At 38.1% G+C, this 57,671-nt stretch carries 49 protein-coding genes and 2 pseudogenes (2 of these 51 only partly in view); 30 read left to right on the plus strand and 21 right to left on the minus strand.

Features of this window, described 5'->3' with window-relative positions:
- The 15 genes from MTP24_RS02130 to glmM all read left to right on the plus strand — a co-directional run.
- Positions 1-847, plus strand: the 3' portion of a protein-coding gene (locus MTP24_RS02130; RefSeq protein ID WP_076920522.1) for a Gfo/Idh/MocA family oxidoreductase. It extends 116 nt beyond the left edge of the window; 847 of the gene's 963 nt are visible here — the last part of the coding sequence; the start codon falls outside the window, past its left edge; it ends in the stop codon at positions 845-847.
- Positions 848-860: 13 nt separating this feature from the next.
- Positions 861-1,799: a Gfo/Idh/MocA family oxidoreductase gene (locus tag MTP24_RS02135; protein ID WP_076920521.1), complete on the plus strand. Its 939-nt coding sequence runs from the start codon at positions 861-863 to the stop codon at positions 1,797-1,799.
- Positions 1,800-1,924: 125 nt separating this feature from the next.
- The gene (locus MTP24_RS02140) at positions 1,925-3,175 is read left to right on the plus strand and encodes an oligosaccharide flippase family protein (protein ID WP_076920520.1); all 1,251 of its coding nucleotides are present in this window, start codon (positions 1,925-1,927) and stop codon (positions 3,173-3,175) included.
- Positions 3,165-4,139, plus strand: coding sequence for a hypothetical protein (locus MTP24_RS02145; RefSeq protein ID WP_076920519.1), 975 nt, complete (start codon positions 3,165-3,167; stop codon positions 4,137-4,139). The genes MTP24_RS02140 and MTP24_RS02145 overlap by 11 nt, the downstream gene beginning before the upstream one ends.
- Before the next feature lie 12 nt (positions 4,140-4,151).
- Entirely contained in the window at positions 4,152-4,676 is a 525-nt protein-coding gene (locus tag MTP24_RS02150; protein ID WP_076920518.1) for an acyltransferase, read from the plus strand.
- A gap of 163 nt (positions 4,677-4,839) precedes the next feature.
- Positions 4,840-6,084, plus strand: coding sequence for a hypothetical protein (locus tag MTP24_RS02155; RefSeq protein ID WP_076920517.1), 1,245 nt, complete (start codon positions 4,840-4,842; stop codon positions 6,082-6,084).
- A gap of 8 nt (positions 6,085-6,092) precedes the next feature.
- Entirely contained in the window at positions 6,093-7,250 is a 1,158-nt protein-coding gene (locus MTP24_RS02160) for a glycosyltransferase (RefSeq protein WP_243532563.1), read from the plus strand.
- A 24-nt stretch (positions 7,251-7,274) separates the two neighbouring features.
- A complete protein-coding gene (locus MTP24_RS02165) occupies positions 7,275-8,312 on the plus strand; it encodes a polysaccharide biosynthesis protein (protein ID WP_076919857.1) in 1,038 nt (345 codons plus the stop codon).
- Positions 8,313-8,314: 2 nt separating this feature from the next.
- On the plus strand, positions 8,315-9,187 hold the full coding sequence (locus MTP24_RS02170) for an SDR family oxidoreductase (RefSeq protein ID WP_076919858.1): 873 nt from the start codon (positions 8,315-8,317) through the stop codon (positions 9,185-9,187).
- Positions 9,184-10,314, plus strand: a complete 1,131-nt coding sequence (gene wecB / locus MTP24_RS02175) for a UDP-N-acetylglucosamine 2-epimerase (non-hydrolyzing) (RefSeq protein WP_076919859.1) — start codon at positions 9,184-9,186, stop codon at positions 10,312-10,314. Before MTP24_RS02170 ends, wecB begins: the two co-directional genes overlap by 4 nt.
- The gene (locus MTP24_RS02180) at positions 10,299-11,513 is read left to right on the plus strand and encodes a glycosyltransferase family 4 protein (protein WP_243532565.1); all 1,215 of its coding nucleotides are present in this window, start codon (positions 10,299-10,301) and stop codon (positions 11,511-11,513) included. Before wecB ends, MTP24_RS02180 begins: the two co-directional genes overlap by 16 nt.
- Before the next feature lie 2 nt (positions 11,514-11,515).
- Positions 11,516-12,454 carry an SDR family oxidoreductase gene (locus MTP24_RS02185; protein WP_243532567.1) on the plus strand — a complete coding sequence of 313 codons (939 nt, stop codon included), beginning with the start codon at positions 11,516-11,518 and terminating at the stop codon, positions 12,452-12,454.
- Positions 12,455-12,469: 15 nt separating this feature from the next.
- Positions 12,470-13,018: a sugar transferase gene (locus MTP24_RS02190; protein ID WP_076919862.1), complete on the plus strand. Its 549-nt coding sequence runs from the start codon at positions 12,470-12,472 to the stop codon at positions 13,016-13,018.
- Between the two features lie 78 nt (positions 13,019-13,096).
- Positions 13,097-15,052, plus strand: coding sequence for a nucleoside-diphosphate sugar epimerase/dehydratase (locus MTP24_RS02195; protein ID WP_243532570.1), 1,956 nt, complete (start codon positions 13,097-13,099; stop codon positions 15,050-15,052).
- A gap of 156 nt (positions 15,053-15,208) precedes the next feature.
- Positions 15,209-16,564: a phosphoglucosamine mutase gene (glmM, locus tag MTP24_RS02200; protein WP_243532572.1), complete on the plus strand. Its 1,356-nt coding sequence runs from the start codon at positions 15,209-15,211 to the stop codon at positions 16,562-16,564.
- A gap of 184 nt (positions 16,565-16,748) precedes the next feature.
- On the opposite strand, the gene MTP24_RS02205 is transcribed toward glmM, so the two are convergent.
- From MTP24_RS02205 to umuD, 10 genes are all read right to left on the minus strand, one after another.
- The gene (locus MTP24_RS02205; RefSeq protein ID WP_243532574.1) at positions 16,749-18,425 is read right to left on the minus strand and encodes a hypothetical protein; all 1,677 of its coding nucleotides are present in this window, start codon (positions 18,423-18,425) and stop codon (positions 16,749-16,751) included.
- 130 nt (positions 18,426-18,555) lie between these two features.
- Entirely contained in the window at positions 18,556-19,710 is a 1,155-nt protein-coding gene (locus tag MTP24_RS02210) for a site-specific integrase (protein ID WP_243532576.1), read from the minus strand.
- Positions 19,711-20,010: 300 nt separating this feature from the next.
- Positions 20,011-21,312: a hypothetical protein gene (locus tag MTP24_RS02215; protein ID WP_008113991.1), complete on the minus strand. Its 1,302-nt coding sequence runs from the start codon at positions 21,310-21,312 to the stop codon at positions 20,011-20,013.
- 10 nt (positions 21,313-21,322) lie between these two features.
- A complete protein-coding gene (locus MTP24_RS02220; protein WP_243532578.1) occupies positions 21,323-22,207 on the minus strand; it encodes a hypothetical protein in 885 nt (294 codons plus the stop codon).
- A gap of 90 nt (positions 22,208-22,297) precedes the next feature.
- Positions 22,298-23,844 (minus strand): IS3 family transposase gene (locus MTP24_RS02225; RefSeq protein WP_086007399.1). Its coding sequence is split into 2 segments (ribosomal slippage): positions 22,298-23,364 and positions 23,364-23,844, totalling 1,548 coding nucleotides; the frame shifts between segments, so codons are not numbered across the junction.
- Positions 23,845-23,878: 34 nt separating this feature from the next.
- Positions 23,879-25,816, minus strand: a complete 1,938-nt coding sequence (locus tag MTP24_RS02230; RefSeq protein ID WP_243532580.1) for a site-specific integrase — start codon at positions 25,814-25,816, stop codon at positions 23,879-23,881.
- Positions 25,809-27,305: a hypothetical protein gene (locus tag MTP24_RS02235; RefSeq protein WP_243532582.1), complete on the minus strand. Its 1,497-nt coding sequence runs from the start codon at positions 27,303-27,305 to the stop codon at positions 25,809-25,811. The genes MTP24_RS02230 and MTP24_RS02235 overlap by 8 nt, the downstream gene beginning before the upstream one ends.
- 82 nt (positions 27,306-27,387) lie before the next feature.
- A complete protein-coding gene (locus MTP24_RS02240) occupies positions 27,388-27,861 on the minus strand; it encodes a hypothetical protein (RefSeq protein ID WP_243532584.1) in 474 nt (157 codons plus the stop codon).
- Positions 27,862-28,730: 869 nt separating this feature from the next.
- Complete coding sequence (locus MTP24_RS02245) at positions 28,731-29,993, minus strand: Y-family DNA polymerase (RefSeq protein WP_243532586.1); 1,263 nt, start codon at positions 29,991-29,993, stop codon at positions 28,731-28,733.
- Positions 29,978-30,394: a translesion error-prone DNA polymerase V autoproteolytic subunit gene (gene umuD, locus MTP24_RS02250; RefSeq protein WP_243532588.1), complete on the minus strand. Its 417-nt coding sequence runs from the start codon at positions 30,392-30,394 to the stop codon at positions 29,978-29,980. Before umuD ends, MTP24_RS02245 begins: the two co-directional genes overlap by 16 nt.
- 485 nt (positions 30,395-30,879) lie before the next feature.
- Between umuD and MTP24_RS02255 the strand changes: the two genes are divergently transcribed.
- On the plus strand, positions 30,880-31,158 hold the full coding sequence (locus tag MTP24_RS02255; protein ID WP_243532591.1) for a type II toxin-antitoxin system ParD family antitoxin: 279 nt from the start codon (positions 30,880-30,882) through the stop codon (positions 31,156-31,158).
- Positions 31,159-31,166: 8 nt separating this feature from the next.
- Here MTP24_RS02255 and MTP24_RS02260 read toward each other — a convergent pair whose 3' ends face one another.
- The gene (locus MTP24_RS02260; RefSeq protein WP_243532594.1) at positions 31,167-32,393 is read right to left on the minus strand and encodes a transposase; all 1,227 of its coding nucleotides are present in this window, start codon (positions 32,391-32,393) and stop codon (positions 31,167-31,169) included.
- A 38-nt stretch (positions 32,394-32,431) separates the two neighbouring features.
- On the opposite strand from MTP24_RS02260, the gene tnpA reads away from it, so the two are divergent.
- The 4 genes and pseudogenes from tnpA to MTP24_RS02280 all read left to right on the plus strand — a co-directional run.
- Positions 32,432-32,827: an IS200/IS605 family transposase gene (gene tnpA, locus MTP24_RS02265; protein WP_076923233.1), complete on the plus strand. Its 396-nt coding sequence runs from the start codon at positions 32,432-32,434 to the stop codon at positions 32,825-32,827.
- Between the two features lie 725 nt (positions 32,828-33,552).
- Positions 33,553-33,795: a transposase gene (locus MTP24_RS02270; RefSeq protein WP_243532596.1), complete on the plus strand. Its 243-nt coding sequence runs from the start codon at positions 33,553-33,555 to the stop codon at positions 33,793-33,795.
- 69 nt (positions 33,796-33,864) lie between these two features.
- A pseudogene (locus MTP24_RS02275) lies at positions 33,865-34,773 on the plus strand (IS66 family transposase); the annotation flags it as partial.
- Positions 34,774-37,087: 2,314 nt separating this feature from the next.
- Positions 37,088-37,396 (plus strand): annotated as a pseudogene (locus MTP24_RS02280) (UTP--glucose-1-phosphate uridylyltransferase); the annotation flags it as partial.
- Between the two features lie 301 nt (positions 37,397-37,697).
- On the opposite strand, the gene MTP24_RS02285 reads toward MTP24_RS02280, so the two are convergent.
- Positions 37,698-38,860, minus strand: a protein-coding gene (locus MTP24_RS02285; RefSeq protein WP_243530777.1) for an IS3 family transposase whose coding sequence is annotated in 2 segments (ribosomal slippage) — positions 37,698-38,605 and positions 38,605-38,860 — 1,164 coding nt in all. Because the reading frame shifts where the segments join, the coding sequence is not laid out codon by codon here.
- Positions 38,861-39,026: 166 nt separating this feature from the next.
- Here MTP24_RS02285 and rfaH point away from each other — a divergent pair.
- Complete coding sequence (gene rfaH / locus MTP24_RS02290; protein ID WP_008109597.1) at positions 39,027-39,509, plus strand: transcription/translation regulatory transformer protein RfaH; 483 nt, start codon at positions 39,027-39,029, stop codon at positions 39,507-39,509.
- A 171-nt stretch (positions 39,510-39,680) separates the two neighbouring features.
- On the opposite strand, the gene MTP24_RS02295 is transcribed toward rfaH, so the two are convergent.
- The 3 genes from MTP24_RS02295 to MTP24_RS02305 form a co-directional block, all read right to left on the minus strand.
- Positions 39,681-41,048: an MFS transporter gene (locus MTP24_RS02295; protein ID WP_008468364.1), complete on the minus strand. Its 1,368-nt coding sequence runs from the start codon at positions 41,046-41,048 to the stop codon at positions 39,681-39,683.
- Positions 41,049-41,297: 249 nt separating this feature from the next.
- Positions 41,298-42,551, minus strand: a complete 1,254-nt coding sequence (locus tag MTP24_RS02300; protein ID WP_036984928.1) for a type II toxin-antitoxin system HipA family toxin — start codon at positions 42,549-42,551, stop codon at positions 41,298-41,300.
- Positions 42,535-42,873, minus strand: a complete 339-nt coding sequence (locus MTP24_RS02305; protein ID WP_008110891.1) for a helix-turn-helix transcriptional regulator — start codon at positions 42,871-42,873, stop codon at positions 42,535-42,537. Before MTP24_RS02305 ends, MTP24_RS02300 begins: the two co-directional genes overlap by 17 nt.
- A 183-nt stretch (positions 42,874-43,056) precedes the next feature.
- Here MTP24_RS02305 and MTP24_RS02310 point away from each other — a divergent pair.
- From MTP24_RS02310 to MTP24_RS02320, 3 genes are all read left to right on the plus strand, one after another.
- Positions 43,057-44,603 (plus strand): IS3 family transposase gene (locus MTP24_RS02310; protein ID WP_086007396.1). Its coding sequence is split into 2 segments (ribosomal slippage): positions 43,057-43,537 and positions 43,537-44,603, totalling 1,548 coding nucleotides; the frame shifts between segments, so codons are not numbered across the junction.
- A gap of 361 nt (positions 44,604-44,964) precedes the next feature.
- Positions 44,965-45,438 (plus strand): peroxiredoxin, encoded by a 474-nt coding sequence (locus tag MTP24_RS02315; RefSeq protein ID WP_243532598.1) that lies wholly within the window; start codon positions 44,965-44,967, stop codon positions 45,436-45,438.
- A gap of 185 nt (positions 45,439-45,623) precedes the next feature.
- A complete protein-coding gene (locus MTP24_RS02320; protein ID WP_008130187.1) occupies positions 45,624-45,968 on the plus strand; it encodes a four helix bundle protein in 345 nt (114 codons plus the stop codon).
- Between the two features lie 85 nt (positions 45,969-46,053).
- Here MTP24_RS02320 and MTP24_RS02325 read toward each other — a convergent pair whose 3' ends face one another.
- Genes MTP24_RS02325 through MTP24_RS02340 form a run of 4 tightly spaced genes read right to left on the minus strand, consistent with a single transcriptional unit; the run spans position 46,054 to position 49,605 of the window.
- Complete coding sequence (locus MTP24_RS02325; protein ID WP_008130189.1) at positions 46,054-46,554, minus strand: DUF3299 domain-containing protein; 501 nt, start codon at positions 46,552-46,554, stop codon at positions 46,054-46,056.
- Positions 46,555-46,568: 14 nt separating this feature from the next.
- Positions 46,569-47,840 carry an ABC transporter permease gene (locus MTP24_RS02330; RefSeq protein ID WP_243532600.1) on the minus strand — a complete coding sequence of 424 codons (1,272 nt, stop codon included), beginning with the start codon at positions 47,838-47,840 and terminating at the stop codon, positions 46,569-46,571.
- Positions 47,837-48,523: an ABC transporter ATP-binding protein gene (locus tag MTP24_RS02335; protein WP_243532603.1), complete on the minus strand. Its 687-nt coding sequence runs from the start codon at positions 48,521-48,523 to the stop codon at positions 47,837-47,839. Before MTP24_RS02335 ends, MTP24_RS02330 begins: the two co-directional genes overlap by 4 nt.
- Positions 48,524-48,531: 8 nt before the next feature.
- Complete coding sequence (locus tag MTP24_RS02340) at positions 48,532-49,605, minus strand: CDP-glycerol glycerophosphotransferase family protein (RefSeq protein WP_243532604.1); 1,074 nt, start codon at positions 49,603-49,605, stop codon at positions 48,532-48,534.
- A gap of 200 nt (positions 49,606-49,805) precedes the next feature.
- Between MTP24_RS02340 and MTP24_RS02345 the strand changes: the two genes are divergently transcribed.
- The 5 genes from MTP24_RS02345 (at position 49,806) to MTP24_RS02365 (ending at position 55,248) form a co-directional block, all read left to right on the plus strand.
- On the plus strand, positions 49,806-50,909 hold the full coding sequence (locus MTP24_RS02345; protein WP_243532606.1) for a phosphoribosylaminoimidazolesuccinocarboxamide synthase: 1,104 nt from the start codon (positions 49,806-49,808) through the stop codon (positions 50,907-50,909).
- Between the two features lie 122 nt (positions 50,910-51,031).
- Positions 51,032-51,697: a methylamine utilization protein gene (locus MTP24_RS02350; RefSeq protein ID WP_243532608.1), complete on the plus strand. Its 666-nt coding sequence runs from the start codon at positions 51,032-51,034 to the stop codon at positions 51,695-51,697.
- Positions 51,687-54,002, plus strand: a complete 2,316-nt coding sequence (locus MTP24_RS02355) for an EAL domain-containing protein (RefSeq protein ID WP_243532610.1) — start codon at positions 51,687-51,689, stop codon at positions 54,000-54,002. The genes MTP24_RS02350 and MTP24_RS02355 overlap by 11 nt, the downstream gene beginning before the upstream one ends.
- Positions 54,003-54,016: 14 nt before the next feature.
- A complete protein-coding gene (locus MTP24_RS02360) occupies positions 54,017-54,823 on the plus strand; it encodes a DUF3034 family protein (RefSeq protein WP_243533652.1) in 807 nt (268 codons plus the stop codon).
- The gene (locus MTP24_RS02365) at positions 54,823-55,248 is read left to right on the plus strand and encodes a group 1 truncated hemoglobin (protein ID WP_243532612.1); all 426 of its coding nucleotides are present in this window, start codon (positions 54,823-54,825) and stop codon (positions 55,246-55,248) included. Before MTP24_RS02360 ends, MTP24_RS02365 begins: the two co-directional genes overlap by 1 nt.
- Before the next feature lie 37 nt (positions 55,249-55,285).
- Here MTP24_RS02365 and MTP24_RS02370 read toward each other — a convergent pair whose 3' ends face one another.
- Together MTP24_RS02370 and MTP24_RS02375 are read right to left on the minus strand one after the other, a co-directional pair.
- Positions 55,286-56,032, minus strand: a complete 747-nt coding sequence (locus tag MTP24_RS02370; RefSeq protein ID WP_243532614.1) for a glycosyltransferase family 25 protein — start codon at positions 56,030-56,032, stop codon at positions 55,286-55,288.
- A 112-nt stretch (positions 56,033-56,144) separates the two neighbouring features.
- Positions 56,145-56,885, minus strand: coding sequence for a glycosyltransferase family 2 protein (locus MTP24_RS02375; RefSeq protein ID WP_008130207.1), 741 nt, complete (start codon positions 56,883-56,885; stop codon positions 56,145-56,147).
- Between the two features lie 223 nt (positions 56,886-57,108).
- Between MTP24_RS02375 and MTP24_RS02380 the strand changes: the two genes are divergently transcribed.
- Positions 57,109-57,671, plus strand: the 5' portion of a protein-coding gene (locus tag MTP24_RS02380; protein WP_008130209.1) for a sulfurtransferase. Its footprint extends 271 nt past the window's final position; only the first 563 of its 834 coding nucleotides appear in the window; it begins with the start codon at positions 57,109-57,111; the stop codon falls past the right edge of the window.

Below are 57,671 nucleotides of genomic sequence, written 5' to 3' on the forward strand. Positions count from 1 at the left end.
AAATATTGCACAGCAAAGAGCCGAGCAAGTCTCTATTGAAAATGTAAAAAGCACAGTGCAATACTCGCAAAGCTTACCAAAAGCAGAGTCATTCGACGTATGTATTATTGCAACCTCAGCACCAGTACGCGCTAAAGTAACAGCCACCTTACTTGCTGAAAATAAAGTTCGTTATATTATTTTTGAAAAGGTATTGTTCCAAGCGCTGCATGAATATACAGAAGTTGCAGCATTGCTTGAACAGCACAATGTAACTGCATGGGTTAACTGCCCTCGAAGACTTTACCCTTCTTATAAGCAAATTAAAGAACTTTTAAACCCGAACGAAGTACTTGCAATGAAAGTGTCTGGTAGCGGCTGGGGAATGGCATGTAATAGCATTCACTTTATCGATTTGTTTTCGTATTTATGTAACGAAGCAAACTTACAAGCTACCGAAAATAATTTAGATACACAATTATTAGAAAGTAAAAGAGCGGGTTTTTACGAGCTAACCGGTAAAGTAAAGTTTATGCTTGGCCAGCATTCATTAGAGCTTGAGTGTACAACGGCTGACGAAGTAGTAATACAAGTATCGCTTTCATCTGATTCTAACACTATATCAATCGACGAAATTGCAGGTACTATCAATACAGCCAATGTTTCAGCTGAGCAACAATTTAAGCACCAAGTAAAATACCAAAGCGAGCTAACCGGTTTAAATATTGATGAAATACTAAATAGCAATACTTCATCATTAACTCCTTTTAATGAGTCGTGTCATCTACATACCTCTATGATTGAGCTATACCTTGAGCATATAAATAACGTGCTAAATAAAAACTTATTAGCGTGTCCAATAACATAAAAAGGAGAACAAAATGATTTGGTTAGTTGGCTCAGGCCCAATGTCGGTTGATTATGCAAAAATTTTAGATGCTCAAAATCGCGATTATATCGTTATTGGCCGTGGTAAAGCATCTGCAGAAGAATTTACCAATAAAACAGGTAAAGAGGTTATTCAAGGCGGACTTGAAGCCTTTTTAGAAACAGCCCCAGCATGCCCTGAAGCGGCAATTGTGAGTGTAGGCGTTGCACAGTTATACGCAACCACTCAACAGTTAATCCAAAGCGGTGTAAAGCGCATATTGGTTGAAAAGCCAGGCGGCACAACATTAACCGAGCTTAATACTTTATATGAGCAAAGTACGGCAAGTGGCTGCGATGTTTTTATTGCTTATAATAGACGTTTCTTTGCTTCAGTTATCGCATTAAAAGAAAGGCTTAAGGCTGAAGGTGGCGTAACATCGTTCAACTTTGAACTAACAGAGTGGGCTCATGTTATAGAAAAAATAGATAAGCCTAAAGACGTGCTCAGTAAATGGTTTTTAGCTAATTCTACTCATGTAGCCGATCTGGCATTTTATTTAGGCGGTCAACCTAAAAAAATGGCTAGCTTTGTTACTGGTGAACTAAATTGGCACCCTACCTCTTCAATCTTCTCAGGGGCTGGTGTGAGTGAATCTGGCGCATTATTTAATTATGCAGCTAACTGGGAGTCGGCCGGACGCTGGGCTGTAGAAATATTTACTAACGAAAACAGATACATATTAAAGCCAATGGAGTCGTTACTAGTGCAAAAAAGAGGCACAATTCCTCAACTTAGTGTCGAAATAGATGAGTCGCTAGATAAAGAATTCAAGCCCGGCTTATATAAACAGTTAGACGCATTTTTACAAGGCGATGTAACAAACCTTTGCTCGTTAGATGAACAACGCCACATGTGTAGTTTTTATAATAAAATGGCAGGTTATGAGTAAGTCCCGTATCATGATTAATATATATGAGTAACCGTAAATTACTAATATGTTAATCTGCTAATGGAATATAGTGTGTAAATTTATGAACTTTTTCTTAGTTTGGAGTTAATGGCTTGTTTCGTTCAATGAAGATAGTTTCTTCTCTAACATTATTAAACTCAGTTTTACCATTTTTGCTACTTCCCATACTGACCTTTCAATTAACATTAGAAGAGTATGGGGGGTTAATACTTCTAGAGAGCTTTATCGTAATTCTTACACCAATACTACAGTTTTCCATTGCAGGGCTTATTGTCGAGTATTTTAAGTTATCTAAATCTGATTTTTCTTTATATCTAACCAACTCATTAATAATAGTGTTACCTGTATTTGTATTTTTTCAAATAATTGTATTTTATTCATCAGAATTTATAGTTGGTCGGTTTGGCTTGCATGAGGGTTGGTTTTTAACCTTGCCAATAATCATCCTTTTTAATGTTACGATTCAAGCATCTGTGTTAGTTTATCAATGCAAAAAGAAATATCGACTTTACTCTCTTTTTTTATTAGGCCCTAATGTTGTAACTTTTATCTTAACAATTTCATTATTATTTTTTTTTGATCTCGGATGGGAATCTAAACTTTTTGCAGTTTTTAGTTCTTTCTTTTTATTTTCGGTCTTGTCTTTTTATCTACTAATAAAAGAGCTTGATATAAAGTGGAAGTTAAGTTGGTTTATGGTTTCATCTAACTTGAAATTTACTTTACCAATTATTCCTCACTCTGTGGCTGCTGGGATGTATTTTATGGCCGATAGGATTTTTATATCAGAGTTTTTAGGAAATGCCTCTGTTGCTATATATGCAGCAGGGATGCAACTGGCTATGATAATGTCAGTACTGCAAAACTCTTTGAGCAAAGCTTGGGCACCATTCGTTATGGAGTTTATAGCACAAAAGGCAGAAGAGAAAACGTTATTTCTTGACGGTTATTCACAGCTTTTTCGTTTTATGTTTTTAGCTTGTTTAGTTGTAATCTTATCTGGGGTAATAATAAGCATTGTAATTTACTTCTTAGTTGATCACTTATTACCGATAGATTACTCGCAAGCTAAATACTTAGGAATCATGTTGATAGGAGGTTTTTGTTTATTGGGTTTTTATAAAGTGTACACTCCAATTCTTTGGTACCACAAAAGAACAGGCTCATTATCTAAAGTAACAGTTATAGTCTTTTTGATAAATTTAGTATTAAATTTACTACTTATTCCAAAGTATGGAGTTTATGGTGCTTGTTATGCGACTATTATTAGTATTGCCTGTCAATTTTTATTCTCACAAGCTATTGTATTCTCAGTAGTTAAAAATCATAAAAGAGGGCCAGTTGGTGTCAATTAAAAGAAAGCTATTTGTAATAATCCAACCACTACAATACCTGCAAGCGCTTGAGTTATTACAGGATTGTGATGAAAATATACTTATAATTCCTTGGGCAAATGAGAATAATCAGTTACATAAACTAGTTGATAAAAAGATTTGGAATAAAGTGTTTTGGATAAAATATAGTGGTACAGCTGTTGATATTGTTAAAAATAATAAAGCAATTAAACAGATGCTCAAAGAGCTTGGCGCATTTGATGAGATCCTTATAAGTGCATATTATAACGAATTTATGAACTTAATAGCTAATTCTAACCCACTTTCAAATAAAGTGCTTCTTGAAGATGGTAATGCAACATTACTGATAGACTCTAGCAAGCACTATAAAAGTATTAAATTTAGGTCTAAGTATATAGTTTGCAAAATATTAGGTTTTGACATTAGACCTATCGATAATGCCACTTTGGTCACGCTTGATCGAAAACATAAAATGGCAACACCATTAATAGCAAAAAATATTATCGTTAATGATTTTCGTAAGCTTCAGAGTGAAGTCGTTAAATATGATTTACACAATTCTGTTTATTTTATAAGTTCAGCATTTATCAATGCAGGAATGATATCAAGGGAAAATTATATCAATTTCTTGCTCAAACTTGCAAAGCAATATGAGCAATGTGAATTTAAAATTGTTTTGCATAGATTTGATAAAAAAACTGATTTTACAGAGTTTAATGGGTTAAGTCATGTTGAAGTTATAGAGTCAACAGGCCCTATAGAGCTATATTTTAAAGATAATATGATTAAGCCGTTGAAAGTTATTACCGCAGGTTCTGGTGCTACAGAAACGTTAGAGCTTATCTATGGTTTTGATGTTAATGTTGTTATACCTAAATTAGAGTGTTTTTATCTAAAACACAGAAAAAATATGGAATTGCTCATCGAGCATTTTCAAGTATCACATCATGTTGAATTATTATAGAGAGATTAATACATGATTAAAGTAATCCGCTTTATGACTCGCATAACAATAAAAATAAAAAGGTTTTTCTGGGTCCTTAAAGTTCGTTTAATTGCAGAGTCTACAGGTAAAGCTATATTTATTGGAGGCCCTTCATCTGTTAATTTTAAAACTATATTGGGGGAGCATTGCAGTTCAAATGGTTTAACGATCAGAGGTTCTGGGAGTGTTAGGATAGACGACTATGTTCATACTGGTAATGACCTATTAATAATAACGAGTAATCATAATTACAAGAATGCTACTTCCTTACCATATGACGATAAGCATGAAAATAAAGGTGTTGTTATTAAAAGGGCCGTATGGATAGGAGATAGAGTTACAATTCTTGGAGGTGTTACAATCGGTGAAGGTGCAATTATTCAGGCTGGCAGTGTGGTCGTTTCTGATATACCAAAGTTTGGAATCGCCGGGGGAAATCCTGCAAAAGTATTTAAATATAGAGATGAGAAGCATTACATAAACTTGGCAAATCAAGATAAGTTTACCCGGTTATAACTCAGATAGGCAATTTCTACAGAGTGCTAAACTTATAAAGTTTTAGTTTTTAAGTTAGCGTTTAAAGTGTTAAATAAAACTACATTTATATAAGCTATAGAGCAAGTATCTATGAAAGCAAAGGCATAAATATTAAATTTAGTTTATAAGCTAGGAAGTTGAAATGGTTAGAACTGGCTTGCCCACTAAATCATCGCAATATATGTTTGTTAGTTACACAACATATTTATTAATCCTTTGGACATTTTTAAATTATGGGGGGAAAGGTGCTGACCCTTACACTGGTGGAGGAATCCGCTGGTTTCTTATTACAATACCTTTATTTATCTATATACTTATAAATTTAGCACTCATAGTAAAAGAATATAAAATCAAGAAAGATCCGATAATTATCTTTTTAGGTTTATATTTACTTTCTAGCTTTTTAACTTCAGTCGTTAACTTTGATATAAAGCACTTCTCAGAAACACTACGCTGGGCACTTCCAATTATATGTATAGTGCATTTCCGAGTATATTTTCCACTACGGCTTATAAATGGACTTTACTTATTTGCGTTATTATTTTTAATTTTTACATTTGATCCACAAGTAACTGATTATGGCTACTTGCCAGGTCAAACTACAGTAAATCTTCATCAAGGAATGTGGTGGCGAGTTTCAATATGGAAATATTTAACACCTCCTTACTCAGCTGCTTTTTCTTTAATCGTATTTTTTGCCAATTACTTTTTAAACAAAAGTAAAAGTAGATACTTGTTTTATATAATTTCAATATACTTCATAATTTTAAGTGGTAATCGAACGAGTTATTTGATTTTTGTTTTGTGTCTTTCGCTAGTTTTTGTATTTGATAAAAATAAGTTTGGATATAATAGAGTTTATTGCATTTTACCTGTATTGAGCCTTGCGATTATTTTTGGATTACAGCTTGCTTCTGATATTATTCCTTTGCTAGGAATACAGAACGAATTTTTTAATAGTGCAATTTTGAGGAGTGACTCAGCTAATGCTGATGCTCAAAATTTATCCTCTCGCTTTTTAATCATCTTAGAGCATTTCAGGCTGATGGGTTCTGCAGGTATAAGTAGTATTGTAGGGATTGGTTCAGACATATATATATCGCCTTATTGGACCGTAAATGGTGGTACATTGGGTGGTTCAACAGACTCTTACTTAACCCACTTATTAGCAAGAGACGGTATATCTTTTTTATTCTTACTTTTTTCTTTTATTTCATTCTTTATAGTGGCAATGAGGGAGAGAAATCTATTTGCATATATAATTTTAATATCACTTCTGTTATACACCGTTGGCTATGGTGCGTGGTTAAATTTAACCAGCCCCGTATTTTTAATTTTCCTAGGTTGTTTGTACCAACAAAATAACCCTCTTACTAAGCCTATATAGAATATAATATGAATAGAAAACGAGTATTAATATTAGCTGATTATTATGTACCAGGTTATATGGCCGGAGGTCCAATAAGGAGCTTACAGAGTGTTTGCGATGCCCTTGGGAGGGAATTTGATATATATTTGGTTACAAGAGATCGTGATTTGGGGGGGGAAGCTAGATATAAAAATATTATAATAAATAGCTGGATGGATGTTGGCTCCGTTAAAGTAATGTATGTTGAAAGTGCCAGTTTTTCATTTGGCTTTGTAAACGAAATATTGAGAAAATTAGAACCAGATGTGGTGCACTTGAATAGCTTAATGTCGATTCGTTTTTCATTCATTCCTTTGTTAACAAGCAGATATTCAAAATACTTTAAGGGCGTGATTTTTTTATCCCCTCGAGGAGAGCTATCTAGAGGAGCCTTGAAAATAGGTGGTTTGAAAAAAAGAGTATATTTATTTGTTATTAAATTACTTAATTTAGATAATTATGTAGAGTGGATTGCTTCTAGCGATGGTGAAAAAAGTGATATATTACATAACTTTGGAACGTCCAAATTAGTAATAAATAGAATTAATAACCTACCTAATTTTAGTCAATGGAAATCTAAAATTGAAAGGACGGTTATTAAAACCCCCAATGAAATTAATTTAGTTTTTTTTTCACGTATTTCTCCCATGAAAAATCTTCATTACTTATTAGATATCCTATCTGAAATAGATATAAATGTTAATTTAGATGTATATGGGCCTAAAGAAGATCTTAACTACTTAAATAGTTGTGAAAATAAAATATCAGTATTGCCAAATAACGTGAAAGTTAATTTATTAGGTACCCTTTCTCCAGAAAATGCATACAGCGTTATGAAAGAATATGATTTATTTGTTTTACCTACTTTGGGAGAGAATTTTGGCCAAGCAATATGGGAAGCACTTGCCTCTTCCTTACCTATATTAATTAGTGATAGAACTCCGTGGAAAAACCTAGAAAAGATAGGAGTAGGTTGGGAAGTAAGTCTTGAAAAGCCTTCTCATTTTCTGCGTATTATAAAAAAAGTTTACTCAATGGGTGAACATGAGCATCGAATCCTAAGAGATAGAAGCAGAAAGTTTGCTCTTGATTACGTTGAAAGTAGTGACTCTCTACATAAGTTGAGAATCATTTATTCTCGTTGATTTTAAATTTTACATAGGTTATTTATGTTTAAAAGCAAAGTTTTACTTATTACCGGCGGCACCGGCTCATTTGGCAATGCAGTTTTGCGTCGCTTTTTAAATACAGACATTAAAGAAATTCGCATTTTTTCACGAGATGAGAAAAAACAAGACGATATGCGCAAGCACTTTAACTCTGACAAATTAAAGTTTTATATTGGCGATGTACGCGATAGCCAAAGCATTAATACTGCAATGCGCGGTGTTGACTACGTATACCATGCTGCAGCACTAAAACAAGTTCCATCATGTGAGTTTTACCCATTAGAAGCCGTTAAAACTAACGTGCTAGGAACAGAAAATGTGTTAGAAGCTGCCATAGCTAATAATGTTGAACGCGTTGTGTGTTTGAGTACAGATAAAGCTGTGTACCCAATTAATGCGATGGGTATTTCAAAAGCGATGATGGAAAAAGTGATTGTGGCTAAAAGCCGTAATTTAGAGCATACCAATACCACAATATGTTGTACGCGCTATGGTAACGTAATGGCATCACGAGGCTCGGTTATTCCTTTGTTTATTCGCCAGGTGGTTAATAATGAGCCTATTACTATTACCGACCCAAGCATGACCCGCTTTATGATGACTTTAGACGATGCGGTTGACTTAGTATTACATGCTTTCGAGAATGGTCAAAATGGCGATGTTTTTGTACAAAAAGCGCCAGCAGCAACTATAGACGTGTTAGTAACCGCGTTACTCGATATGCTTAACAAACCTGAGCATGTTGTAAATGTGATTGGCACCCGCCATGGTGAAAAGTTGTTTGAAGCTTTATGTAGCCGCGAAGAAATGTTTGTAGCGCAAGAGCAAGGTGAATACTTTAGAGTACCTGCCGATAATAGAGATTTAAACTACTCAAAGTTTTTTGAAGAAGGTGACGCAGACCTTTCTAAAGTAGAAGACTACAACTCGCATAATACCGATCGTTTAGATGTTGAAGGTATGAAGCAACTACTACGCAAGCTTGATTTTATGCGTGAAATTGAATCTGGAAATATCGTCGTTCCGGAAGGGGTGTAAGCATGAAGGTATTAATTTTAGGGGCTACAGGCATGTTGGGTTATAGCTTGTTTAGCAACTTAAATGAACACGCTCACTTATCGGTATTTGGTACAGTTAGAAGTATTGCTGGCAAAGAACATTTTTTTAAAGACACTCAGCAGCAGTTAATTACAGGTGTTGACGCTTACGACATTAGTTTTCTGCAGCACGCAATCGAAACAGTGGCTCCTGATGTAGTAATTAACTGTGTGGGTTTAATTAAACAGCATGGTATTTCAAAGCAGCACATAGATGCAGTTAAAATTAATGCATTACTGCCACATGAGTTGGCCAATGTTTGTGATCAGTTTAATGCAAAATTGATTCATTTTTCTACTGACTGTGTTTTTACCGGTGAGGTAGGCTTATATACCGAAGACTCATTACCCGATGCGCGTGACTTGTATGGTAAATCTAAGTGTTTAGGTGAAGTAAGTTATGGCAAACATCTATCGTTACGAACCTCGATTATAGGGCATGAGCTTACTTCTGCTGTAAGCTTAGTAGACTGGTTTTTATCGCAAGGCGAAAGCACTAAGGGCTTTTCTAAAGCCGTGTTCTCTGGCTTGCCTACCTGTTATATAGCGAAGCTGTTGGTAGAGTATATTTTACCAAACCCAGAGGTTGCAGGCTTATTGCACTTATCGGTAGACCCAATTGATAAATACACGTTATTAAAGTTGATTGCAGAGCAATACCAAAAAAAAATTACTATTGCTGAGTCGCAAGAGCTGGTTATAGATCGTTCGCTAAACTCAGATAAATTTAGGCAATTAACGCAGTTTAGCCCACCTCCTTGGAACGAGCTTGTTGAATATATGCATACAGATTACGTAAAAAGGTATAAAGCATGAAAAAGTTAAAAGTTGTTACAGTTGTAGGCACTCGTCCAGAGATTATTAGGCTGTCATGCACCATTGCAAAGCTAGATAAGTTTTGTGAGCATGTGTTAGTGCATACTGGGCAAAACTACGATTATGAACTTAATCAAATATTTTTTGAAGATTTAGGCATTCGCGCACCAGACATATTTTTAGAGTGTGCCGGAGCTACTGCCGCCGAAACCATGGCGCAAGTAATTAGCAAGGCCGATGCCATGTTTGCCGATGTACAGCCCGATGCAATTTTAATATTAGGAGACACTAATAGTGCAATGGCAGCTATTCCGGCTAAACGTAAAAAAATCCCAATTTTTCATATGGAAGCAGGTAACCGCTGTTTTGACATGCGCGTACCCGAAGAAATTAACCGTAAAATAGTGGATCATATTTCTGACGTTAACATGCCTTATACCGACATAGCGCGTGAATATTTATTAGCCGAAGGCCTCAAGCCCGATCTAATAGTTAAAACAGGCAGCCCTATGGATGAAGTGCTAAATCGCTATGAAGCCAAAATTGCCAATGCTGAAATTTTAACCACGCTAGGATTAATATCGGGTGAGTACTTTTTGGTAAGTGTGCACAGAGAAGAAAATGTAGACTCAGAGACAAACATTAACAGTTATGTAAAAGCTTTGAATGCCATTGCCGAAAAATATCAGTACCCTATTATTGTATCGACTCATCCTCGTACTAGAAAAAAAATTGACTTACTTAACCTTGAGTTTCACCCGTTAGTTAAATTGTTAAAACCACTTGGTTTTAGCGATTACGTAAAACTGCAAATGGAGGCGAAAGTTGTATTAAGTGACAGCGGTACCATTACCGAAGAGTCGTCTATTTTAAACTTTCCTGCCATTAATATTAGAGATGCACAAGAGCGCCCCGAAGGCTTTGAAGAAGGTGCGGTTATGTTTACAGGTATGAATGTAGAACGCATACTACAAGCTATCGAAATACTTGATAAACAACCTCGTGGTGAACACAGACTTATTAATAAAGTGCAAAACTACATTGCTCCTAATGTGTCAGACAAGGTATTACGAACCATTATAAGTTATACCGACTATGTAAACAGAGTTGTGTGGAAAAAATATTAATGCGTATCGCTCTTTTACCCGATGATTATTTGCCAAGTAGTACATTGGTGCATGCAAAAATGTTTCATGAACTTGCACAAGAGCTTATAAAGCAGGGACATGATGTAGTAGTTATTACACCAGGGTTACCTGATCAAAATATAAAACTCCTTAAAGAAACCTTTGATGGAGTGCAGGTGTGGCGCTTTCGGGCAGGAGAAAGACGAGGTGTCAGCAAACTAAAGCGAGCACTTAATGAGAGTTTATTGTCATTTCATGCTTGGAGTGCTATCAAGGGGGAGGTAGATAAAGCCCCTTTCGATTTATGTGTGAACTACTCCCCAACAATTTTTTTTGGTGGTTTAACAACTAAGCTCAGAGAAAAGTATAATACATATATTTATTTGGTTTTGAGAGATCTCTTCCCACAGTGGGTAATTGATGAGGGGATGATTAAAGAGGCTTCTTTAATAGCTAAATACTTTCGTTACTTCGAACATTTAAACTATAAGGCATCAGATACGATAGGTTTAATGTCTCAAGCGAATATTGATTATTTTTCTTCGACGAACCCGCAATATAAAAATACTGAAGTGCTTTTAAATTGGGCATCTGTAATACCTTCAAAATTTGATAGTTATTCGATAAATATTAGAAAAGAATTTAAACTTACTAACAAAGTAATTTTTTTTTACGGTGGTAATATAGGTCATGCTCAAGACATGAGCAATTTACTTCGACTTGCTAATAATATTAAAGGTTACTTAAACGCTCATTTTTTATTTATTGGGCAAGGTGATGAGTTTGAGCTTATTAATACCCTCAAAGATGATTTAGAGTTAGATAATGTAACTATATTACCCTCTGTAAATCAGGTTCAATATAAAGAAGTTTTAACTCAAGTAGATGTTGGTTTATTCTCACTTGCAAAAACGCATAAAGCTCATAATTTTCCAGGCAAGCTTTTAGGTTATATGACTCAGTCGTTACCTATATTAGGCAGTGTTAACACTGGTAATGATTTGATTAATTATATTAATGATTCCAAATCAGGGTTTGCTTATGTAAATGGTAATGATGAGGAGCTAACGGAAGGAGCTATAGCTCTATTGAGTGATATAGCATTACGCAAGAAAATGGGGGCTAACGCGTATAAACTATTGAAACAAAAGTTTTCTGTTGAACAAGCGGCACGAAAGCTCTTATCAGTAATGGAATAGTTATGTTGAAAATATTAGTTACGGGTTATTCTGGTTTTGTTGGTAATGTATTAGCTTCGCAGTTAAAGGGTGGCTATCAATTAAACTTACTAGGAAGAAAGCCATCTAATTTAGGTTGTGTTTATACGCATAGTATAGATTCAAAATCACCTTACTCAGATGCTTTGAGTAATGTTGATGTGGTTGTGCATTGTGCAGCAAGAGTTCACATCATGAATGATATTGCTCGTGACCCTCTTAATGAGTTTAGAGGTGTAAACACTCTCGGAACACTTAATTTAGCAAAACAAGCAGCTCAGGCTGGTGTTAAGCGTTTTATCTTTTTAAGTACCATCAAAGTTAATGGTGAAAGTACAACTGGCAAAGCTCCCTATAGAGCGCATGATCAACGCGCCGCCGAAGATCCTTATGGCATCTCGAAAGCAGAGGCTGAACAGCAGCTATTGGAACTGGGTAAGCAAACTGACATGGAGATTGTGATTATCCGCCCACCATTAATATATGGTGAAGGGGTGAAAGCAAATTTTGCATCATTGATGCATTTTGTAGGTAAAGGATTACCATTACCTTTTAGATCAATTAAAAATAATAAGCGCAGCTTAGTTTCTGTTTATAATTTGGTTGATTTAATTAAGGTATGTATTGAGCATCCAAAAGCGGCTAACCATGTGTTTTTAGCGTCTGACGATTATGATTTATCGACGGCTGAAATGGTAGCGTTAATGGCTAAGGTGCAAAATAAAAAAAATCGTGCTTTACCCATGCCTGTTTGGTGTTTTAAATTAGCAGGTAAATTATTTTATAAAAACGATGTTATTGATAGATTAACTGGCTCACTTCAGTTAGATATTTCCCATACAAAAAATACGCTTAATTGGTCGCCTCCATACTCAGTTGAGCATGGTTTTAAACTTGCTGCTAAAAAGCCTTCAACAAAATAATTATTGGATTTATAAATGATACGTTTACTCGACTTTTTGTTTTCACTTTTTGGATTGTTATTCGCACTGCCATTTTTAGTGATTTTGTACATTATTGGTTTATTTGATACCGGCTCCCCTATATTCATGCAAGAACGTGTTGGCCGTAATAAAAAGCCATTTACATTAGTTAAGTTTAGAACTATGACCGTTGATACCGCATCGGTAGCAAGTCACTTAGCAAGTACTGCATCAATTACACCTTTTGGTGGGTTTTTACGTAAAACTAAGTTAGATGAGCTTCCGCAGCTTTGGAATGTGCTAAAAGGCGAAATGAGCTTGGTAGGTCCTCGCCCTGGTTTATTTAACCAAGAAGAATTAACGCAAGCGCGAGAAGCTAAAAATATTTTTGCAGTGCGCCCAGGTATTACAGGCCTAGCTCAAGTGAATGAGATTGATATGTCTACCCCTGAGTTGCTAGCTAAAACAGATCGTGAAATGATTGATACGCTAACAATTGGTAATTATTTTAAATATATACTAATGACGGTGACTGGTAGTGGTAGTGGTGATAGAGTTAAATAATTTAAAGGTTAAAGGTTAAAGGTTAAAGGTTCTAGACTCTAGATTCTAGGTTTTAAATGCTAAGAAAAGGTACTTCTCATGGATGGCTTTATCCGTTCAATCATAAATGCACCACGTGCTAAAAAGCGTGTAATTACTCTATGTATTGATTCACTTTTTATAGCAGCCGCTTTTTGGTTAGCGCTTATTGTTAGGCTTGATAGCTTTGAGCCTTTAAAAAGTGCTAATAACTGGTTGTTGTTAGCGATGTTAATACCTGTCAGCTTGTTGGCATTTATTAATTTAGGTTTATACCGCGCTGTACTTAGGTATATGAACTCGCAAGCTTTGTGGGCGATTATTTTAGGTACACTTATTACAACTATAAGTTTAGTGATTCTCGCGTTTTTTATAAATGTAAGTATACCGCGAACAATGCCATTTATTTTTGCATGGCTTTGCTTATTAACTGTTGGTGGCTCACGTATTTTAGTGCGCGCACTTATTGGTAAAATGATGACTAACAACAAAGAGTCGGTAATCATTTATGGTGCGGGCTCTGCAGGGCGCCAACTTGCTACTGGCTTAAATGCGGGACCGGAATACTTTGTAAGTGCCTTTATTGACGACGATGTAACAAAGCATGCTTCAGTGATTCAGGGTATACCAGTTAAGGCTTTTAAAGAAATACATGATTTAGTACACAAAGGTAAAGCATCTAAGGTACTACTTGCAATACCCAGTGCAAGCCGTGCTCGGCGTAAAGAAGTTCTTGCTCAGCTTGAGCCATTAACTATTAAAGTGCTTTCAATTCCTGGGATGGCTGATGTTGTTGAAGGTAAAGCTAAGCTTTCGGAATTTAGAGATGTTGGTGTAGAAGATTTACTAGGCCGCGACCCCGTAACACCAAAGCCTGAATTAATGACTGCAAATATAGCTAATAAAGTAGTTATGGTTACAGGTGCTGGTGGTTCTATTGGCTCTGAGTTATGTAGGCAAATAGTTAAAATAAAGCCAACTAAATTAGTACTTTTTGAGCGTAGCGAAATCGCCCTTTATTCAATTGAAAAAGAGCTGGCTGAATATATAGCTCGGCAACAATTAACTATTGAGTTAATTCCTATTATGGGGTCGGTACAACGGGTTAACCGCCTTGAAACTGTAATGCTTACCTTTGGTGTGCAAACTGTTTACCATGCAGCGGCTTATAAGCATGTGCCATTGGTTGAGCACAATGTAGTAGAAGGCGTACGTAATAATGTTTTTGGTACCTATTACGCAGCCAAAGCGGCTGTTAATACTAAGGTTGATACTTTTGTTTTGATTTCTACCGACAAAGCAGTGCGCCCAACAAATGTAATGGGGGCTACTAAACGCATGGCCGAATTAGTACTACAAGGCTTAGCACAAGAGCAGGGCACTAAACATACAACGCGTTTTTGTATGGTACGCTTTGGTAATGTGCTAGGCTCGTCGGGCTCGGTTGTGCCGTTATTTCGCCGTCAAATTCAACAAGGCGGCCCAATTACATTAACGCATCCTGATATTACTCGTTATTTTATGACCATACCCGAAGCAGCCCAGCTTGTTATACAAGCGGGAGCAATGGGTAAAGGTGGAGACGTATTTGTACTCGACATGGGCGATTCAGTAAAAATAAAAGATCTCGCTACTAAAATGGTTAGGTTATCAGGCCTTGAAATTAAAACCGAGCATAACCCGCATGGCGATATTGAAATAAAATGCACAGGTTTACGCCCTGGCGAAAAGCTTTACGAAGAGCTATTAATAGGCGATAACGTAGAACAAACACCGCACGAGCGTATAATGACTGCAAACGAAGTAATGCTGCCACTCAATGAGCTTAATGTATTTATTGATGCTCTAGATACTGCTTGTCATAACTTTGAGCATGAAAAAATTCGTCAGTTATTACTTGATGCACCTACAGGCTTTAATCCTACTGACGGTATTTGTGATTTAGTATGGAATGCCAAAAAAGGGGCTTCAGTTGAAACCAAGCCACAAGCTAATGTTGTTAACTTTAATAGTTAACAGTAAAGCGGAATGGGTATCGCATTCCAAACTGAAATTTATATAGCAGTGCTAAGCTTATTAACATTATTGTTAAGCGTTAAGCGCGAGTTTTTACTCGCGCTTTTTGCTTTTTAAAGCTCTTCTTAAGATTTTTTAATTTATAAGGGAATAATTATGTCTCGTAAGTATTTTGGGACCGATGGAGTAAGAGGTAAGGTAGGTACTTTTCCTATTACTCCTGATTTTGCCATGAAGTTAGGGTGGGCTGCAGGCACTGTTTTAGCTTCAAGTGGCACCAAAGAAATTTTAATAGGTAAAGATACACGCAATAGCGGCTATATGTTTGAGTCGGCCATGGAGGCAGGCCTTTCTGCTGCGGGTGTTAATGTAGCCTTTGTTGGGCCCATGCCAACGCCAGCTGTTGCCTATTTAGCATCAACCTTTAGAGCTGATGCCGGTGTAGTTATTAGTGCATCGCATAATCCATTTTATGATAATGGTATTAAGTTTTTTAATAACTATGGCACTAAGCTAAACGATGAACAAGAGCTTGAAATTGAAGCCTTACTTGAGCAAGCGTTAAATAACAACGCCATGCAATGTGTAAGCTCAGAACGCTTGGGTAAAGCAAGACGCATAAACGATGCTGCTGGACGATACATTGAGTTTTGTAAAGGCGTATTTCCAAAAGAGTTAACACTTGAAGGGTTAAAAATTGTTGTAGATAGCGCCAATGGTGCTGCTTATCATATTGCATCTAATGTATATGCAGAGCTAGGTGCAGAGGTTATTAGCATTAATGATAAACCTAATGGTTTAAATATTAACGAGCAATGTGGTGCAACACACTTAGATAGCTTACAAGCCGCTGTATTAGAGCACAAAGCCGATTTAGGTATAGCACTCGACGGCGATGCCGATAGATTAATGCTAGTAGACGATTTAGGTGCAGTAGTTGATGGTGACCAAATACTGTATGTTTTAGCTAAAGCTGCCAAGCTTCAAGGTACTCTGAATGGTGGTGTAGTTGGTACGTTAATGTCTAACTTAGGCTTAGAGCTAGCACTCAAGCAAATGGATATTCCATTTAAGCGCGCTAAGGTAGGTGACCGATACGTGGTTGAGCAGTTAAAACACACCGGGTGGAAGTTAGGCGGTGAAGGTTCAGGCCATATTTTACATTTAGACTATGCGACTACAGGTGACGGCATTGTAGCCTCACTGTTAGTGCTAACAGCACTTATTCAGCAAAAGCAGTCTTTAAGGGACTATGTTTCTGGCATGCAAAAACTACCGCAAGTACTTTTAAATGTGCGTTTAACACAAAATAATGCCGATGAAATACTCAATACCGATGGGGTTAAACAAGCAGTAGTCGAAGCAGAAACCGTACTTGCCGATACTGGCCGTGTTTTACTACGTAAATCGGGCACTGAACCGCTGATTAGAGTAATGGTTGAGTCGACTGACCCTGATGTATCACAAGCGCAGGCTGAGCATATAGCTACGGCAATTAAAGATCTATTATAATGTTGTATTTGGAGTATAGGGACGTAATTTAGCTCTTACATAGTTCATGCTATTTTATTTTAAGTAAAATAATCAGCGTATTCAGCAAGCCATTTTACTGTAAATATCATACCAGTTAGCTTTACAGCCGACTGATATGATATTCACTTGCCTAAATTAAACCTCGCCAAATAGCCATTTAACATTAATCGTCGTTGCCACGAGGAACAGTGTAACTTCCACACTCACCGTTATCTAAATCAATAAAGGTAATAGGCTGCTCACTCTGTATTGTGTTGGCGTAATTTTTAATAAACGGAATAACAAACAGCTGCCTAAGCCTATCGTCACACATGAACTCTGTTGAATTTGTGCTCGTCACGTTATAGTCATCCGACATATCATTGCGTATTAATAGCGGATTGTTCTCAGGCTTTTTAAGCCAATTTTCTAATTGGCCTAATGCGCTACCTCCCCAATTACCGCTAAACGGGATAGGGGTTGAAATAAGCTCAATGTTAATCTCATTAGCAACAAGATTATGTGAGCGACAGTAGTTTAATTGTCGGTTCATGACCGACTGCACACACTCATCGACTGTATATGTTTGCTTATCGGCCCAATCAAAACGACTTATTCCAAATTTATAAATAACCTCCCTAGTGCCTTCGGTTTGAATAATACCGCTCCATACATAAAAAATAATATGGGTATGCGAAAAAGGGCCATAAGTCGGCACGCTTTTTATTTTCTTATCACCAGTTGGTAGTAATAATGTAGGCTGGTCGACCCCCGGATAGTTTGAAAAATTCCTCACGTAGTCAGTTTCACCATTTGTGTATGTAATGTGAGCATGAATGCGCTGCTTGCCTGTGCTTTCTTTTTCACCACGCTCTACCTGTACTGACCATATAGGGTATAGTTTAAGCTTATTTGAAATTCGGTATAAGTCGTTAATAATTTTTGCATCACTGCTTATCATGTCACACACCTTTCCACCGTCTTGTCTTTTTCGAAGTGAAGACAATGTTGTGCGTGCTATAAAGTAATCGGCAATAACAATATCAATGATGTACTTATCTTTTTGTTTAAAAGAGTTTTTAAAGTCAGGACGTTGATACTCAGGAACATAATCTGATGTGTATACCTTAATATCAGTAACATGCGCTGCATCACTAAATTTTTGTAGCTCTTTTTTCACGCTTGCTTTAAATGTTTTAATTTTTTGAGGTGTGTTCATGTCTTCAAGATCATAAGACACCGCCTGTATATTTTTTGCATATTTGAGTAACTTAGTGGATGTTTCGGCTATGCGCTTTTCAATTTTATTTCTTGCCTCTGAAAATTCAGCGATTAAGGTATAGCGATAATCGCGTTTTGAGTGAACATAATTCACTTCAACAGTTAACGATAATAAGTTTTGATCTGCGACTCTTCTATTATCAAGTATGTTATCTAATTTATGCTGTAACGTTGTTTGAAGCTGCACTGCATGGTTTGTTTTTTGCGCTATTAAGGCACAAGGGCACAGCGTAATATTGCCCTCTTTAGTAATATACTGAGATAAATAGCTCAACATTCGCCGACGCGGCTTTGATGGCTTTTTGGTATACCCTAAAAATTGTGTAATGTGTTTTTGACACGCCCGCTTATGGCTAGAGGCAGAGTAAGGAATGGTGCACTCGTACTGTTTAAACAAACCAATAATAGGTTGAAACATCATCCTGTTACTAAATTCATCATACCATTGGCTTTTGTTGAGCTGCTTTAATGGCATATCCATTAGCTTAGCAAACGCAGTTTGAGCTACGTTTAAATCTATCTCAAACTCTTTAGTTGATGGGTACGCCAACGTATTACCTGGGCATTGTTTGCAAATCATAAGTAACCTCTTTTGGGTTAGTAGTAAATTAAATGCGCATAAGCGCGGTATTAGTATTAAATGGTATAGGTGTGGGATGCGTTTGTTTGGCGTTAAGCAATCAAACGCATAGCCATTAACTGTGTGTGCTTTATGCAATCCCGCGTTCAATCATCATTTCATTAAACGCAAAGCCATCTTGCCTTGACGCATTGGCAACATAGGGTGCGTATACGTCAAACAATAAACGTGTGTCGCTGTGGCCTAGCATGTGCGAAATGTACAGCGGGTTTTCGTGCGATGCGATATGCAGGACAGCAGCGGTATGGCGTGTTTCGTAGGGGCGGCGACGTGCAAGGCCCGCTTTATTAAGTGTGGGGTACCACAGTTGAGTGCTTACAAAGTGGGTATCAAGCGGTTTGCCTTTGTGAGTAAACACAAATTCACTGGTTGTTTGTTTTTGTAAGCGTTTAAATAGCGAAAAGAGTGTATTACACATTTTTAAGTCGCGGCGCGACTTAGGTGTTTTTACATCCCCAAGCTCACCATTAACCCAATTGTGGCGAATACGAATAAGGCTATGATTAAAGTCGATATCTTCCCAGCGCAGGCCGTGTATTTCACAGCTACGCATACCGGTCCAAAAACGTACCGTAAAGTAATCGCGCCATTGTGTAGGAGTACATTCTAAAAAGCGTTGTACTTCATCTGCGGTTAGTGGCAGTGAATTAGCGCGCTCTTCTTTTAAGGTTTTATAGCGGCGTAATGGGTAAGTAAAGTCATGCTCTTCGGCGGCTAAACTTAGTATGGCAACAAACGGCCATAAAATACCGTTAATGCGTTTATTAGAGAGTTTACGGGCCCCTTTGGTATCGCATATCATTAAGCTTTCGCGAAAATAGTCCACATTAGCCAACTTGATCTCATTAACTAATATATTGCCAAACTCAGGAATAAGGTAACGGTCGAGCGTATTACGTACCACGCTTTGATAGCTGCTTTTCCATTTTGCTTTTTGACGATCGAACCATTCATTTGCGTAATCGTTAAAAAATGGATAAAGACGATCGGGATCTTTAGCGCGTTGCAAAGCTTCAAACTTAGCGACCTTTTTACTTTCAGGAAAATAATCACGGTATTGAAAAGTTTCTAAGTCAATTTCAGCATTGATTTTTTTAAGCGTTGCATTGGCTTTTTTAATATTAACAGGGGTTGCCATGAGCTTAGTGCCTTCACGAAAGCGCTGCCCATAAATGTGTAAATCAAATTGAATACGCCCATTGGGGCGAATGCGAATGTGAGCCATAAAGGCCTCCATCAGTTAATGGATCTATAAATAGATCTATCCCTCACCGATGGAATTCGTTAGAATTGGATCATCGGCTGGGCTGGTTCAAAGTCGGAGCAGCCGGTACGGGGTAGGGAGGTTGCCGCCTCTTTACCCCAACTGCTTATTTTATCTTCAGTTACACCAATACCATACACTAAGTACGAAATCGCGCAACTGATTAGAATTTCATTATTAAAATATAGCAAGTGCTGTCTATTTGTCCAGTGTTTTGTTGTTTTTTAATATTCCTCCTCTTTATCCTCTACCCACTCGGGATCAAACATCAAGCTCCCCTTGTGCTCCTTGCGGTTTGTGTTGATTTTTATCTGTATCGGATGGTTGCTCAAGTTGTGATGGCTTATAATCCTTGTGTAACGCTAAAACTTCTTTAAGCCGACTGTCATCCCTTTCAACAGAAAGTACACTGAGTGGCACAGTACTTTTTGAACATTTAAAAATCTCTAGAAGTAGTTGTCCAACCTGGTTTTCAGTGACCTGAAATAACATTTCTTCTATTTCTTTTGTACTTTTAAGTTTTAGATCTTTAAAGTCTTTTACTGTAAAGCGAAATACGTACTCCTTTGCTTTTTCAATCTTATCAATACTAAAAATAGTTAAAGGTCGTGTGAAATTCTCTCCTTCGTTATTTAGGTCCCCATCGTCACCTATATTGTTGATAGATACTAGGCTTTCACTAATGTATAAGTGTCCAGAATTTATTGATTTATAGGATTTTTTACAATTTAGCACTTCCATATTCAATGCGAAAAAGTCTATTTTTCCTTTAATAATGACATCTGCTAGCATTCTCTTTTTCTTTCTAAACTCCTCAATACCCGCTAACGGGCATGTGATAGATATATCAGAGCCTTGCAAAAGGAGATCATTACCTCGCTGTAAAAAGTGAATGCATCGGTCTGTGTTTTGGTCGAGCATCTGTTTTATGTCCTCTACCGCTAATTCATTTAATATTAAAGGGACTGTTAATTTAATGTTTTCATCTACTGTTACCTGTGACACATGACCGTTTTTTTGAATAAAAATAGCTTTATTTACTGGGTCAAATTCAATAAAGTCAAAGCTGTCATATTTACTTGCTAAAAAAACAACCATTTCAAAAGTAGCCTTTGATATTGGATCCCCTTCAATTTTTTGATGATCATCTAGGTATTTTAAATGAGTTTCTTGGCCCTCAGTGCATTTATAGCTTTTAAAGCCGGGGAGCTGTGGATGGTTTTTACTTGACTTAATAGTATGATCAGTAACACCTAATTTAATGAGCCCCTTTTCTTGCGTAATAGATAAAACTGGGCTTTTTGAGAAATATAAAGGCAGCTGAGTCAAAAATTCGGCATTGACGGAAAAAGAACAATTTTTGAGCTGCCCTGAGGTTTTGTTAAGGTTTAAGTTACATGTATACCAGTACGGTTCTTCCCCTGCTATAAGGGTTAGTTGTTTTGTCTTTTTATCAATGACACCTGTCACATTTTTACATTTGTTCTTATTTTTTGAACTAGATATGGATTTAGTGAATCCTTTTAACTTACGTATTTCTTTGTCTGTAAAGTAAGCGTCCATGACGACCTCCCTAATGTTTAATTAATTTAATAAACTGTTCTACATATTCAAGTGTATGGATAGATATTTTGCTCTTTGGCTTTAGGTAAATAGTCAATGAACTTGGCCCTTTTTGCTGACGTAAAACGTTGATATGTTTGTATTCACTTTTCTTTGCATAATGCTTTTTAACCATTTCTAACGGTCGCTTACTGTCTACTTTTCTATTTATGTGAAGCTCAAATTCACATCGCACCCATGCCCACTCTGTATGTCTAAATACAGTATTAAACGCAGACGCACCTTTGGTGGTACAGGCAATATTTAAACGTAATGCGTGTTTGCGTTTACACACTGTTATGTTGGGGAATGATTTATATGCTGTTAGATATTTATTATTGATAGGCTGAGAGCGGTGACGACACCCACATTCCCAAATAGCACTAATAGACTCAAAGTTAATTATTGCTTCTTCACCATTAGGAACAGGGTTTATTAGCTTATCAAAAAGAAAGTTAGTTAGTGTTAACTGGCTCTTTTCAAGCGTACTCAACCACTTTTCTTCCAAGTATGTATTGCTTAGTGTGTCAGTTATATGCTCCTTTTGTGCGGCTTGGCTTAAATTATCTATCTGAAACACATGTACCCTTAGTGCGTGTTCAGTTACTGTTATTGATTGACATCGTTTTTCAGCAAGTGTTTGCTGATCATAATCAGGAATAATATGGCTTAGTAGTCTAGATAAATCATTAGATGACGCACTTAGCCCCATCAGGTAGCGTAACGCAGAGTGTGAAAACTGCTTGTGAGTATGAGGATTATGATACTTACTTATTATTGGTAAAAGCCAATCGATATCATGTAGGTAAGACCACCGTGTAGTTGCATAAAAAGTATGGCCAATTTGTTTTCCCATATTATCTAAAAAAGCAGCACTATTAACCTCAATTGCCTCTCTACCTTTGAACCGGAGTTTTTCAAGTTAGTTGTCGCCTCAAGTTAAATTTTATGCCGCCCGCATTTCTTCTTTTTTCTCAGGGTTTAAATTTACTTCATTTATCATTGACCAGTCTCGTGACTTCCCTGACCAACGGCTTGGGTTATTCAATTTAGCTGCGTCGTTTACCTGCTGACGCTTAGCTAATATTTCTTTATCTAAACCTGAATGACGTTGGTTTGGCGTCACAAATTTTATACCACTGTGTAGGTGCTCATTATTGTACCAATCAACGAACCCACTTACCCATTCTCTTGCTGCGCTTATATCTTCAAATGGCTTTTCTGGGTATTCTGGGCGATACTTTAACGTTTTAAATAACGACTCAGAGTATGGATTGTCATTACTTACTGACGGTCGACTAAATGATGGCACAATCCCTAACTCCTGTAATGTTGCCAGTAATGTCGCGCCTTTCATTGGGCTGCCATTATCTGAGTGTAACGTAACTTGCTCGCGCTTTATTTGCTCCCGACTGCAAATATCCTTCATTAAATCTGCGGCTAATTCACTTAACTGTGAGTCGTAAACTTGCCAGCCAACAACCTTTCGACTAAAAATGTCCATCACTAAATATAAGTATAAAAATTGCCCTTTTACGCTCGTTGGTAAATAGGTGATATCCCAAGTGTAGACTTCATTTGCACGCACTGCTTTCAATACTCTTGGCTTTTTTATCGGCTTAGCTGGCTTTACTTTTTCTCTATGCGTTAATAAGTTATGTGCCTTCATGACACGATAAAACGAACTTTCAGACGCTATCCATATGCCCTTATCAAGCAGCTTAGGGACTATTTTACTGGCCGGTAAATGCCCATATTCGGCTGAATTAGCCGTATTAATAATGCGCTGCCGCTCTAACTCTGTGAGACGGTTAGGCGGCTGTTTTTTCGTACTCGTCCGTTTGTCAGTCATATCGTCTGCTTCAATCCACCGCTGAACGGTTCTTAGTGTCAGTCCAAGTAACTCACATGCCTTTTCTTTCCTTGCCCCTGAAGCCTGTGCGTTTGTGATAAGCGTTATTAATTCATGTCGCTCAGTCGCTGTTGTTAATCGTCCTCGTTGAAACCCCAAAGTGCATCCGCTTTTTTTTTGAGTACAAGTAGAGCGGCAGTTTCAGCTAAGGCCTTATCTTTGCGATTCAGTTCTTTTTGCAGTTGCTTTATTTCTTGCTTAAGCTGTTTACTGTCTGACTTTACTGTTTTATTTGAAGGTGGTGTTACTAAGTCTTTCTTCCATTGCTGAATATGATGCGGATAAAGCCCTATATTACGGCAGTATTCATTTATGGCGGCTTCATCTAAACTTCCACACTCAATTACTGCGTTGAGTCTTTCTTCTAAACTCCAGTCTTGTGGTCGTTTTTCTGCTGTCATTTGGCTACCCGTCTGGTGTATTTCAAGTTGATGCTTTTTTGCCAGTGCTATCCAACGTTGTAACGTTGAATAACCGACACCTAAGTCATCTGCAATATCTTCTAAGCGAACATCATCACATTGAGATAATGCTTTTTCAACAGCTTGAACTTTAAACTCTTGTGTAAATTGACGTTTCATTTTATTTGCCTCTGCTAAATGTTAGAGGCGACAACTATCCTGACACAGGGGGGAACCAATAATCTAATCGAACGGCCACTGATTTTTCTGATAGCACTTCCTGCTCTAGAGGTGTTTCCCCGCGCAAATTGTCGGGCGTATAGCTAACGCAATGTAACATTTGCAGCATAAATATATGCACACCGCTGTGACGTAAATGGTGAAAGTTAAAGTGAATACCAAATAATATTCGTAATGCCCTCGATACGGGTACTAAATAGGATATAGCGCGAGAGGATAGTGTCTCAAGATCATGACCTATAAGTGGTAAATCTTGATTACTATGTTTTTTAATATCAAGCAGGGTATAAAAAAAATAGCGGTATCGTGTGGGTATCGTTGTATAAACCATACGGGAGGAGCCACTTTTTGTTTTACCTTCACGAGTGTTGGTAATATTGAGTGTTAAAAGCCCCGTCTCACTTTTAAATTGAATATCTTTAATGCGTAATCTAAGTACTTCACCACGGCGCAACATAGCGTAAAAACCGAGCAAAGTAGCAACAATACAAAATAAAATATGTAATGTGGGCTTTGTTGCTCCATTAACGATAAGTGCATTTATAAGCGAGTCACATTCATCTACGCATAAGCGGGCAGCGCTAACAGAAGGGGGAATTATTGGTGTGCTAAAATTAGATAAATCCAGAGCTTCGGTTTTCTCTTGCCAGCTTAAAAACGCTAAAAATTTATAAAAGGCTTTTTTTACTGCATCAGACTTAATTGAAACAAAAATAACCTGTGCCCACTCATTAATCGACTCCTCAATGAGTGCATCAGTTAAAGTCAGAGGAAAGGGGGTTAGTATCTTTGTGAGTGACGTATACGTTCTAATAGTTCCCTTTTCAAGCGCTGCTTTTTTAGGGCCGCCATTAATTATCCAATCTTTTGTGAAGTCAAACATCAAGCGTGGCAAAATATTATCAGTATCCCAAGGAGGGGGTTCTATTTCATTTACCTCATTTATGTCGACAGCTCTAAGTAACTTTCCATGTTGCCATGGGTTCTTAGGCCCATGCGTTGATAGTGACGTAAACAACGTCGTATCCTGATTATTCTTGTAAATATCAGCTAATTTTTGTTTGCAGACATTATCGTCAGTTATTAGCCCCACATGACGTTCAGGTTGAGCTAAATCTTTAATAAAAATTGGATTTATTTCATATTGGTTATACCAATGAATTTGAAATAGTCTCGACCATTGTGTTTTTGCTATGTGTTGAATGCCATTTTTATCCAGCCAGTCCTTAAGCTCTTTTACTAAAGACGCTGTTGTGGTTATCTTAGCTTGTTGTGCATAGTAATTATGCAGTAATTTTTGACTTAATAATGATAAAGAATAATGAGTAGGAAAATGGGGGATATCTGTATTTTTACACTGGTGTTTAATGCGAAGTCGAGAATAAGGGTATTCATTAGTTATCGATTGGGAGTCATTTAAAATAGTTGATATATCGCCAAGCGATAAAGGTGCTATCTCAAAGCCAATCATAATCACCATAAAAGCAGTGCTAAGCTTACGCTGCTCATAAAAAGTATTGAGGTCTATTTGATAGCGTGAGAACACACAATGTGATAGCCCAGCTTCGTTCGCTATACTTTCAAACCACTCATGATCTGCGTCAGTAAGTAAGGATTTAACAAGTTCAGAGCCATTCTGAGACTCCGGCAACTGCCACTGGCATGCATAACGTAAATAATAAAGAATGTTTTGCAGAGCTTTAGTGTAGTGTACTCGCTTACCTGTTGGCACAGTTGCTATTATTTTTTGTGCTCTCTTTATTTCTTTTTCTTTTAAGGAACGCGTTTGCTGCTGCATTACCGGCCATTTAGTTAAAAGATCAGCAATAACTTGTGTATCAGCACACGGCTGTGCCGTTTTATTTAGGTAGTTTTGAATATCTGTTGCATGTATCAATACGGGGTTAGACATAATGTAACTCCTTAACGCCGATATGTTGGTCTAGCCCGTTTAAGTAAGCTTTTAGAATGCCAATATTTTTTGGGAACATAATATCGCTACCTAAATGTTCCCCTGTATTTTCATGGCCCATTAGGCGGTCTACATCTTGAGCCGTAAGTGGTGTAAGACTAATAATTGTATGAGCACATTGAGCAAAATAGTGTCTGAGCTGATAAGGAACAACACCAGCCCAGTGTTTGTTCATAAATACGCGTAACGCACGAGCACTTAATGGTGTTGGAGTCCCTGAGTTATCATAAATGTACCAAAGCTCAGGTAAATCATCATGTAAGCTTAGTTGGGAATGAAGTGATGCTTTTAGCTCAGTGTAATGCGTAATTTCTCTAAGCAGGTAATCACTTAAAATAACTTGCCTTAAGCGGCCTTTATCTTTGACAAATGTAATGTGCGTGAATGAAAAATAATGAGAGAGTAAGCTAATACTGTGGGTTGGCCTTACTCCTGTTAATACAATAAATAGCAATGCTATGCGAAAGCTGACTGCATTAAAGTAAGCTAACCACTGCGCACGTGAAGCTCTATTGTTTGGTTTTAGTTGTTTAACATAATTATCAATACGATTAAAAAAGTCAGTGACGTCTTTATCTTTAGGAACACGGCGACTACCGAGCATAATTGCAGGCACTGCAACATGATCACTCTTTCCTTTTGTTTTAATGATTTTATATTGACTCATACTCCCTTTATGTTTCAGATTTGGATCAATATTTTCGTAAGGCGTGTCTCTTAGGCGCTCAGTAATAAGGTTAACCGTTTTACTTTCGAGATGAACTTTGAAATACGAATGCAAATTCTCTTTTCGTATGAATTCAAATAAAAAGCCGATATATCTGTTATGGGCATCAAAAATTTTAAATCTCAGACGGTCGCTGCTGAACCGTTGATAGCATATAGCGCTAGTATGGTGTGCTTTAACTGATTTTACTAAATGCTTTCTTGGGATAGGGGTCAAGGTTTCGTCTGCCCGAGCACATAACGATATATAACGATAAAAGGTATTTTTTCTCGCCGGCTTAAAAGTTTTGAGTACTAGTGGCGTCTTCCAATGGCTATTTATTAATTTAAAAAGTCGCTGTTTAACGCGATCAGTTAAAAGGGGGATATTATATCTTAGATCACTGAAATAAGGTTGGAAAATACAATTCAAATAGCGCGGGATCGGTTGCCATACGTAATAAGTGTGTTGATTATCTTTTACCTCATGAGCGTACTCTACCCAACTATTATTACCTCGTGTAAAGGTACGAAAAGTGAATGGCTGACAATTAAACGTTCCTGATATACGAGTAAAATTTGGAATATCTTTGTAAGATTTAATACTAGCCCACTGCTGAGTGAGCCAAAGGAAAAGAGTAATAATAGTCATTACAAGACGATCTTTTTTGTTTTCTTTATTTAGCTTTATCATCAAGATAGTAAATGTTGTAGCATGCTCCATTGCATCTGGATAGCAGCCCCCCGCATTGTTTAAACGATTACTTCTCGCTATGTGTGTATACATACTCATATTGACTTTCCCATTACCGAAAAGTAGACGGTGAGGTATTAGCTAAGTTTGCCAATATCGTTTTTTTAGGGGCGTGTATACCGTGCGCTTTAAAGCAAGCATGTCGCTGTTGAATATTAGCGCCCAAGGCGTTCTTTAAATAAAGTGTTAGCGCACAGTTATATAGCAAGGTAACCCTTAATACGTGATCAACAGCATCTGCTGGGTAAATATATACCTTTAAAAAAAGCTTTTTACTTAAAGGGTGGGCTTTAAAGCGCTCTAGTACTCCGCTCGGTGCAAGTGTCAGGTAACAATCATTATTAGTATCAAGTGTCACTGGCAGTGGATGTAAATCTAATGACATTTGTATGACATCAATCGGTAACTTATCAATGCACTGGTTTACTTTTAAATTTACGACATCATTTTTAGTCAGCTCCATTAATAGTGGATGACTTTGTAATTCTGCGTTGGTTAACTGAATCTTTTTTTGCTTATATTTCATTGTTCACTCTATTTAATTAACGTATTCATGTTTAATTTATGGTAACCCTTTACCATTTTTGTTTTGACTATTAAGCCTGGCTATTTAGGCCTACTTATTTAGTGCGAATACACCACTCGCGTTTTGTAAAAAAAACTCTTAAGAGGTAAGCGCCAAAAACATTTATCTTGTCCATAATAAAGAACAAAAAAATTTTTGTGTGTGACAGAGGTACCTATTTTTGATGCTCTACCAATTTTTTTTAAAAAGTGAAAACTTTTGCGTTTCATAAAAACCTCCGGCATTTTTTATAAATGAATTTATTCATTTATTTATGTTTAATTATGGTAACGCGCTTTTTTTGCTACTGCGGCGATTAACTCCTGCTTTGTAGGCATACTTATTTGGCGAACTAAACTTAAACATCCTCACGCATTAAAATGACTCAATAGCTAAAATGTGAATAAAATAAATAGTAAAGGAATTTTTGAAACGAGTTTCAGATTAGAGACCCCTTTTTTAGCACCTGAAAAAACTCACGTGATAAAAATATTTTTTTGTAAAAAACATCATTTGTTTGATAGTGGTTAATATTATTTATTTTCAATAGCTTAGGGGTGTTCGCTTTTTTCTTTATTAAAATAAATGTCTCTTTGAATTTTTAAAATTTTTGTGAGTTTTTTGATTGTTTTATGTTGACGATGGGGTTTTTAAGAGTAAATTGGTGTTTTGTATGGTTTTGTGTACAGTTTTTTGAAGGGGGGTTAGCGGATATGTATTTTCTGCTCGCTGCTTTATTTAAAATTTGTTGCGTATTCTTGTTAACTTTAACGCTGTTATTGCGCTAAATATTTTTTACCAACAATGCCAATGATTAAACATCCAGATATTTAATCACTGCATTTAATAATAGGAATATCAGACCAACGTGTTGTGTAATGCGGCGACAAAAAAGCACGCTTCATATTCCAGATTTGACTAAGCCTTTCACTGCCTATTGATAATGTACCTGCACCGTAACGTTTGTTTATTGCATCTAAGCACTTCATCATTTTAGGGTTGTCGGCATTAACACTGAACATATCAGCTTGTTGATACAGCTCACTTTCTAATTCTATTGCACCAATACCACAGCGATAAAACCGCGTATTAGCCTTAAAAATATCATTAATTACATCAGAGACTGCATTAGCTAATACACTCGTATCTGATGTAGGGGTAGGGAACTCATAAAGTAACGACTTTTTATAGTATAGGTCTTCGTGCGGTGAGCTTGCAGCAAATATAACAATACGCTTTGTTAGCGCTTGCTGCTTTCTGAGTTTTCGACCAACCGTAGCAGCATGCGTTATTAATGCTGATTTTAATGTGGTTATATCACTCACTCTTTCACCAAAGCTTCTTGTCGAGTAAATTTCCTTCTTATTTTGTTTTACCTCATCCCAGCTTAAACAGGCTACGCCATTTAATTCGCTGACAGTGCGCTCAACAACAACACTAAACATTTTTCGCATTGCTTTAGGGTTTTGGCAAGCAAGCTCATAGGCCGTTGTAATACCCATTAGTTTTAGCTTTTTCCCTAAACGGGAGCCTATCCCCCACACATCGGTTACATCCATTTTTGAAAGTATTTTTTTGCGTGTGTCCTCATTATTAATAACAGCAATACCATTGTAACCCGGCAGTTTTTTTGCAGCATGATTAGCCGCCTTTGCCAATGTAGGTGTGGGCCCAAACCCAACACCCACAGGTAAGCCCGTTTCTCGCCAAACGGCACGACGTATTGTTTGCCCATAATCTGCCCAGTCATTAATAAGGCGAGAAAACCCAGTAAAGCGCAGAAACGACTCATCGATACTGTACACATAGTGGTCATCACAAAACCGGTTAATAACCGTCATCATTCTTTCACTTAAATCAGCATACAGCTCATAGTTAGAGGAGCGAACAACCACATTATGCTGCTCTAAATAGTGCTTAATTTTAAAATATGGTTGGAATTTTGGAATATTGAGCTTTCTGGCAATAGGGCAGATAGCGCAAATACAGCCGTCGTTGTTTGTTAGCACAACAACTGGTTTAAAACGAATAGATGGATCGAACACCTTTTCTGCACTGGCATAAAAAGCCACCGCATCTACGAGGGCAAACATCGACTTAACTCAGCTCTATTTTTGTGAAGACGAATACTCGATGTCACCACCCCCTCCAATTTAAAGTCATCATCTTCAGAAATATAAACAGACTTATAATTTTTAGAAGCAGAGATAAGTAAGCGATTAGCTTTGTCTATTATTTTGCAAACAAAGGTGCCGTTATAACTGGCCACAATCACATCACCGGTACTCACATTTTCAGCTCTGTCGACAATGAGTAAATCGCCATCAAATATTCCCACATCCTGCATCGACTGCCCTGATGCAAGCCCAATAAAGGTTGCATTTGGGTGTTTAATAACAAGTTCATCTAGTGAAATACCAAGCTCTGTATACTCAGCAGCAGGGGACTCAAAGCCAGTAATGCCCGCTTCGATATAAATTGGAATAACAAACATACACACCTCGATACTGTTTATCTATACAGTATAAGGCAAGCCATTTAACATACCAAGAAATTTTAAATGCGCAGCTAACTAAGGGAAAATTGAAAATGCACCGTAATGGTTTGGCATTGATACTGCGTTATCGCCTATTTATGGGGAGTAACCATAGTTTATAAAAATGGCGTATGGTCTAGTGTGAAAATCAAAGCTGATGACACAGAAAACCCTTATGTGAAATCAATAGCTTTTAATTTTGATGTCAGTCAGTGAAGGCGAGTGTTTACAGAGCAAGTCGAACTTCTCAAAGAACCTAGTTTCGTTATTCAAAGTAAGGGGTTATTTGTTTTAAATTTCAACCATACCGCCTTAATAAGAAGCTAAAAAAAAGTTGCTTATACTTTAGCAACGTAGGATTAGGAGGTGTTTTTTGTCTTTCTTAATTGACTTGATATGTTTTTGATACCAAAATATATTGAATTTTGGTATTGGAGGTTGGCATGGCGAAAAATACAAGTGTTACATTAGGTGAGCATTTTGACTCATTTATTAGTCAGCAATTAGAGACTGGTAGGTATGGATCTGCAAGTGAAGTTCTAAGAGCTGGATTAAGAGCCTTAGAAGATCAAGAATTGAAAATGAACAATTTAAGGAATATGTTGGTTGAGGGAGAAAACAGCGGAATAGCTGACTATTCATATGACACACTATTAAGTGACTTAGGTGAACTACCCCATCGACGCCACTCCGTGTCGAACAATGGGCTTCTACAGCCTTGACTTAGAGACTAGGCTGCTTCTTTTTTCTCAGTTCCAACAGCAAACTTCGATAGCTCGAAGACTTTCGTTTTAATGGCTGATTTCTGCTGAGATGTGGGGGTAACCCTTGCGACGATCCCAGCCGCAATCAAATCTAATTCACCTGTTTTTGCTATGACTTTAGCCGCTGACAAGTCTCGGCTTTGGTTAGTTTCACAAGCCGTACATGTGAAATTTCTGTCGTTCAATGTTAAAACATGATGTTGGCCGCATTCTGCGCAAATCCCAGTCGATTTTTCAAATCGACCAATTTCATGATAGAGTTTACCTTCAAGCTCAGTTTTGTATTTTGAAAGCTGAGTAATTAAGCCCATCACATTATCGGCAACCATGCTGCCATTGAACTTTTGCATCCCTTTTACGTTTAAATCTTCGAACACTAAAATGTCATTTTCATTGGTTATCTGGCGTGAAATTTTGTGTGCAAAGTCGAGCCTTTGCCGTGAGATTTTGCCGTGTAATTTGTTGATGCGTTGTTTGGTTTTTTGCCAGCGATTTGAACCTTTAGTTCGGCGTGCAAGCTGGCGTTGCAATTGATTTAACTTTGTTTTTGACTGCTTTAAAAACTTGGGGTTATCGACCACAAAACCATCTGAGCCAACAACAGTTTGCTTTGAGTTAATGTCAAAACCTGTGAGTGTTTTTAAAACTTGTTTAGCTGTTTTGCACTCAACTTCCTGAGTGATGCTGCATCCCCATTTTCCGTGGTAATACTGGATAGTTACAGTCTTGATTTTACTTGCTAGTTTGCGATGCAAGATAATGGGTATCTTGCCTACCTTTGGGATACTGATAGTGCCATCTTCAATACGGATGCAATTAGAATTGTTTACCGCTCGAAATGAATCGTTGTGAAGTTTTTTCTTTTTATATGAGATCTTGTGCTTTGGAAAGCGCTGCAAACGGCCTTTCGAGATTGCGTTCTTTAACGCTGTTTCTAAGTCGCGAGCAACTTGCTGAGCTGCTGCCGAGTCAAAAGACTTAATCCACGTAAACTCTTCAAAAGGCTTTATTTCCTTAAGAAGCGAGGCCATATCATTGTAGAACAAGAATGTTTTATCGAACTCATATCGACGCATGTTCTCAGACAACAATAAGTTCCAAATGCCACGCGCTGTCGCGCCAAACTCAACGAGTTTAGCTTCTTGCTCTGGCGTAGGATTTAGCCTGTAGTTGTATCTAAGCGTCTTTTTCATACACTGTATAGACTACTGTATGGAAATGAGTTGTCAAGATGGAATATGAAACTAAATCTCACTGTAAATATTTAATAGCGCTACATTTAATACTTGTGGTTAAATATAGAAAACAATTGTTAAAAGGTGATGTAGGTGATTTTGTAAAACAAAAAATCACTGAAATTGCAGAGCGCTCAGAATTTAATATCGAAGAGATCGAGGTGGACAAAGATCATATACACATATTGCTAACGATCTCTCCCAATATCAGCGTTGCGAGTTACGTTAGGAGAATTAAACAATCTACAACGCAAAGTCTATGGTCGAGATTTAAATGGTTTAAAAAGCAATTCTGGGTTAAAAAAACATTTTGGTCTGACGGATATTTTGTTTGCTCTGTTGGGAATGCGGCTGCTGATACAATTCAAAAATACATTCAAGAGCAGGGCTAACTATTCCGATTCATCCCATCGACACCGCTTCGCGTCGATCAATGGGTTTTCTCGGAAAATTTCGATAAAGAGTGTTAGCAAAGATCTACTTTCTCGAATACATAGCAATAAAACTCTAGGCAATTTAGTCGCTAATATGAATCGCGCTACTTCCCTTAATGTATTGTCTGATCATTTTTGCCTTAACATTGCCTAATGAGGTTAACTTTGAGAATATTTTCAATTTTCTGTTTTTTACCGCTCCAAATGTACTTGTAATGCCCACTTTGAATAGAGATCGTCACTGCGAAAAGCTAAATAAAGATGTAGCTTTTCGTATTTGGGAAAAATAGTCTGCTGGATATATTAATATGCTTGCGGCAAGGTAGGCAGATGAATTGTGTGTTGAGAAAAATGTGGATAAGGCAGCATGACACACTTACAACTTCTATTTCTAGATTTTAGCGCTACACCATTTATAGATTTTGATGTTATTTTCACCTATTATTTTTTAAGGGGGATTACCTTATTGCTAACAACCTGATTTAAGTCCCTCAGCTCAACAGCCTTTGCAAAGATTTAGTCGGCAACACCTCTCTGACATGACATCTCTTATCTACTATTAATAGACTAACTAAAAGCGGAAGTTCACTTCTCCTTTTTTATTGAATAACTACAATAACAGAACAATACTTCTCTTTTTATCATAATTATTATAATTTCGGAAATATACTTCTGAGGTGTTTATGAGTGTAATATTCCAATTGTTTCACGGTGGTCAGTGGCATGATGCTGCTGAATTAACGTTTACAGGTGATGAAATGAGCTCTAAAGTAAGGCTCACTTACTTTACGCACAAATTTAAATGGCCGAAAAACCTCAGCGCCGACACCCTAAACTTAACCGAGCAACAATTACACTGGTTATTATCTGGGTATGATGTCATAGGGCATCAACAAATCAACATCGAAAACGCTAGCATTATTTAGATCGTCGCGGGATCAATATTAACCATCGCATTAAGCTAGTTTACGGTAAAAACATTATAAAATAAAAGGATGAATATTGATGTTAACTGCCTTCCAGATGATCCGGCTTTGCTTAAAAAGCTGCTGGCAGAGCACGCTGAAAAATTAGCGCAAGCGACTGCAAGAAACCGGTATCTAGAGGAGCAATTCCGCCTAGCGCAACAAAAACAATTTGGTAAAAGTGCCGAAGTCTTTGACGCACAAGGTGAATTGTTTAATGAAGCCGAAGACATCATTGAGCAACCTGATGAGCTTGCTACGCAAGAGATTAGCTACACTCGCAAAACACCAAAGCGCAAACCATTACCCAAAGACTTACCCCGTGAGCAAGTGATTCATGACATTGCCGAAGAAGACAAGTTGTGTAACTGCTGTGGTAATGAATTGCATAAAATGGGTGAAGACGTCAGCGAAAAGCTCGACTTCGTTCCCGCAAAGATAAAAGTCATTGAGCATATTCGCCCAAAGTACGTGTGTCGTGAATGTGATAAGTCAGGGTCGAATAACAGTATTAAACAAGCCAAGATGCCCAACATGACCATCAACAAAGGCATGGCCACGTCCAGTTTGTTAAGTCAAATCATCACCAGCAAATATCAATATGCACTGCCACTGCACAGACAAGAGTCGATGTTCAAGCAATACGGCATTGAGCTTAGCCGTAAAACCATGAGTGACTGGGTACTCGCATCCGCTACCTTGTTTGAATCGCTGATATAACGACTGAAACACGCGTTACTTAAACAGCCTGCGATACATGCCGATGAAACGACGGTCAATGTGGTCAACGCCGACAAAGTAAAAAGTTACATGTGGCTATATTGTACCGGCACGGATTCGCCATCGGCTATAAATAAACACAACCCAATACCAAACATTGTGCTTTACGACTATAAAAACAGTCGGGCAGCTTCCTGTGTGGTTAATTATCTGGATGGCTAATTAAAAAGGGTAATAGTAAGGCTAATTTTCTCATTTAAATACTCTCTAATTATTTTGGGCTCATTGTGCAAAAGCCTATAGTCATTTGTAGTGATATTTTACTGTAAAAGCAAAGTTTAACTACTGTTATATCATTAGATTTTTTGGTGTAAGCTAACATGATAAATACCAGCATTTAATTTTGATAACTAAATTTTGAAGTGTGCGAGCAATCAATGCAGCTTTTCTTTTGCTACTACATGTGCTGCAGTTACTTTTTTACTGAGATAATGCCGGCCGTCTAAGATAATTGTCGCTTAATAGGCTAAAGAGTACAGGGTTATCTCGCTATGCATTCTATAAAGTAGGCATTTACTAATACTTTTATGCAGAAACGCAGCGCTTTACCCAAATATGTTTTCTTATCCTAAAAAGGGCCAATCAACGAGAGGTCAGCTATGTATGAGCACTGGTATTTTTGCACGTGTGACACTGGTAATTCACGCAGATATGCTTTCTTTTACCCAAAAAAGAGACGATGTCGAGTTTAAATGGTCATCTATGCAGATTACAGGCATTTTTACATGAATAAAGTGGGTGCGCTAACGTATAAACACTGACGCTTATGCATAAATATTGACGATTTTGCGTTATAAACCTCTCCAATTTCTTTGGGCTATTAAAAGCGGTCATCTATGTACAAACATTGATATTTTACATGGGTGGCATTGGTGCTTTTACGCAAATATATATTTTTGAGCCTAAAATCGTTAACTAACGAGCTATAATAATCACCGGTGTAAAAACACTGTACTTTACACCAACACACTCGCTCTTACGCATAAAAAACAGGCGCTTTACGCTCTAGGCCGTTTAAAGTCGGTCATCTATGTATAAATGTTGAGTTTTCACCTTGATGAAACTGATGCTTTTCGCAGGTATACTGACTTTTTACCTATTAAATTAATGCTTTACGCTAATGTCATTAGGTCATTACAAACGGTCATTTATGCAGAATACTGGTATTTCTACATAGTTATAATGGTGCTTTACGCTATAACTCTCATCAGTATCATTGGGCCGATTAAAATCGGTCATCTGTGTATAAATATAGAGTTTCCACCTTGATAATACTGATGCTTTTCGCAGGTATACTGACTTTTTACCTATTAAATTAATGCTTTACGCTAATGTCATTAGGTCATTACAAACGGTCATTTATGCAGAATACTGGTATTTCTACATAGTTATAATGGTGCTTTACGCTATAACTCTCATCAGTATCATTGGGCCGATTAAAATCGGTCATCTGTGTATAAATATTGAGTTTCCACCTTGATAATACTGATGCTTTTCGCAGGTACGCTGACTCTTTACCTATTAAATTAATGCTTTACGCTAATGTTATTAGGTCATTACAAACGGTCATTTATGCAGAATACTGGTATTTCTACATAGTTATATTGTGCTTTACGCTATAAATCTTATCAGTATCATTAGGCCATTAAAGTCAGTTATCTGTGTACAAACATTGATACTTTACATCAGTGACATTGGCGCTTTTACGTAGATGTGCCTTCTTAATGCTAAAAAAGGGTAATAAACGAGTTCTAATGGTCATCTATGCAGATAATTGGTATTTTTACATGAGTAATACAGGCGTTTTCACGCATAAACGCTCGCGCTTTACGTAAATATGTCCTCTTGGCCCTAAAGAAGGCAGTTAGCGAGTTGTAATGGTCATATATGTAAGATTCTAGTATTTATACATGAGTAAAGCAGTCATTTTCACGCATAAACACTCGCGCTTACGCATAAAACCGGTGATTTTACGCTCTAAACCACTCTCATTTCATTAGGTCTTTATAAGTGGTACATCATGTACACATATTGATTATTTACATGAGTAACATTGGCGCTTTTGCGCAAAAGCACCACGCTATACCTATCGACTTCACCCCATTTAGGTGCTGTATAGCGCGTCTAGCATTGAGTATTCACTTTTACATTCACTATTTCACCAGTTACGGATGAAGCTACGATAAAATCGCAGGCTTGAGCGCGCCAAGCCGACTCACTGGTTGTCATTTTAACGCGTAAAATCAGCCTTAAATGAGGTGAGAAATTGCCTGACTATATAATTAAAAAAGTGAATTTTTTCACTTTTTTATCTCAGACTTTTGCGAAGTAGAAGTGTCTCAAATAGCCATTTTCAGACGTTTTTGTGTCTCATATGTAGAGTTAAATAGGGCGGAAAGTCTTGCTGTATAAGGGTTGTAGGGGAGGGGAGTGTTTTCTTCTAATAGAGGGAACTATCGGATCCTTCTTCGCAATGGTTGAAAAACCAGCCGCAGAGGTTGCTCCTTCAAATTTAGCCGTTGTTGGTCGTTATGTTTTAAGTAAAAATATTTGGCCATTACTCGCTAAAACTCATGTTGGCGCAGGCGGTGAAATACAACTTACAGACGCGATTGATGCATTACTTGCTATTGATACGGTAGAAGCGTTTCATGTGAGTGGCCGCTCACATGACTGCGGCGATAAACTTGGTTATTTAAAAGCCATTGTAGAATACAGCATGCGCCATGAAAGCTTAGGTTATGAGTTTACTGAATATATGAAAGAGTTGGTTAAAGGGTAAAGGTGCTAGGGGCTAGGGGCTAGGTAGAGATTAAGCCAAGCATGGTTTTAAAATTCACGGTAGTGGGTTACCGGTAACGGGCAACGAGTAATGGGCTACGGGTCTAAAACCTAGGACCTAAAACCTAATAATGACGCGGGGTGAACCCGCTGCTACAGGTATTTAAAAACCTTGCAATGTTAACCGCAAGGTTTTTAAATACCTAACACCTAACACCTAACACCTAACACCTAACACCTAACACCTAACACCTAACACCTAACACCTAACACCTAAAACCTAAAACCTAACTTTGTTGTGGTCAACTAATTCCGGACAGTGAATTAAGTTTTTCTTCTGCTACAGCTGGGGCAACCATTTGATTATAGCTATGTGGTCTGTGCCAGTTATAGTAATTCATCAAATAATAGCTAATATCTTTTTCAGCATCTTGATAATTACTATAACCTAATGATGGAACCCATTCCGTTTTTAAACTTCTAAATAGGCGCTCCATCGGGGCATTATCCCAGCAATTTCCTCGGCGACTCATGCTTTGTTTTATACGGTAACGCCACAGCCTTTGTTGAAACCTTTTGGCGCTGTACTGACAGCCTTGGTCTGAATGAAACATTAGCCCAGATGGCCTGCCCCGTTGCTCGTATGCTCTATCTAATGCTTTAATAACTAAGTTAGTATCAGGCTTATCAGACATTGCCCAGCCAACCACGCGACGAGCAAATAAGTCGATAATAACAGCCAGATAAGACCATTTATTACCCGTCCAAATATAGCTTATATCTCCACACCAAATGTGGTTTGGACCATCAACGTCAAACTCACGATTGAGTATGTTTGGAATGTCTGCTCGCTCCACCGTCGCTAATTTATATGAATGAGGCCCTGGTTGTTTACAGACTAATTCCAGGTCACGCATGATACGGCGTACCTTAAAGACACCAACAGGTAAGTCTGCGTCCTTTAGCATCGCCACCAACGTGCGGCTACCGGCAGCTCCACGACTGAGCGAAAATAACTCATTAATCGTCGACCTAAGTTGCACCTCTTCAAGCTTAATTGATGTCTCACGCTGCTTAAAATCATAAAAGCTCGAACGCGGAACATCAAACACGCTACAGACCATTTCTACAGACTCATGCTCACTTAAATGGCCAATCAACGAATATTGTTCATCTCGTCTGACATTAAGAGAGCGGTAGCCTTTTTTAAAATTGTTTTTTCTCTTTCAAGTCGATTAACTTTAGCTTCAAGCTCCTGAATTTTTTGTTGCTCAGGGGTAAGCGCTTTAGAGTTTGGTGTTGTGCCACCACGCTCATCTTGTAATTGCTTAACCCAGCGACGAAGGGCTGTTTCACCGACTTCTAGTGAGCGAGCAGCTTCTGGGAATGAATATCCTTCATCAAGGACTAATTTTGCTGAATCAAGTTTAAACTCTTGAGAAAAAGAGCGACGTTGTTTTGTCATAGAACACCTCTGTTTGAGTGGTAATAATACCACCTAAATTGGTGTCCGGTTTCATTGAATCACAACACTATCAGGCTCGCATCAATTCCGTGAGTAGTTTACAATGGCAAGTTCGGTTTGATAAATGCTGGCGACTGCTCGTTAAGCTAAGGTTACAGGGTATAGTATGGAAAATTGGTATTTAGTTATGTGCAAGCCCCGACAAGAGGAAAGGGCAAAAACTAACTTAACCAACCAAGGGATTGAGGCATTTTACCCCAAATTAACAACAGAAAAGCTGGTTAAAGGTCGTCGTACTGTTAAACAGCTCGCTTTGTTTCCTAATTACTTGTTTGTTCGTCTTGATTTAAAAAGCGGAAATTTTTCTGCTGTAAAAAATACCCGCGGTATTGGTGGGTTTGTGTCTTATGGTGCGAGTTATCAAATAGTCCCTGTAGCTTTAATTGAACAATTACAAAGTAAATGCTCACAAACCGTTGAGTCAACAATGCCAAAAGCGGGTGATGTAGTCAGCGTTAATAACGATTCTTTTAAAAGTATTCAAGCAATATACAAAGAGCCCGACGGCGATATGCGCAGCATTTTGTTAATTAACTTACTGAATAAGCAAATAGAAATGAGTGTAGACAATAAAGATATTGAATCTTAGGTGATAGGTGCTAGGGTTTAGGTGATAGGTAGAGATTAGGCCAAGTGCGGTGTTAAAGTTCATGATAACGGCAGCGGGTTACGGGCTTCGAGCTACGGGCATAGTTCCTAGAGCCTAGAACCTCCCTCGAACCTAGTGCCTCGCAGCTCGAAGCTCGAAGCTAGCAGCCTTTTAAGCCCGACCTCGCAGCGCAGAAATACAGCTTGCCAGCATGACAAATCCTAATGACATTTTAAACGCCAATGAAATGGTGCTCATTAGTGCGTGGCTATTTTGCGCTGAGAAGGTGCTGTCACCAAGGTAATAATGCACAATTAAGTTTATTAAGCTCATACCAAATAAATTACCAATAGTGCGTGATAAGTTCATTGAGGAAGACGCCACACCTAGCTCACTTTTATCCACTGCACCCATAATGGCATTGTTGTTAGGGGTCGAAAATAAGCCAAACCCAATCCCTAATAATAACAGTGAGCCGCTAATGTAAGCGGTGCTTGAGTTAACCGATAACTGGGATAACAGAAAAAATCCAACCAGAACAATTACACAGCCTAGCGTGGCAAGTAAGCGTGGTTGTATTTTATCGGCAAGCTTACCTGCTAGGGGCGCCATAATAGCCATTGAAACCGCTTGTAGTAATACTATTTGTCCTGCATGTGCGGGGCTTAATCCTTTTATATATTGCAGGTACAAACTTAACAAAAAGGCCAGTGAAAAGTTACTGGCATACATTAAAAACGATGTAGTCAACGATAGGCTAAATACACGACTTTCTAAAAACATTTGTACTCTAATTAACGGGCGCCGACTGCGACTTTGGTGAACAATAAATAGCATTAAACAAATGATTGAAAGTGCGGTTAATAGCCAGCCAGCTATATTCGGTAAATCACTTAACCCTAATACTAAGCACAGTGCAAAGAGCGAGAAAATAACCATACCCCACCAGTCAAACGGCGATTTTTTATCGTTTTTCCATTCGCCATGCAAAAACAGTTTAATGGCAATAAGCAGCATAAGTACCAGGGGGATTTGCGAGTAAAACACGGCGCGCCATCCCCATATTTCAGTGAGCCAGCCACCAACCGCAGGCGCTGCACTGAGTCCTATGTACACACACGCCGCAGAGATGCCCAGTGCCATTCCGCGTTTATTATCAGGCGTAACAGAGGTGATAATGGCAACACCTATACCAAAAATCATGGCGCCTGCAGCCCCTTGTATAAAGCGCCAAAAAAGCACCCACTCAATAGAATTTGCTAACGCACACATTAGCGAGGCCAGCGCATTTAAACCTAAACCAAATGCATACACGCGTTTGCGACCATAGTTGTCTGCTATTTTACCGCACGGCAGCATAAAAAGGACGCTACTGAGTAAATACAAGGTGGGCATCCACGCAATCATTTTTGCGCTTGCGTGTAAATCTTCAGCAAGGTCAGGAATAGCGATGTTAACGCCTGCCATGCCAAGCGGTCCAATAATAGAGCCGCTACAAACGATAATAAGTGCAATTGTAGTGGGGGGGAGATTAAACAAGAGGTATCCTTTTATTTATTGGCCTTAAAATGATACGTGAATATACTTGCTTGTACAGGATTTAAAGGGCAGCGGGTTGCGGGCGACGAGCGGTGGGCAACGGGGAGCGGGCACTGAGCAACAACGGGTTACGAGCCTAGAGCTAAACACCGAACCTCGAACCTAAAATCGACGCGGGGTGAACCCGCTGCTACATGCATAAAAATAGCCGCAAGGTTTTAAATCAACCTCGAACCTCGAACCTAATCCCTAGAACCTAAAATCTTCATGAAGGCGTTGCCAATGAGTTTTAAGTTGTTGTTTATGTGCTTTACTCATTGGTAAATTCTTAATCGCATCTGGCCATTGTGTACGCGCTTTATTAATTACATCATCTAAATGAGGTTTTATAGCTCGCCAAGGAGTGTCTGCTTTTTTAGACCAGTATTCAAAATGTTTATAAGAGATATCGTACCATGCTTTTGTTTTCGCGAGGTTGAGTGCAAAATGTTGCTCATTTGCAATGTAAACACTGGTTGTAACTATATCATAAGCAGGTGATAGCCTTGGCGTTGTTTGGTCTGAATATAATAAACTCCAATTTTTTAGGTGAGCGTCACCATTAGCTAGCAGAATATTAGCAAGTAAACGTCTTGCTAGCTGTTGCACATCAGCGAGCCCATCCTCTGAAAACTGATATAAGATCCTTGCTATTTGCTCATAGTTTCCTGAATTGTATTTATCGTGTGGGTACTTAACGAGTACTTGTGCAAAATCTTCCATGTGAATTCGTTGATTGTTTTGCCTATCGAATCGCTTTATTGCAAACGCTAGTTTTTCATCAGGTAAATTAATTTGAGGTAAATTATCTAATTGTTCAATATTAACTAGTTTTATATCCGGAATATCCACACCTACCATTGACGCTAAAGTCATGGATGTAAACTCATTAGTAGGCACATCTTTATGTTTAGTTGAGGGGGTTTTTATGATCCAATCACCTAACACATTATCACGTGCTAAATTATATCGGCCGTCTTTTTCTTTCATAGAAAATTTCATTTGGACACCAGCCAAAGAAAATTTATTCTCTTGATTTAACTTGTCAAAATTCACCGCAGTTACTTGGCCATGACTATTAAATAGGCTAATTGGAACATCCTCAGGCTTCATTGGTTCAGCAACTAAAGCACCTGGTAAGTCCATTCCGAGGTACGAAAGGATGTGAAACTCATTATCTACATGAGTTTTAAGGCCTTGAGCTATTAGTTCGCGTAATGAACCTTCTGGTAGTAGGTTTGATAGTATGGGGTGAACGCGTTGGTTTGTTACCCAAGGTTCTGACATCATTTTTTCAGCTCGTGGGAAGTTTGGATGTGTAGTTAAGCTAAATGTTGGCCTCGTTTTATTTAAACGAAAGCTTTCATCGAAGTGGAATATGTTTAAGCCATTTTTACCCCCAGCAAGAAAGCCTACTACATGGCCATGCAGTGTTAACTTTAAAACATTAATTTCCATGTTCATCCTCATCCTCTAGTAATCCTTTCCATGGATCTTCAGATACAGTTATTTTTTGTAGGCTTTGATTAGGCTTTTGGTGTTCGGTTGGTATGTTGCCATCACTGTTTTTGAGGGCTGCTAATACCACACTCATTTTTTCTTTCGGTATTAACATTATTTCACTATTAAGCCCTTGAGCTACTAATGTTAGCGTATCTAATCTGGGATTGCCTTTTGCTTCAAGTCGCTGGTATTGTTGCCTAGAAATACCAATGCGCATGGGCATTTCATTTTGTTTTATTTTTAGAGCAAGACGACGGTTTTTTATTTGCTGTAGAAGGTTCATTTAAGGAAACTAATAAGTTGCTTTTTAAATTTATAGAAACATATTAGTTGCTATTGTTGTTTTTAGCAACTTAAGTGTTGCTATTTTATACTGTACTCGGGTTACGGGCTTCGGCGACGAGCTGTGGGCAGCCCCCTGTGTCAGGATAGTTGTCGCCTCTAATATTTAGTAGAGGCAGATAAAATGAGACGTCGATTTACACAAGAATTTAAAGTTCAAGCGGTTGAAAAAGCATTATCTCAGTGTGATGATGTCCGCCTAGAAGATATTGCAGATGATTTAGGTGTCGGTTATTCAACGCTTCAACGTTGGATAGCGCTAGCAAAAAAACATCAACTTGAAACACACCAGACGGGTAGCCAAATGACAGCAGAAAAACGACCACAAGATTGGAGTTTAGAAGAAAGACTCAACGCGATTATTGAGTGTGGAAGTTTAGAAGAGGCTGCGATGAATGAATACTGCCGTAATAAAGGGCTTTACCCACATCATATTCAACAGTGGAAGAAGGACTTTGCTACATCGCCTTCAAATAAAACGGTAAAATCAGACAGTAAACAGCTCAAGCAAGAGATAAAACAGCTGCAAAAAGAACTGAATCGTAAAGATAAAGCTTTAGCTGAAACAGCCGCTCTGCTTGTTCTCAAAAAAAAAGCGGATGCACTCTGGGGTTTCAGCGAGGACGATTAACAACACCAACTGAGCGACATGAATTAATAACGCTTATTACTAACGCACAGGATGCAGGGGCAAGGAAAGAAAAAGCATGTGAGTTACTTGGGCTGACACTAAGAACAGTTCAGCGCTGGATTGAAGCAGATGATATGACTGACAAGCGAACGAGTACGGAAAAACGGGCGCCAAATCGTCTCACAGAGTTAGAGCGGCAGCGCATTATTAATACAGTTAATTCACCCGAATATGGGCATTTACCGGCCAGTAAAATAGTCCCTAAACTGCTTGATAACGGCATATGGATAGCGTCTGAAAGTTCGTTTTATCGGGTTATGAAGGCACATAACTTATTAACGCATCGAGAAAAAGTGAAACCAACTAAGCCAATGAAAAAGCCAAGAGCATTCAAGGCCGTGCGTGCAAATGAAGTATATACTTGGGATATCACCTATTTACCAACGAGCGTAAAAGGGCAGTTTTTCTACTTATATTTAGTGATGGACATTTTTAGCCGAAAGGTTGTTGGTTGGCAGGTTTACGACACACAATTAAGTGAATTAGCCGCAGACTTAATGAAGGATATTTGCAGTAGAGAGCAAATAAAGCGCGAGCAAGTCACGTTGCACTCAGATAATGGTAGCCCAATGAAAGGCGCGACATTGTTGGCAACATTACAGGAGTTAGGCATTGTACCATCATTTAGTCGACCATCAGTAAGTAATGACAATCCGTATTCTGAGTCGCTATTTAAAACGTTAAAGTATCGCCCAGAATACCCAGAAAAGGCATTTGAAGATATAAGCGCAGCAAGAGAATGGGTAAGTGGGTTCGTTGATTGGTACAATAATGAGCATCTACACAGTGGTATAAAATTTGTGACGCCAAACCAACGTCATTCAGGTTTAGACAAAGAAATATTAGCCAAGCGTCAGCAGGTAAACGACGCTGCTAAATTGAATAACCCAAGTCGCTGGTCAGGAAAGTCACGAGATTGGTCAATGATAAATGAAGTAAATTTAAATCCTGAGAAAAAAGAAGAAATGCGGGCGGCATAAAATTTAACTTGAGGCGACAACTAACTTGAAAAACTCCGCTCTTCTCTGTGAAGCGCGCAGCGCCTCAGTGTTCTCGGTGGTAATTAATTTTTAGAGTTATTTCAACGAAGGTGTGAAGCTTGCTCACGTAAAAGGTTGTTTATTTAACTATCTATAAACAAAGTACGTTAGCAAGCAAAGCGCCTACATTAAATTCGCTGTGCTACTGTAAGTTTGCATTAGTAGATGAGCATTCCAACTTGTACCTTAACGTATATTGTGTGAAAAATTTGTATTTATGCTTATTGATAATAAAGCTGCGCCTATTAGCAAAGTCCACTATGCTATGGGCTATTCGTTATTTATATTTTAAGGATTTATCATGATTGAACAAGGCCAAAACGTACCACAGGTAACACTTACGCAGTTAACAAGCGAAGGTATGCAAACACTGACTAACAAAGAATTATTTGATGATAAAAAAGTGGTGTTATTTGCTGTGCCTGGGGCGTTTACGCCAACGTGTTCAAATGCGCATTTACCTGAATTTATTACCCTTGCTGATAAAATTAAAGCAAAAGGTGTTGATGCTATTTATTGTGTTTCGGTAAACGATGCCTTTGTAATGAAAGCATGGGGCGACTCGCAAAACGCTGAAGAAATTTTAATGCTAGCCGATGGTGATGCAAGCTTTACCAAAGCACTCGGACTTGAAAAAGACACCGCTGGCTTTGGTGGTATTCGTTCATCTCGCTACGCGATGATTGTAAATAACGGGGTCGTTACTGGGTTATTTGTAGAAGAAGGCAAAGAGTTCACAGTAAGCCGCGCAGAGCATGTTTTAGAAAAGCTTTAAGGCCGCATTTAGTTTGTCAGTGGTTAGTACTTAGTTATCAGATAGAAGCTTTTAGACATTAGTGATTAGACTGAAGATTTTAGTTATTAATGAATATTGTATTTTTTGGCTAGTTTAGTTAGCTAGTTGTTATTTGTATATTTAAAACTAAGCTAGTAAAAATGATATAAATAAAAGTAACACTAATGAATTTTGAAAATTTAGATGTATGGAAACGATCTGCACGTCTTAGCGTAGATATTTACAGGTCTACAGCAGATATAAAAGACTATGGGTTCAGAGATCAGTTAACACGCTCAGGCCTTTCAGTGCCGAGCAACATTGCAGAAGGTGTGTGTAGAGAAAGCTATAAAGAGAAAAGTAGATTTATAGATATAGCTAGGGCTTCTCTTGCAGAAGCTAGAACACAGATATACATAGGCACAGAAATAGGTTACTTAAATAAGTCAACAAGCCAACAATGGATAATAGAAACAAAAGAATTAGCTGCTATGTTAACAAGCCTTAAAAATAAGTTTGATAACAGCTAACTTTAGAGTGTTTAGCTATTCATTCTCCGCGCTGAAAGCTGAAAGCTGAAAGCTGAAAGCTGAAAACTGAAAACTGAACACTTTTTCAAAGCTCAAACGGCGCTACGCCTACGGCTTTCATTTTGTAACCTACCTGTGCTAATTCACCTGACCAGGTTTCTGTTGTAATAATACCTGTGACTACAATTGCATCGTAAAGGCTTTCGATTGGTACGCCGCCTTTTATAGTAACGTGTACAAGCTGGTTAGGTGGCGGTGGTGGTACGTGTATGCAGGCGCCAAAATACGGTACTAATAAAAATTCGGTGATTACTTCGCTATCGCCCTCTAGCGGTACAACAAAACCGGGTAAGCTGACAGATTGCCCGTTTAGTTCTTTTACTACAGGGGCGTCTAAGTCGGGTTGTACCCAGTTTTGATCGCTGCCTTCGTGGTTCGCTTGTGCTTGGGTATCTATTTGCACATGGCCTTTTGGAATTAAGTCTTCCCAAAAAATTTCTTTAGGTGGGTTAGCGTTACTTGAAAAACTAATAATAGCTAAGCTTAATATGCAAAAAGCATTTAATGCCGTTTTAAAAAGTGTCATAAAATTCCTAAACATTATGTTTTTATGCTCATGCCGTCGCTGAGTGAGTAAAAATAAGCACGAGTTGCTGGTATTAAACCAATAATAAAACCCGCCGCCATAATAACGCCTATGAGGGTGAGTTCATAGCGTGAAAGCATAGCTATATTTACACTAATACCCGCATGGCTTTGTAGGTAGTCGGCTCCTAAAAATAAGGTGGCGTAAAATAATGCACACCCAAGCACACAGCCTAAAAATGTTGTAAGCAAGGACTCCATACTTATAAGTGTAAATAGCTGCCATGGCCTTGCACCAACTGAGCGTAATATAGCAAGCTCACGGCGACGTTGATTAAGGTTTGCAAGTAACGTGGTTAACATACCGAGCAGGCTTATTAGCACGACAACGAATGAAAAAAGCAGCAGTATTTTTTCAACAATGGCGAGCATTTCCCATAAGTCTTTTAGCGTGACGGTAGGCATAATGGCTAATAGGGCCTCGGGCTTGTACTGATTTATATTGCGCCTAATTTGTAGTGTATACAAAGGCGAGTCAAACCCCATTAAAAATGCAGTGACTTGTTTAGGGTGACCAGTTAGGTTGTTATGTTCATCGTGTTCATCGTGTTCATCGTGTTCATCGTGTTCATCGTGTTCATGACTTGCGTTACCGCCGTGAATTAAATCAATAGCGGCAAGCGATATATGCAGTGTTTTGTCGACCGGGGTACCCGTCGGGTTTAAAATACCGACTACTTCAAACGGGTTGTCGTTGTGATGATGAAAACTGGTATTACCCATACCGTGGGATATTACAATGCTATCGCCCAGCTTATAGCCTAGTTTTGTAGCTACCTCATTGCCCAATACCACGCCGTGAATAGTGCTAAAAGGATTACCTGCACTAAAACTCAAATGTTGTTTTTTAGCAAAGCGGTAATGGGTAAAGTAATCGGGTGTTGTACCTAACACGGCTTGGCCTTTGTGGCTGTCGCCAAGGCTAATAGGAATGCTCCACTTTACGCCGCGTTGGCTTGTTATGTATTTATAGCTTTGCCAGCTCACGCCATTATTGGTGTGGCCAATTCGAAATACTGATGAAAGCAGTAATTGAATATCGCCGGTGCGGGCTCCGACAATTAAATCGGTACCCGAAATGGTATTGCTAAAGCTGCTTTTAGCATCAACTCTAACACGTTCAATACTTAGCAATAACATAACGCTAACGGCAATGGTAAACAGCGTCAAAACAACACTAGCACGTCTATTTAATAGGCTTTTTAAAGCAAGCTTTGTAAGGATCATAATGCCTCCTGCAAACTTACTAAGTCGATTGAGCGATTAAACAGCGGCTTTAAGTTTTCGTCGTGGCTTACAAATATTAATGTGCTGTTTGTATTACTCGCTTGTTCAAACAATAAGTTAATAAAGCTTTCGCGGTTTTGTGTATCAAGGGCTGAGGTTGGCTCGTCGGCAATTATAATTTCTGGGTTACCAATAAATGCGCGTGCGGCGGCCACGCGTTGTTGTTGGCCAATGCTTAATTCGGCCACATTTTTATTATGATATTGCTCGGTTAAACCCAGCGCGTTTAATAACCGTGTTGCTTCATTATTTAACGTGGCAGAGTGACTTAATGCTTTTTGTTGGCGTTTTTTTGAAAATTGGCAGCCCAGTATCACGTTTTCAATAGGCGATAGATATGGAAGTAAGTTGAAGTTTTGAAAAATAATACCAATGTGGTCAGCTCTAAATGCATCTCGTTGAGTGTTACTTAGGGTATTTAAGGTGTGGTTTAATAACGTGACATTGCCGCTGGTGGCTTCATTTATACCGGCAAGCAAGGCAAGTAACGTTGATTTGCCCGAACCACTTGGGCCATGTAAAAAAACATGTTGGCCTTTTTCAATGTTAAGTTTGCTAATAGTTAGCGTGGGCGTTTTATCGTTTTTATGCCATTTAAAAGTAACGTTATTAAGGCTTATCATTGTTTTGTTTACCACTTCCAATAATTAAGGTTTTTGCGCGTTTTAAACTGCCTAATAATATTAAACGGTTTAGGTTTTAGCTTTTCGTCACTAAGTAAAAACTCATTCGTTGCAGCCACTACTCGCTCACTTGATTTACCGTCTGTGTATGGGTGCAGCTGTTGGCAATAGCTTTCTATATTTTGCATCAATGTTTTAGGGTAGGTAAATGCAAGGTCTATCGCGTCTTCTAGCTTATTTGGATCTGTTACGTTTAGTAAGTGCTTGTCTGGGGCATTATTACAAAAGGTCACAACAGGCTTTCGCTGCACTATAAACATTAAAAGCACCGACGAGGTATCACACAGCATTACATCGGCCGACTTTAATAAGGGGACTACGTCGTCGGTTTCAATAAACGTTAAGTTTTGATTACTTAACGCTTTGTATTTATTAACAAGCTCAATAGGCATTTTAGGATGAAACTGCATTAATATGCGCCACTTTCCTGTTTCGCTAAAGTGTTTTATTTGCTCGTAAAGTTTAGGTGCAAGTGATAAACGTTTTGAAAAAGTAGAACAAATTAAAAGTGTAGGGCGAGTGTCGGCTTTGCTGGTATATGGGGTTTGTAATTCGCCAGTAAACAAGCGGTCGAGCGTTGGCCAGCCAGTTTCAGTCACTTTAAAATAACCAAGCTTTTTTTGTAAGGCTTTAAATGGCACTGTGGTATTGGGGCCTTGAGTACAGTAAAGATCAAAGCAGCCCCTTGCTTTTAGGTGGTCGTTGTTACCTTTTTTATCAAGTTTTCCGGCATCAAAACCATGAAATACACCCACTTTAATACCCGGAAAAAACGTAGGAATTAAATTAGCCGGTGCAAACGTAGCATCGGGTTTCCAGTTGTGAATATCGTCTATTGAATTAAGGCGTATTTCATCGGGTGTTAAAAAGTCAGGGTTTACAGAGCTACCTTGTAAAAACCAGCGTACCTGACCACCATTCGCTAATATGGCCGCCTGAATAGGCCTCAAAATTGCGTATGAATAATTTTGAGATATATACATTAAGTATTTTTTATTTTTGGTGGTGGTTAAGTAGTTCAAGCTAGCTCCTCGACTCAATAGCACAGCCAGTTTACCCGATTGTGACAACCATATAAATATTCTTGCTAAATCTCTTAACCAAAGTTCAAGTTATTTAGTTTCAAGCCCAAGATTGAGCTTTGAAGTTGGCTGGATTATCATACCGCACATAACCCCATACCATACTTTGCTCATAGAGCATCCCTAACCCCGGAGATAGCATGACTAGCTATAAAGTTTTAGACGTAAACAATGATTTACCCATCCGCACCAAAGGTGAAGTACACAGTGGTAAAGTGCGTTCGGTTTACTGGCTAACAGACGAAGACAGTACACGATTAATTAAAGATAAAGGCTATAAAGTACCCGCAGGTACTGAGCTGGCTATTATGGTAATTTCGGACCGTATTTCAGCATTTGATTGTATTTGGCAAGGTGAAAATGGCTTAAATGGTGTGCCGGGTAAGGGGATAGCACTTAACACCGTTGCATCATATTGGTTTAAATTATTTGACGAAGCAGGCCTAGCTGGCAATCATATTGTGGATATTCCGCACCCATATGTATGGATTGTTCGTAAAGCAAGTACAGTTAAGGTAGAGGCGATAGCGCGCCAATATATTACGGGTAGCATGTGGCGTGATTACGCTAAAGGGACACGTAACTTTTGCGGTATAGATTTACCTGAAGGGTTAAACGCGAATCAAAAACTCGATAATGTACTTATTACGCCATCAACCAAGGGGATTATTGAAGGCGTTGCCGACATACCGCCAGTAGACGATGTAAACATTACCCGCGAGAACATAACAAATAACCTAGATGTATTTAATTTTAAGTCGGCAGACGACGTTGCAAAATACGAAAAGCTGTTAGTAGAAGGCTTTGGCTTAATTAGTAAAGAGCTTGCCAAGCTTGACCAAATTTTTGTAGATACCAAATTTGAATTTGGTTATGTAGAAGACCTAAATGGTGCACAACAGCTTATTTATATCGACGAAGTGGGTACACCAGATTCATCGCGTATATGGGATGGTGCTGCGTATCGAGATGGTAAAATTGTTGAAAACTCTAAAGAAGGCTTTCGCCAATTGTTAATTAATAACGTGCCAGAAAGCGACGTATTACTAAACAAAGATCGCATGGCTGAGCGTGAAAAGTTAGCAAAAGAGTATATTTTACCCGAATCAGTCATGCTCGAAGTGTCTAATACTTATGTGGGTATTGCCAGCAAAATAGTTGGTGAAGCAATTACTATTCCTGAAGATCCGCGCCAAGAGGTCATTTCTATTTTAGACGCTGATTATGGCTTAATTGTAAAATAGCCATACTAAAGAACTAAAAAACCCAGTGGCTAACTTTTTATTTTTAGTTACTGGGCTATATTCCTTGCAATTAACCCCTGTAATTAATTACCTTAACCTAACGTTAATAGTTAGGTGTTGTTATGTTTGAACGTTGTTTGCAAAAAACAACTAAAAGTTGCCGTTTTTTAACCATGGGTTTGTTTTTTGGTTACTTTTTTAACGCCGCTGCACTGGAGTTGGTAGTAGAAGATCAACACGGTAGTAAACTAGCAAATGCTGTTATTGAGCTACACTTTAACGCCGAGCAATTAGCCAAGCCAAATTTTCCAGTAGCCACTATGGATCAAGTTCATAAACAGTTTTTGCCAGAGCTATTAGTGGTGCAAAAAGGGCAGCAAGTTGATTTTCCAAATAGCGATAATATTCGCCACCATGTGTATTCTTTTTCGCAAGCTAAGCCTTTTCAGCTAAAGTTATATTCAGGGCAACCAAAAGCACCGATTACTTTTGATAATCAAGGGGTCGTTGTTTTGGGGTGTAATATTCACGACTTCATGGTTGGCTACATATATGTGGCAGGTAGCAAACATGTTTATAAAACAAATAAGCAAGGCAAAGTAACCTTGCCAAATAACCTATTACCGACTGAATTAAGCGTATGGCACGCTTTGCAAACAGCACCTTTGGAGAATAAAAAAATTATAACCGTAAGCGCTAAAAGCAAACACACCATAACGGTAAACACATCTACACCAGCACCAAGAAACACCTTTGGTAGCAAATTTAAGGCTGGTAATGACTCATAGTTTAAAAAACCGAATTACCTCACTCTGCGTAGGGCTGGTGTTATTAACAACGCTGGTGAGTGTTGCTAGTTTTTGGTGGTCAACAAGTCAGTTTCAGGAACAAAAAGTAGACCAAGACATAAGTGTTGCGCAAAACGTTTATAAGCAATATTTAACCTCAAAAGAAAGCCTCCTGTTAACTGCGGCTAAAGTATTAACTGCCGATTTTGGTTTTAAACAAGCGGTTGCCACGCGCGATGCGGGTACCATAAGCAGTGTTTTGTATAATCACAGCCAACGGATAGACGCGCAATTAATGTTGCTTATAGATTTATCGGGTCAGCTAATTTCGTCAAATTTAGAGCAAGGTGCCTTTGAAGACGACTTGCGACCTTTACTCGCAGAGCTATTTAACGCACAAGAGCAATCTACATTTGTAGTGTTAAACAATGAGCTTTACCAGGTTATTTTATTACCTGTAAAAGCCCCAAGAACCATAGCTTACAGTTTAGTAGGCTTTAAAATAGACGACAGTGTTGCAAGCGAGCTTAAAAGCTTAACGGGCATGGATGTAAGTTTTGTAGGCAGTGCCGACAACCTAGTTATTAGCTCGTTAGATGAGCGCCCAACGCCTTTTGAACCGGTGAGTTATTTTAACTCGGCCACCACCTCACGAATATTTGGCGAGTACCCGGTTTACCGAAACCGAGATATTAATTTAGCCTCTTTGGCAACACACCCAATTATTATTTTATTAAGCGCCGATTTAACACAAAGTTATAGCGATTTTGAAAAGCTATTTTTTACCCTTATTATTTTGTCTATCTTAACGATGTTTGTAGGTGTAATAACAAGTAGCTTATTAGCAAATAACTTAACAACGCCGCTTTCTCAGCTTGTTGTAATTGCTAAGCAGTTTGCACAGGGTAATTATAATTTTGAGTTTAAAGGTAAAAAACAAAGCACAGAAATAACGACCTTAGTTAATGCGTTCGACAACATGGGTAACGACATCAACAAGCGTGAACAACAAATTAGTTTTCAGGCGCGACACGATACTTTAACCGGCTTTTATAATCGCTCTGCGATGTTAGAAGTGTTGGACAAAGAATTAAGCGAATTAACTCAATATACGCTTGTAGCTATTGATATAAAAGGCTTACGCCATATAAACGACAAGCTGGGCCCGCGCATTGGCGATGAATGTATAAAAACCGTGGCATGCAGAATTAGTGAGTTTTCGGATGAGTTTGGTGGAATTCATGCGCGTATTGGGGGAGATGAGTTTTTAACGGTATTTCCAAGCAGTGCGGTTAGCGAGAAAAAGTGCGGCATAGAGGGATTAATTGCTAGGCTCCAAGAGTGTTATACCATTCAAAAGCTAAAAATTAACTTACAGTTTAGTACCGGTGTATTGCAGTACCCATCGCAAGGTACTGCCAGTGACGACTTAGTAAGGCGAGTGCTTATTGCCGTAGAAAATGCGGCCAATAACCAAAACCATATACATTATTACCAAGATGGCGAGGACGAGGCCCACTTAGATCGTTTAATTATGCTTGATGAATTAAAGCAAGCTATTAGCGACGACGATGGTCAGCTGTTTATGACCTACCAGCCTAAGCTGCATATGCAAACTCAAAAAATAGATAAAGTTGAGTCGCTTATTCGTTGGCAGCGTAAAGATGGCAGCTGGGTTAATCCCGAGTTATTTATTGATTTAGCAGAGCGCTCAGGGCTAATTGTTGAATTAACTGCATGGGTAATAAATACCGTAGTTGCACAAGTTGCCGACTGGAAATCGAAGGGCATTGAGCTTCAAGCCGCTATTAATGTATCGGCACAAGATATTGCGTATCCGGGGTTTCATACCGCGTTAGTCGCTACGCTAAAAAAACATAATGTTGATGCAAGGTTAATCACTATTGAATTAACCGAGCGCGACATGATAGAAAACGAAGAAAAGGGCATAAAAGCGCTTAAAGATTTAAAACAAATTGGCGTTAAAATATCGCTTGACGATTACGGGGTAGGGCAAACATCGCTGGGGCGTTTAAAAATGTTACCTATTGATGAGCTTAAGCTCGATAAATGTTTTATTTTAAAACTAGATGCCTCTCAAAAAGATCAATTTATAGTGCAGTCGTCAATTACGCTTGGGCATCAGTTAGGTTTTTCGGTGGTGGCTGAAGGGGTCGAAACCGAAGAGTCGTTAGCTTTACTTAAAACAATGCAGTGCGACCACGCACAAGGTTACTACCTTAGCCGGCCTTTAAAAGCTGATTTATTAGAACAATGGCTGGAAGAATACTATGGTAAAAATTAAGTATTTATTTGTCAGTGTTTTATTGCCAACGGTTGCCAACGGTTGCCAACAGTAGCGGAAAGTTACTAGCAACACCTGGTGTATCTCAAGTTGAAGGTAGCGGCGGTGGCGGTATAGTGCCTTGGGCTCAGCTTGCGGGTTATGCGAGCGAAGATGAATTTTCGGTAAATGGTTTTTGTAGCCGAGCTGATGTGAGTGATTACGCATTAAATGTATGTGGTGCGCAGTTAAACTTATTTAATCGGGTAGAGCTAAGTTACGCAAAACAAGAGTTTGACGTGCCAGCACTTAACACAGAAATAGAGCAATCGATTACTAGTGCAAAAATACGTTTATATGGTGATATTGTTTACAGCCAATGGCCGCAATTAAGTTTAGGTATACAGCATAAATCGCTAGATGACGGCACCGTAGCCAAACTTGTTGGCGCAGAGGATACCAGCGGTACAGATTATTACTTGGCTGCCAGTAAGCTTCACTTAGGTGCATTTGCAGGTTATAACTGGTTTTGGAATGTAACAACACGCTATAGTGAAGCCAATGAACTGGGACTACTCGGTTATGGTGGCGGCAATGCTGACAGCGCGTTTTTATTTGAAGGTAGCACCGCTGTATTTTTAAGTCGTGAATTGGCAATCGGTATTGAGTATCGCCAAAAAGCGAATAACTTAAACTTGGGTGAGCAAGACTGGAAAGATGTTTTTGTTGCCTGGATGCCTAACAAAAACGTGAGTGTAACTGCCGCATATTTAGATTTAGGGCGTATTGCAGGGGCAGACGATCAAACGGGTTGGTACTTATCGGTAACAGGGTATTGGTAATGAAGTTAATCGCAGTTGGGTTTTTATGTGTTGGTATTTTAATGGGCTGTGCGAATAAAGCACCGCCTACTTTATATTACCAAATTGGCGGCAACGCCGGCATAGAAAAACTAATTGATAGCTTTATTAATCAAATTGGCAATGACGAGCAGGTATTTCACTACTTTGAGCACACAAACATAGCGCATTTTCGTCAAGGTTTTATTTTGCATATGTGCATGCTTACCGATGGCCCGTGTAAATACAGCTACGCAGGTGATTCAATGGTAGACATACACACCGGCATGAATATAACAGAAAAAGACTTTAATCATGTTGTTGATTTATTAGTGAATGCCATGAATGAGCAAAACATACCTCATCCTATTCAAAATAAAATTTTGTCAAAAATGGCGCCATTAAGAAGCGACATTATTAACATATAGTAGGTCGCAGTTATGCAGCAAATATATAGAACCACAATTATAGCTTTCTAGTTATCATTGACAGATTAGCTGATATTTTTTTGCGTTGCATATGTAAATTTAATCTGTGTTTTAAATTTCTAATAAATGTACTCTTATTAGAATGCCTACCTGAATTTGCCTTTGCTATTTCACTTTCAAATTGGCTATCAGTGGCAATTGGATATGGCTTAATACCTAAGATATTGAGCCCAACTTCACTATGAAATTGCATATCAACATCAACAGGTCTAAAAAATGGCTTTCTGTGCAGAAGTTTCTTAGCCCCCTCTAAAGATAATATATATCCTTGAGCTCCATTTGGGATTTTAAAGTAATTCCCTAAAACAAATTCACTTTCAAGGGATTGTGTATTAATAAATGGTAAATCTCGGCTATCAGAAAGTTTTATAAGATCCCAATTTTTTAATTTTTCTGCTGATTCAATCGTATTAGTTAAATGCGATTTAATTATAATGTCGTCCTCAAGTATTACGCATATAGGTATCGAATGTGTAACTATATGCTCCCAGACTCGCATATGGCTAATGTAACAACCTATTTCTCCTAGGGTTAAGTTGCGATGATATGAGTTTTTATTCTTTTTCGGGCAATACCAGTTGAGAAACTCTTGCTCACCAAGATTTTTACCAATAGTAGCTTCAAAGCGTTCTGCACTTATATTAAGATCTTTAAGTCGCTTTTGAACTTCATACCAACGGGATTCACAAGGTTTCATATTGATAATAAATATCGAAGTTTTCATTTTTTAATTACTTTATTGTTGTAGCTTAATAGTCTTTAAGCGAAATAGATTTATTTAAAAAATCCAGTTTATGTAATGAGACTCAATAATTTTACTCTATCGAAGCTATATATTATTTATAAACTGAGAAAAGGTACTTGTTAAAACTGTATTGGGTTTGGATAACAGCTATAACGAAACCTGCTCTTCCATCTAAAAAACCTAGCCTTAAAAAATAATGTCGAATAAAAGCAAATATGGCAGAGCCTGTAGCTTTTGATAATGAGGTTTTTTTTCCTTTTTGAATTATTTGCTTTGCGCCTATGTTAGCGTAGTGGTTTCTTTTATTAAGATATGTAAAAATATCTTGGTGTTGGAAGTGTAAAATGTTTTCTTTTAATGTAATTAGCTCACAGTCTTTTATTACAACAGATTCATGCACTAAATTTTTGTTGTAACTGGTTTTTTTCTTGTTATAAATACGGGCAATATGATCAGGGTGCCAGCCACTATGATAAATAAACTGGCCACAAAAATATGTTAGCCGATTTATTCTTAATACATTTTCTTCACTACACCTAGGTAAAGTATTAAGTATCTCATTTTTTAATGTTTCACTAACTTCTTCATCGCAGTCAATAGCAAAAATCCAGTCGTTACTAGCTAACTGTTCAGCTCTTCGACGTTGCTCGCCAAACCCTTGCCAATCCTCTCTAATAAATATCTTATCGGTGTATTTTTTTGCAATTTCGAGTGTATTATCTGTGCTGCCGGAGTCAAGCAGAATAATCTCGTCAGCCCATTTAACTGATTCTAAACAGCGGGCAATTGTACTTGCCTCATTCTTACAAATAATACAAACAGATAGTTTCAAAATATTCTTCTCATAATTAAGTTATTGACGATAGACCCAAACATAAATCCATCTACATATTAGTAACTATAGTATTCCAAAGTATTACTTTTAAGACCATTTTTATAGCTGTTTTTATAGCTATTTTTAAAATAATAAATGCTAGAGTTAATATTGCCTAATTACTTAGTATTATTTAATCAAATTTTTTGATTATATTGTTTTATACTACAGGGAATTTTTTATGAAATATCTTGTTGATGCAAAGTGGCTTAAGATACGTTTAGAACAAACTAACTTAGTTATTTTTGATGCGGGTATGCTTCGCCCCGGGGTTTTAAGAACTTATATGCCTGAAGCTATGCTACCCAATGCAAAGCGGTTTGACATAAAAAATGAGCTAGCAGATAAATCAAACCCGCTATCAAGCACAATGTGTAATGCACAGCAGTTTACACAGGTTATGCAGCATGCGGGTGTAAACCATGATTCGTTTATTGTGGTATACGAAGATGCTGGCTTATTTAGTGCTGCAAGGGCGTGGTGGATGCTAAAAGCCATGGGGCATCACAATGTAAAGGTTTTAAATGGCGGCCTTAAAAAGTGGTTAGCGTGCCGCTATGCAGTGCAGCAAGGTTATAGTGAGGCTTTAACGTGTGGTAATTTTGAAGCAAGTTATAATCCAAATTACTTTATTGACCGCCAGCAAGTATTAGCAGCCATAGATGATGTGAATACTATATTGTTAGATGCGCGTGCCTATAAACGCTTTACTGGTGAAGAGAGCGAACCTCGAAAAGGCATGCG

Source organism: Pseudoalteromonas sp. APM04 (genome assembly GCF_022809815.1).
Taxonomy (GTDB): domain Bacteria; phylum Pseudomonadota; class Gammaproteobacteria; order Enterobacterales; family Alteromonadaceae; genus Pseudoalteromonas; species Pseudoalteromonas marina.

What these genes read in the sequence shown, in the direction of transcription:
- MTP24_RS02210 (WP_243532576.1), bottom strand. Translation starts at nt 19,710, where the DNA reads ATGGCTCACATTCGCATTCGCCCCAATGGGCGTATTCAATTTGATTTA.
- MTP24_RS02255 (WP_243532591.1), top strand. Translation starts at nt 30,880, where the DNA reads ATGGCGAAAAATACAAGTGTTACATTAGGTGAGCATTTTGACTCATTT.
- MTP24_RS02185 (WP_243532567.1), top strand. Translation starts at nt 11,516, where the DNA reads ATGTTGAAAATATTAGTTACGGGTTATTCTGGTTTTGTTGGTAATGTA.
- MTP24_RS02220 (WP_243532578.1), bottom strand. Translation starts at nt 22,207, where the DNA reads ATGGGAAAACAAATTGGCCATACTTTTTATGCAACTACACGGTGGTCT.
- MTP24_RS02150 (WP_076920518.1), top strand. Translation starts at nt 4,152, where the DNA reads ATGATTAAAGTAATCCGCTTTATGACTCGCATAACAATAAAAATAAAA.
- MTP24_RS02195 (WP_243532570.1), top strand. Translation starts at nt 13,097, where the DNA reads ATGGATGGCTTTATCCGTTCAATCATAAATGCACCACGTGCTAAAAAG.
- MTP24_RS02355 (WP_243532610.1), top strand. Translation starts at nt 51,687, where the DNA reads ATGACTCATAGTTTAAAAAACCGAATTACCTCACTCTGCGTAGGGCTG.
- MTP24_RS02240 (WP_243532584.1), bottom strand. Translation starts at nt 27,861, where the DNA reads ATGAAATATAAGCAAAAAAAGATTCAGTTAACCAACGCAGAATTACAA.
- MTP24_RS02190 (WP_076919862.1), top strand. Translation starts at nt 12,470, where the DNA reads ATGATACGTTTACTCGACTTTTTGTTTTCACTTTTTGGATTGTTATTC.
- MTP24_RS02165 (WP_076919857.1), top strand. Translation starts at nt 7,275, where the DNA reads ATGTTTAAAAGCAAAGTTTTACTTATTACCGGCGGCACCGGCTCATTT.
- MTP24_RS02315 (WP_243532598.1), top strand. Translation starts at nt 44,965, where the DNA reads ATGATTGAACAAGGCCAAAACGTACCACAGGTAACACTTACGCAGTTA.
- MTP24_RS02300 (WP_036984928.1), bottom strand. Translation starts at nt 42,551, where the DNA reads ATGAACATGGAAATTAATGTTTTAAAGTTAACACTGCATGGCCATGTA.
- wecB (WP_076919859.1), top strand. Translation starts at nt 9,184, where the DNA reads ATGAAAAAGTTAAAAGTTGTTACAGTTGTAGGCACTCGTCCAGAGATT.
- MTP24_RS02155 (WP_076920517.1), top strand. Translation starts at nt 4,840, where the DNA reads ATGGTTAGAACTGGCTTGCCCACTAAATCATCGCAATATATGTTTGTT.
- MTP24_RS02140 (WP_076920520.1), top strand. Translation starts at nt 1,925, where the DNA reads ATGAAGATAGTTTCTTCTCTAACATTATTAAACTCAGTTTTACCATTT.
- MTP24_RS02365 (WP_243532612.1), top strand. Translation starts at nt 54,823, where the DNA reads ATGAAGTTAATCGCAGTTGGGTTTTTATGTGTTGGTATTTTAATGGGC.
- MTP24_RS02325 (WP_008130189.1), bottom strand. Translation starts at nt 46,554, where the DNA reads ATGACACTTTTTAAAACGGCATTAAATGCTTTTTGCATATTAAGCTTA.
- rfaH (WP_008109597.1), top strand. Translation starts at nt 39,027, where the DNA reads ATGGAAAATTGGTATTTAGTTATGTGCAAGCCCCGACAAGAGGAAAGG.
- MTP24_RS02160 (WP_243532563.1), top strand. Translation starts at nt 6,093, where the DNA reads ATGAATAGAAAACGAGTATTAATATTAGCTGATTATTATGTACCAGGT.
- MTP24_RS02215 (WP_008113991.1), bottom strand. Translation starts at nt 21,312, where the DNA reads ATGGACGCTTACTTTACAGACAAAGAAATACGTAAGTTAAAAGGATTC.
- MTP24_RS02330 (WP_243532600.1), bottom strand. Translation starts at nt 47,840, where the DNA reads ATGATCCTTACAAAGCTTGCTTTAAAAAGCCTATTAAATAGACGTGCT.
- MTP24_RS02245 (WP_243532586.1), bottom strand. Translation starts at nt 29,993, where the DNA reads ATGTTTGCCCTCGTAGATGCGGTGGCTTTTTATGCCAGTGCAGAAAAG.
- MTP24_RS02370 (WP_243532614.1), bottom strand. Translation starts at nt 56,032, where the DNA reads ATGAAAACTTCGATATTTATTATCAATATGAAACCTTGTGAATCCCGT.
- MTP24_RS02135 (WP_076920521.1), top strand. Translation starts at nt 861, where the DNA reads ATGATTTGGTTAGTTGGCTCAGGCCCAATGTCGGTTGATTATGCAAAA.
- MTP24_RS02170 (WP_076919858.1), top strand. Translation starts at nt 8,315, where the DNA reads ATGAAGGTATTAATTTTAGGGGCTACAGGCATGTTGGGTTATAGCTTG.
- MTP24_RS02235 (WP_243532582.1), bottom strand. Translation starts at nt 27,305, where the DNA reads ATGGAGCATGCTACAACATTTACTATCTTGATGATAAAGCTAAATAAA.
- MTP24_RS02205 (WP_243532574.1), bottom strand. Translation starts at nt 18,425, where the DNA reads ATGATTTGCAAACAATGCCCAGGTAATACGTTGGCGTACCCATCAACT.
- MTP24_RS02260 (WP_243532594.1), bottom strand. Translation starts at nt 32,393, where the DNA reads ATGAAAAAGACGCTTAGATACAACTACAGGCTAAATCCTACGCCAGAG.
- MTP24_RS02230 (WP_243532580.1), bottom strand. Translation starts at nt 25,816, where the DNA reads ATGTCTAACCCCGTATTGATACATGCAACAGATATTCAAAACTACCTA.
- umuD (WP_243532588.1), bottom strand. Translation starts at nt 30,394, where the DNA reads ATGTTTGTTATTCCAATTTATATCGAAGCGGGCATTACTGGCTTTGAG.
- MTP24_RS02335 (WP_243532603.1), bottom strand. Translation starts at nt 48,523, where the DNA reads ATGATAAGCCTTAATAACGTTACTTTTAAATGGCATAAAAACGATAAA.
- MTP24_RS02305 (WP_008110891.1), bottom strand. Translation starts at nt 42,873, where the DNA reads ATGAACCTTCTACAGCAAATAAAAAACCGTCGTCTTGCTCTAAAAATA.
- glmM (WP_243532572.1), top strand. Translation starts at nt 15,209, where the DNA reads ATGTCTCGTAAGTATTTTGGGACCGATGGAGTAAGAGGTAAGGTAGGT.
- MTP24_RS02345 (WP_243532606.1), top strand. Translation starts at nt 49,806, where the DNA reads ATGACTAGCTATAAAGTTTTAGACGTAAACAATGATTTACCCATCCGC.
- MTP24_RS02270 (WP_243532596.1), top strand. Translation starts at nt 33,553, where the DNA reads ATGAGTGTAATATTCCAATTGTTTCACGGTGGTCAGTGGCATGATGCT.
- MTP24_RS02320 (WP_008130187.1), top strand. Translation starts at nt 45,624, where the DNA reads ATGAATTTTGAAAATTTAGATGTATGGAAACGATCTGCACGTCTTAGC.
- MTP24_RS02350 (WP_243532608.1), top strand. Translation starts at nt 51,032, where the DNA reads ATGTTTGAACGTTGTTTGCAAAAAACAACTAAAAGTTGCCGTTTTTTA.
- tnpA (WP_076923233.1), top strand. Translation starts at nt 32,432, where the DNA reads ATGGAATATGAAACTAAATCTCACTGTAAATATTTAATAGCGCTACAT.